The following is a 57,671-nucleotide window of genomic DNA, read 5'->3' as shown; positions in this document are numbered from 1 at the left end:
CGCCCAGTGCGGCACCAGCCCCCAGCGGCCCACCGAGAGCGCCCGCCCCCGCTCCGGATCGACCCGCACCACCGGCACCCGGTCGGTCGGCGCGACGTTGTGGTCCGGCCGGACCCCGCCGTCGGTGTCGTCGTACGACTCGAAGACGGCGCTCAGGTCCCCGGAACTCCGGGTCGTCGCATACCTGCCGCACATGGCGCCAACGCTAACCCCCCGCGCCGCCATCGGCTGTCCCGCCCACCGGGAGTCAGCCCGACGGTAGTCTCGAAATCGCCGTCGAGTTGGCAGAATGTGACCGTGGGAAACCTGACCGCCACCCGTCCGCAACAGCCCTGGGCCGCACCGACCGCCACCGCCCCGGTCACCGCCGCCCTGCGCCTACCCGGCTCCAAGTCGATGACCGCACGCGCCCTGGTGCTCAGCGCACTGGCCGGTGGCCCGTCGACACTGCACGGGCCGCTGCGCGCCCGCGACACCGAACTCATGGCGGGCGGGCTGCGGGCGATGGGTGCCCACGTCTCGGTCTCCGACGACGACCGCTGGCTGGTCCGGCCGCACCGGCTGGTCGGCCCGGCCCACGTCGACGTCGGGCTCGCCGGCACGGTGATGCGGTTCGTCCCGCCGGTCGCCGGCCTCACCGACGGGCGGGTCACCTTCGACGGCGACCCGCAGGCCCGGGTCCGGCCGCTGGGCCCGCTGATCGGCGCGCTGCGCTCACTCGGCGTCCGGATCGACGCGCCGGAGACCGGCAGCCTGCCCCTGGTGGTGCAGGGCGTCGGCCGGGTCACCGGCGGCGAGGTGGTGATCGACGCCTCCGCCTCCAGCCAGCTCGTCTCCGGCCTGCTGCTCGCCGGGGCACGTTTCGACCGGGGCGTGGTGGTCCGGCACCAGGGCCCGCCGGTGCCGTCCGCGCCGCACCTGCGGATGACGGTGCAGATGCTGCGGGCCGCCGGGGCGGCCGTCGACGACACCGTCGACGACGTCTGGGTGGTCGAGCCGGGGCCGCTCGCCGGCCGGGGCTGGGAGATCGAACCGGACCTCTCCGGCGCGGTCCCGTTCTTCGCCGCCGCCCTGGTCACCGGCGGTGAGGTGACCCTGCAGGGGTGGCCGCACAACAGCGTCCAGCCGGTCGAACAGCTCCGCTCGCTGCTGGACCGGATGGGTGGCGAGGTCACCCTGACCACCGCCGGGCTGACCGTGCGGGGCACCGGCACCGTGCACGGCCTGACCGCCGACCTGTCCGACGTCAGCGAGTTGACCCCGGCACTGACCGCGCTCGCCATGCTGGCCGACTCGCCGTCGACGTTCACCGGCATCGGGCACATCCGGGGGCACGAGACCGACCGGATCGCCGCGCTGGCCCGGGAGTTCACCGGGCTCGGCGCCGACCTGACCGAGACCGCCGACGGGCTGGAGATCCGGCCCCGACCGCTGCGCGGGGGTGCCTTCCGCACCTACGCCGACCACCGGATGGCGCACGCCGCCGCGGTGGCCGGGCTCGCCGTCCCGGGTATCGAGGTGGACGACGTGGCGTGCACCTCGAAGACCATGCCGGAGTTCCCGGCACTATGGTCGGCGATGGTGACCGGCAAGAGCTGACGGCGGAGGGGGCAGGTCCTGGCGACCAAGCGACGGGAGTACGACGAGGACGACGTACGGGTGCGGCCCGGCCGGTCCTCACGTCCGCGTACCCGGACCCGCCCCCGGCACGACGACGCGGTCGACGGGTTCGTCATCGCCGTCGACCGGGGCCGCTACACCTGCGTGCTCCCCGACGCCCCCGACGGCGCCGCGATCACCGCCATGCGGGCCCGCGAACTGGGCCGCAAGTCGGTGGTGGTCGGCGACCGGGTGAGCCTCGTCGGCGACATCTCCGGCGCGGACGGGGCGCTGGCCCGGATCGTCCGGATCGCCGAACGGCGCTCGGTGCTGCGGCGCACCGCCGACGACGACGAGAACACCGCCGAGGGACGGCTGGAACGGGTGGTGGTCGCCAACGCCGACCAACTGGTGATCGTCAGCGCGCTGGCCGACCCACCACCCCGGACCGGCTTCATCGACCGATGCCTGGTCGCCGCGTACGACGCCGACATCGAGCCGCTGCTCTGCCTGACCAAGGCCGACCTGGCCGGCCCGGAGCAGGTCGTCGGCTACTACACCGAGCTGGAACTGCCGTACGTGCTCATCCGGCCCGACTCCGACCTCGACGCGCTGCGCGCCCTGCTCGCCGGCCGGGTGTCGGTGCTGGTGGGGCACTCCGGGGTGGGCAAGTCGACACTTGTCAACCGGCTGGTACCGGACGCGCTGCGGGCGGTCGGCGTGGTCAGCGCCATCGGCCGGGGCCGGCACACCTCCACCAGCGCGGTGGCGCTACGGCTCCCGCGTACCCCGGACGGCGACGGTGACCCGGGCTGGATCGTGGACACCCCGGGCATCCGCAGCTTCGGGCTGGCCCACGTCTCGGCCGAGAGCCTGCTGCACGGGTTCCCCGACCTGGTGGAGGGGACGGTGGACTGCCCACCCAACTGTCCGCACACCCCGGACGAGGCGGACTGTGCCCTGGACGCCTGGGTGGCCGCCGGCAAGGCCGACCCGCGCCGGCTGGCCTCGTACCGTCGGCTGCTGGCCTCCCGGGCCGGCGAGGGCGACCCCCGCGAGGTGGAACGCAACCCCGGCGACCCCCTCGCCGGCTCCTGACCCACCCACCCCTGTCCCCCGCCCCACGCACCCCACCCCGGCTCCGCCCGCAGCCCCGGCCCCGCGCCGGCTCCGCCCCCAGCCCTCCGTGCCCGTCGCCCCGGCTCCGTGCCCACCGCCCCGGCCCGGTCTCACCACCACCGCCCCGCCGCCCTCGGCCCGGTCTCACAGCCCTCACTACCCCGGCCGCACCGCTCGGTGATCAAGAGGTTTGCGTCAAGTGATCAAGAGGTTTGCGTCAATCTGGATCTCCGCCATGACGCAAACCTCTTGATCATGCCAAGCGGGGTGGGGTGGGGGTGGGGGTGGGGTGGAGGGGGTGGGGGTGGGGGTTAGGGTTTCGGGGTGACGGGGTATGCGGGGGACATCGAACTTGCTCACCGGCTGGCGGATGCCGCCGACGCCATCTCGATGGCCCGGTTCCGGGCGCTTGACCTGCGGGTGACGGCGAAGCCGGACCTGACTCCCGTCTCCGACGCGGACACCTCCGTCGAGCGGGAGATCCGGGCGCTGCTGGCCGCCCACCGGCCGGACGACGGGTTGCTCGGCGAGGAGTACGGCGAGCAGCCGGCCACCGGTCCGCACGACCGGCGGTGGGTGATCGACCCGATCGACGGCACCAAGAACTTCGTCCGGGGCGTGCCGGTGTGGGCCACCCTGATCGCCCTGCTGGAGGGGGACCGGCCGGTGGTCGGGCTGGTCTCCGCCCCGGCGCTCGGCCGGCGCTGGTGGGGGGCCAACGGCCTGGGTGCGTACGCGGGGCGCGACGCCGCCTCCGGCGAGCCGATCCGGGTCTCCGGGGTACGCGACCTCGCCGACGCCAGCGTCTGCTACTCGTCGCTGACCGGGTGGGAGGCCGCCGGCCGGCTGGACGCGGTGCTCCAGTTGATGCGCGACACCTGGCGCAGCCGCGCCTACGGCGACTTCTACGGCTACATGCTGCTGGCCGAGGGGGCACTGGACGTGATGGTGGAGCCGGAACTGTCGCTGTGGGACGTGGCCGCGCTGGTGCCGATCGTGACCGCCGCCGGGGGCACCATGACCACCCTGGAAGGCGCTCCCGCCCCTGGTGGGACGGCATCCGGCGAGATCAGCGCGATCGCCACCAACGGGCCGCTGCACACCGACGTGCTGTCCCGGCTGGGTCGGCCAACCGCGCGCTGAACGCAACGGCCCTCTATTCTCGCCTGGTGGTGTCCTCCGGTTGGTGCTTCCTCGCGGCGATGATCATCGCGTACGGCTTCGCCAACATGCTCCAGTCGGTGGCCGCCGCCCGGACGACCGTGCACCACACCTTCGACCCGGGGCTGCTGCTGCGGCTGGCCGGGCACCGGACGTACCTGATCGGGCTGCTCTGCCAGGTGACCGGCTTCGTGCTGGCCTTCCTGGCCCGGCGCGACCTGCCGTTGTTCCTGGTGCAGGCGAGCGTGGCGGCGGGCCTGGGGGTGACCGCCCTGCTGGGGGTGGTGGTGCTCAAGTGGCGGCTGCCCGCCGCCGAGGTGGCGCTGCTGGTGCTGCTCTTCGCCGGGATCAGCGCGTTGGTGCTCTCCGCCCAGCCGGCCCCCTCCAAGGGGCTCGGCACCGCCGGCCTGGTCGCCCTGGCGCTGGCGCTCGGCGGGATCGGACTGCTCGGTTTCTTCGCGGTACGCCTGCACGGGGCACCCGGCTCGGTGGCGCTCGGCTCCCTGGCCGGGCTGGCGTTCTCCGCCGCCGCGGTGGCCGCCCGGCCGCTGGCCTCCGCCCCGTCGGCCGAGGCGTTCGTCCGTGACCCGCTGCTCTACCTGCTGATCGCCCACTCGCTGGTGGGTCAGCTGCTGCTCGGCCTGGCGATGCAGCGGGGCTCCACGACGGCGGCCGTGGCCGCGATGGACGCCGCCGGGGCGGTACCCGCCGCCATCGTCGGCCTGCTGCTGCTCAACGACAAGATCTGGCCGGGCCGGGAGTGGCTGGCCGCCGTCGGCTTCCTGATCACCCTCGCCTCGGTCATCGGGCTCACCCGGTACGCCGCACCCCAGCACCACCACGCGGTGGCCCGCACCCGGGAACGCGCCATGGTGGGCGCGGCCCCCCGCGCCTGACGGGTCGGCGGTCGTGGGGCGCGGTCAGACGCCGACCGGGCCGGTGGTCGTGGTGGTGGTTCCCGTGACCGGCGTCTCGACCTCCACCGTAACGGGGGCGGCCGGGTCGGCCTCGACGTCGACCGGCACCGTGTCGGGCACCTCGACCGGGGTACGCCGGCCCACCACCCGCTCGTAGAGCCGCTCCAGCGCGCCGGCCGTCCGCTCCCAGGTGTAGCTGCACCGCACCCGGTCCACCGCGGCGTGCCCGTAGGCGAACCGGCCCGCGTTGTCGGCGAGCAGCCGGCGCAGCGTCATGCCCAGCGTGCGGACGTCGCCGGGGGGCACCAGCCGGCCGGTGACCTCGTCGACCACCGCGTCGGCGATGCCGCCCACGGCGTAGCCGACCACCGGCACCCCGCAGGCCATCGCCTCCAGCGACACCCGGCCGGCGGCGGAGTAGTGCGGGGTGCAGGCGACCACGTCGGCCGAGCGGTACCAGGTGGCGAGCTGGTCGTGCGGCACCGCGCCGACCAGGGTGACCTGGTCGGCGACCCCGGCCCGCTCGGCCAGCTCACGCAACCGCCGGGCCTCGGCGTGGGTGGCCAGCTGGTCGGCCGGCGGCCCACCGGCGATCACCAGTTCCGCGTCGCCGACCAGCCGCATCGCCCGGATCAGGTCGTCCTGTCCGTGGCCCGGGGACAGCCCGCCGACGGACAGGATGCGGGCCCGCTGGTCGCGGGGGGCGGCCTCCCCGTCGGGGTGGAACCGTTCGACGTCCACCCCGGTGGGCACCATCGCCACCGAGGAGCGTTGCAGCCCCATCCGGGTCAGCTCGTCGACCTCGTCGGTGCACTGGGCGACGGCGACGTCCACCGCCCGGGTGAGCGCACGCTCCAGCGGGATGCGCTCGCCGGGGCCGTCGTACTCGCGGCCGAGGTGGCGGCGCTGCTCGACGCCGAGCGAGTGGAAGGTCTGCACCACCGGGATGTTCGTCTCCCGGACCGCGTGCGCGGCGGCCAGGCCGCCGATCCAGTAGTGCCCGTGCACCACCTCCGGCGTCCACTCCCCCGCCCACCGGTCGGCCAACCAGCGGCCGAACTCGGGCACGTGTGGAACCAGGTCGGCGGTGACGGTGGGCCGGGCCGGGCCGACGGGCACACGTTCCACCCGGTACCCGTCGATCTCGACGCTCGCCGGCAGGGCCGGGTCGTCGCGGCGCTCGTACACCCGCACGTCGTGGCCGCGCCCGGCCAGCTCGCCGGCGACCCGAGCGACGTGCTCGTGGGTGCCGACGGGTGGTCCTTCCGCGTGCCGGGACGACCCGGCGTGCGCGCAGACGAGGCCGACGCGCATGGTGCACCTCCATGCGATCTGCGAGGGATGGTCCGGTCAGAGCGTCCCATTAACCGGGGCTCCACGAGCCGAAACCTCGCAGATCGGAAGCGGTCAGCGGTCGCTGGGCCGGCTGTGGGGCACCCCACACCGCCCCCGGGCCGGTGCCCGCCTGGCCCGGCGTGAGCTACGGCTGACCGGAGCGGTCCCGCTGATCAGTGGCCGCACGGCGGCATGACCGGGCCCGTCCGGGGGTACCGAGCGGGAATGCCGATGACCCGTACCCCCGCCGTCACCGCCGTGGTGGTCGCCGGCGTCACCGGCGGGTCCGACGCCATCCCGACGGCGCGTCCCGCCCGGCCCGGCGTCCCCGGGACGACGACCCGCCCGGCCCGCGCCGACCGGGGGCGACGGCGATGAGCCGCGCCGACCTGCCGACCCCGGGAACGGTCCGGCACCCCCGGGCGGGATGCCAGGTGGTGGCCGACGACTCCTCCGCGCTGGTCCGGCTCGCCGGGACGCTGGAGCCGACCGACGTCGAGCGGGTACGCGACGCTCTGCTCGTCCGGCTCGTCGACCGGCCCGGTCCGATCGTGGTCGACCTGGCCGGGCTGCGGGCCGACCGGGTGACCGCCGGCCGGTTGCTGGCCGGGGTACGCCGGGCGGTACGCGACTGGCCCGCCGCCGACCTGCTGGTGGTCGACCCGACCGGGACGCTCGTCGACGGGGACGCGGCGGAACTGGCGGTCTACCCGACCGAGGCCGAGGCGACGGCGGCCCTGGCCCGTACGCCGATGGCGGCGGTGCTGACCGAGGAGCTGACGCCGACGGTCGGGGCGGCCCGGTGGGCGCGGGAACTGGTGACCGACCGCTGCACCCGGTGGGGTGCGCCGGAGCTGGCCGAACCGGCCTGCATCGCGGTCACCGAGATGGTCAACAACGTGGTGGCGCACGCGTCGACCCCGATGACGCTGCGGTTGGCCGCGCAGGGCGACACCGTGCACCTGGCGGTGCGGGACCACTCCCGGCGGCAGCCCCGCTACGGAGGACCGGCGTCGCTCACCTCGGCCGGCGGCCGGGGGCTGCTGTTGATCGACACGGTGGCCCGGCGTTGGGGCAGCACCCCGCTCCCGGACGGCAAGGTGATCTGGTGCGTGCTGCACACCGAGGACGAGTCACACTGGCACCACGACTGATTACTGCCCTTTCGTCCCGATCCCGGGAGCGGGACCCGGTTACCCGGGCCGTGCCAGTGGGTAGTGCTCAGCCATGCGCGACGACGAGTTCCCGACCCCCGTGTCCGACCCCGAGGCGCTCGGCCTGCCCGACACCGCCGACGACGACTCGACCGCCCACGACGACGTGCTGACCGGTCGGGAGGCCGACGGCCCCGACCCGGCCCAGCTGCCCGGCGACCGTACCCCGGTGGCCGTCGACCACTTCGGCACCACCGCCGACGAGCAGCTCGACGGCGAGTCGTTGGAGTACAAGCTCGACCGCGAGCAGTACGAGCGGCGGGCCGACGACCCGCTGGCCGGGCCGGTCGACCCGGACATCGCCGCCGAGGCGGAGAACGAGGAGGCCGCCGCGCAGGCCCAGCTCGACGCCGACGTGCTCGACCCGGGCCCCACCTCGGACCCGGACTCCCCGGTCTCGCTCTACGACCACGGTCAGCTCGGCACGGTCGCCGACGCGCAGGTGGGTCGGCTCGTCGAACCGGACGAGGGGGCCCGCACCGACCAGGAGACCGACAGCATCGCCTACGACGCGGGCGCGGCCGGCGGCGGCGCAAGCGCCGAGGAACTGGCCATCCACGAGACCCGGCCGCCCGAGGCGCACTGACCCCCGGTCGTCCAGGGCCGCGTCCTCGGTCGTCCAGGGCGCGCCCTCAGTCGTCCAGGCCGCGTTCGATCGCGTAGCGGGTCAGCTCCACCCGGTTGTGCAGCTGGAGCTTGCCGAGCGTGTTCTGCACGTGGTTCTGCACGGTGCGGTGCGACAGCCCGAGCCGCCCGGCGATCTGCTTGTAGGACAGCCCCTTCGCCACCAGCCGCAGCACCTCGGTCTCGCGTTCGGTGAGCCGGGGTGCCGCGCCGGGCCCGTCGTCGCCGGACCCACCGGCCGGCGGGTCCGCGGCGAGCCGCCGGTACTCGCCCAGCACCAGCCCGGCCAGGCCCGGGGTGAACACCGGCTCACCGGCGGCCGTGCGGCGCACCGCGTCCAGGAACTCCGCCGGGGCCGCCGACTTCAGCAGGTAGCCGGTGGCCCCGGCCTTCACCGCGTCCAGCACCCCCTGCTGTTCGCCGCTGGCCGACAGCATCAGCACCCGGACCCGGGGCAACGCGGCCCGCAGTCCCTGGATCACCTCCACCCCGGAGATGTCCGGCAGTTGGAGGTCGAGCACCACCACGTCGGGTCGGGCGGCGGCGGCCACCCGGACCGCCTGGCGGCCCTCACCGCTGGTCGCCACCACCAGGTGCCCGGCCTCGGTGAGGTCCCGGGCCACCCCCTCCCGCCACATCGGGTGGTCGTCGACCACCATCACCCGCACCCCGGTCATCGGCTCCTCCTCGGCACCATCAGCTCGATCTCGGTGCCCTCCCCCGGCGTCGAGATGATCCGCACCTCGCCGCCGAGGTCGGTCATCCGTCCCCGGATGGCCTGCGCCACCCCCAGCCGGCCCTGCCGGGCCGCCTCGACCAGCCGGCCCGCCGGAATGCCCGGCCCGGCGTCGCGCACCGACACGGTCACCGTGTCGCCCTCGTCCTCGACGAGCACCCAGCCCCGCCCGTCGGCGTGCCGCCGCACGTTGTCCAGGGCCGCCGCCGTCGCGGCGGCCACCTCCCGGGCCACCGACGCCGGCAGCGGCACCGGCGTCGCCGGGGCGGAGACCTGCACCGTCGCCGAGGCGTACCCGGACAGCAGGGACCGCAGGTCGACCTCGTCGCCCGGGTCGGCGGGCGACGTCGGCGGGGCCCCGGAGATCAACGCGCGTAACGCCACCTCCTGCTGGCCGGCGAGCCGGGCCAGCTCACCGGCCTCCCCGTCGAGGTGCGCGCCGCGCCGCTGGACCAGGGACAGCACCTGGAGCACCGAGTCGTGGATGTCCCGGGCCAGCCGTTCCCGTTCCCGGGTCGCCGCCTCCAGCTCCACCGCCCGCTGCAACCGCTCCTCGGTGCTCACCGCCAGCCGGGCCACGTGCCCCACCACCGCCCCGGCGAGCAGCAGCAGGATCGCCCCGGTCAGCGAGGACGGGCCGATCCGGCCCCGGGTGACGAGGTCCGTGCCGCCGACCAGCAGCGCGGCCACCGTGCCACGCCGCCGCCCGCCGGAGACCGCCCAGGCCAGCACCGGCCCGGCCAGCCACGCCACGGCGAGGGCGGGCACCCCGGCGGCCAGCGCCGGGCGTCCCACCACCCACGGCGTGACCGCCAGGATCGCCAGCACCACGCCGAGGTCGGCCAGGAGCAGCGGCCAGCGCCGGTTGGCCGGCCGGGCGTACCCGACCGCCGTCACCCCGGACCAGGCCAGCATCACCAGCAGTACGCCGCCCGCGGCGACCGGGTGGGCGTACCGGCCGGCGTCGCGCAGGACCAGCAGGCCGACGTACGCCAGCGAGGCGAACCGGAAGACCGCGACGGAACGCCACAGCGGGTCGGCGAAACCTCCCGACGGGGACGACGGCATGGCCGCCACGATGCCACAGTCCCCAGGTCAGCCGGCCGGGCCGGTCGGTGCGGGCCGGAGAACCCTGGCGTACGGTAGAAATAGCGTGAAAAACTCCGAGATCGCTGTCGGGACAGGGCCCATGACGAACGCAGAGCTTCCCACACCGCGTACGGTGGTGCCCATCGAACCTTCCCTTCTCATCGCCGAGGCGTTCGACCAGGCACAGGTGACCGAGCTGAGACACTCGGTCAGCTCCTGCGCGCACGCCGCCGGCATGGCCGGGCAACGGCTCGACGACTTCGTGCTGGCGGTCAACGAGTTGATCACCAACGCCGTGCGGCACGGTGGCGGACGGGGCTGGCTGCGGCTCTGGCGACGCGCCGGCGAGCTGGTCTGCGAGGTCTCCGACCACGGCAGCGGCATCAGCGAGCAGCGGCTCGACGACCGCAGCCGGCCCGCCCCGGACACCGCCGGAGGCTGGGGGCTCTGGCTGGCCCGGGAGCTCAGCGACGCCATGGAGGTCGAGAGCGGCGCGGCCGGCACCACCGTACGGATCAGCGCCCTCTTCGCCTGACCCGCCGGCCCGGTCCGGCCGCCCGGTTCGCCGACACCGCCCACCGGCCTGGTCCGCCCGCCGGTGACGGTCAGCCGAACAGGGCGCTGACCGACTCGCCGTTGTGGATGCGACGCATCGCCTCGGCCAGCGCCGGAGCCACCGAGAGCACCGTCAGCTCCGGCACCCGCTTGTCCGCGGGGATCGGCACGGTGTTGGTGCAGACGATCTCGCGTACCCCGTCGACGGCGGCGAGCCGGGTCAGCGCGCCGTCGGAGAACAGGCCGTGGGTACAGGCCAGCCGGATCGACCGGACGTTGCGTTGGTGCAGGTGGCCGATCAGCTCGACCACCGTGCTGCCCTTGGCGATCTCGTCGTCCAGCACGATCACGTCCCGGTCGGCCACCTCACCGATCACCGTGCTGATGGTGACCCGGTCGTCGCTGAACCGCTGCTTCGCCCCGGCCGCGACCGGGGTGCCGAGCATCCGGGCGAACGCCGCCGCCTCCTTGGCGTTGCCCAGGTCCGGCGAGACCACCACCGTGTTGCCCAGGTCGTACCCCCGGAAGTGGGCGGCCAGCTCGCGCAGGGCGTGCAGGTGGTCGACCGGGACGCTGAAGAAGCCGTGCACCTGCGGTGAGTGCAGGGTCATCGCCAGCACCCGCTGGGCGCCGGCCGAGGTGAGCAGGTCGGCCACCAGCCGGGCCCCGATGGAGATGCGCGGGGCGTCCTTCTTGTCCGACCGGGCGTACGCGTAGTGCGGCAGGACCACGGTGATCCGCCCCGCCGACGCGCCCCGGGCGGCGTCGATCATGAGCAGCAGCTCCACCAGGTTCTCCTGCACCGGGGGCACCAGGGGCTGGATCAGGAAGACGTCCCGCTCCCGGCAGTTCGCCTGCAACTGCACCTCCAGGCAGTCGTTGGCGAACCGGGACACCCGCACCGGGTGCAACGGCACCCCCAGGTGGGAACAGATCTCGGCGGCGAGGTCGGGATGGGCGGTTCCACTGAACACGGCGATGTCGCGCACGTCTGGAGATCGTACGGAACCGTGCCGGTTCTCCCGTCGACCCGGGCCGGGTACGGTGCCGAAATGACCGGAGAGTACGTCGCCGCCATCGACCAGGGCACCACCTCGTCGCGGTGCATCGTCTTCGACCGGGCCGGTGGGATCGTCGCCGTCGCGCAACGCGAGCACCGGCAGATCTTCCCCCGGCCCGGTTGGGTCGAGCACGACGCCGAGGAGATCTGGGCCAACGTCGAGCGGGTGGTCCGCGACGCGCTGGCCGACGCCGGCACCGGCCCCGACGGGTTGGCCGCCGTCGGCATCACCAACCAGCGGGAGACCACCGTGGTCTGGGACCGGGCCACCGGCCGACCCGTCGCCAACGCCGTCGTCTGGCAGGACACCCGCACCGGCCCGCTGCTGCGCGAACTGGCCGACTCGTACGGCGAGGAGCGGCTGCGCGCCCGCACCGGGCTCACCCTGGCCACCTACTTCGCCGGCCCGAAGCTGCGCTGGCTGCTGGACGACGTCGACGGGCTGCGGGAACGCGCCGAACGGGGCGAGGTGCTGTTCGGCACGATGGACAGCTGGCTGATCTGGAAGCTGACCGGACGGCACGTCACCGACGTCACCAACGCCAGCCGGACCATGCTGATGAGCCTGGAGACCCTCGACTGGGACCCGGAGCTGCTCGACGCGCTGCGCATCCCGGCCGCGATGCTGCCGCAGATCCGCAGCTCGGCGGAGGTCTACGGAACGGCCCACGGGGTGCTCGACGGGGTGCCGGTGGCCAGCGCGCTCGGCGACCAGCAGGCGGCCCTGTTCGGGCAGACCTGTTTCCAGCCCGGCGAGGCGAAGTGCACCTACGGCACCGGGAGTTTCCTGCTGCTCAACACCGGGGCCAGCCCGGTGCCGTCCAGCCACGGCCTGCTGACCACGGTGGCCTACCGGATCGACGGCCAGCCGGCCGCGTACGCCCTGGAGGGGGCGATCGCGGTGACCGGGTCGCTGGTGCAGTGGCTGCGGGACAACCTCGAGTTGATCTCCTCGGCGGCCGAGGTCGAGGAGCTGGCCGCCACCGTGGACGACAACGGGGGCTGCTACGTGGTGCCCGCCTTCTCCGGGCTGTTCGCGCCACACTGGCGTAGCGACGCCCGGGGGGTGATCACCGGGCTGACCGGCTACATCACCAAGGGGCACCTGGCGCGGGCGGCGCTGGAGGCGTCGGCCTGGCAGACCCGCGAGGTGGTCGACGCGATGAACGCCGACTCCGACGTGGCGCTGCGCCGGCTGCGGGTCGACGGTGGAATGACCGCCAACGGGCTGCTGATGCAGTTCCTCGCCGACGTGCTGGCGGTGCCGGTGGTCCGCTCCCGGATCACCGAGACCACCTGCCTCGGCGCGGCGTACGCGGCCGGCCTGGCGGTCGGTTTCTGGCCCGACCTGGCCACCCTGCGCGCACAGTGGCGCTCCGACGCGCAGTGGGAGTCCCGGATGGACCCGGCGCACCGGGATCGGGAACTGGGCCGGTGGCGCAAGGCGGTCGACCGCACCCTCGACTGGGTCGACTGACTCCGGCGGCGGCCCGTCCGTCGACCGGTCCGCGTCGTGCCCGACCGATACGATCGGCCGGGGGGATGCCACATGCAGACAGTCGGTCCGTACGCGCTGCACCGCAGGCTCAGCTCGTGCGAGCTGGGCGAGGTCTGGGCCGCACGGGACGCCGCCGAGCGGCCGTTCACCGTCGCCGTGCTCGCGCCGGCCGCCGCCGAGGGCGGCTGGCGGGAGGCGTTCGCCGCGGCGGCCAACACCCTGGCCCGCTCCGACGGCCTGCCGATCACCGGGGCCAACCACACCGGTCCGATGCCCTGGGTGGCCTGTGCCGCCGAGCAGGGCGCCGGGGCCGCGCACGTCTTCCTCGCGCTGGGGCAGCGTCTCGTCCCGGCCGGGGAGCCCCCGGCCGGTGGCCCCGGGGTCGGACCGGCCGGCGTGTCCGACCCGGCACACCGGCCGACCGCCGGGGCTCCGGCCGCCGCGACGCCGGTTGCCGGAGCACCGGTCGCCGCCGGGGCCGGCGGGACACCGGCACCGGACGGGCGGCGCACCGCCGGGCCGGCGGGCGCGGCCCGGCCGGTGCCCGCCCCGTCGACCGGAGCCGCCGCATCCACCGGGCCTGCTTCGTCGACGGGCCACGGAACGCCGACGGGCCACGGAGCGTCGACCGGGCCTGTCGCGTCGACCGGGCCTGTCGCGTCAGCCACGGGTGGCACGGTGCCGCCGGGTGCCGCACCCCGCACGACCGCCCCGCCCCACCCGGCGACCCCGCACCAGACCGCACCGCACCAGGCCACTCTGCCGCAGGCCGGCCCGCACCAGGCGGCACCGCAGCAGGCCGGTCGGCAAGCAGCCCGGAAACAGGCCGGCCCGCACCAGGCCGCTCTGCCGCAGGTCACCCCACACCAGGCAGCCCCACAGCAGTTCGGTCCGCATCAAGCGGCGCCGCACCAGGCCGGTCAGCAGGCAGCCCGGCAGCAGATCGGCCCACAGCAGGCAGCCCCACACCAGGCCGGCCCGCAGCAGGCGGTGCCCACGCCGGTGGTGCCGCAGCGGGCGGGACCGCCGTACCCGCCGACGGCCCTCGCGCCGTACCCGCCGGCACCGTTCCCGCCGGTCGCGGGGCCGGCGCGCGGGCGGGGTCGGGCCGTACTGTGGTCGGTGTTGGTGGCCCTGCTCGCGGCGGCGCTCGGGGCGGCGGGTGGCTACCTCGCCGCCGACCGGCCGGGCGACGGGCCGGCCACCGTCACCGCGCCGGCCACCGCGACACCGAGCGCCGACCTGGGGCTGCCGGCCACGCCGCCACGCCGGCCGGGGGTGGAGCCGCCGGTCGGTGGCGGTTGGCCCACCGGGGCGCCCACCTTCGCCCGCACCGAGCCGACCCGGGAGATCACCGGCCTGGCCGGGGTCGACTTTAGTTTCCGGGTGCCCACCGGCTGGAACTGCACCGAGGCCGGCCGCACCGGCGGCTCGGCGCACTACCGGTGCGGCGTCCCGGCCGCCGACGGGTCGATCATCGGTGGCGACCTGATCGTCCGGCAGTGCCCCCGGCTCTGCACCGACGAGCGCCGCACCGCGCTGCGCCGGCAGGAGGAGGCATGGGGGTTGCAGTGGATCCGCAGCGGCGATTTCACCACCTGGGCGGAGACGGCCCGGGTGGACGGCGCGCCGCGCTACGGGCTGGTCTACCTCTCCTACTGGCGCAGCGTGCCGGAGGACGCGATCGACAGGCAACTGGTGCTGCGGATGACCGCGCCCCTGGACCGCGCGGACGAGGTACGCAAGGTGGCCGCCTCGGTGCGGGAGGCCACCTTCACCATCTGACGCGGGGGCGAGGCCACCCCTGCTCGACCGGTACCCTTCGACCGGACGTCGACGACGAACCGGTCCGTCCTTCCACGACCGAGCGGGGCCATGTGCGCATGCTGACTGTCTCCCCTGACCGAGCCGGGGCCTGTCCGACCATCGCGGACGCGTTGGAGATCGCGCCGGACGACACGGTCGTCTCGATCGCCCCCGGCGTCTACGCCGAGTCGCTCCGGCTCGACTACCGGCGGGTCCGGCTGGTGGCAGCCGGCGAGCCGGGCTCGGTCATCGTGGACGGTCGGGCCGCCGGACGGCCGACGGTGGCCTGCACCGGCGGCGAGGTGCTGTTGCAGGGGCTGGTCGTGCAGGGCGGCGACTTTCCGGCGGTGGAGGCGGTCGGCGGTCGGCTGCGCATGGAGAAGTGCCAGGCCAGCGCCGGATACGCCGCAGCCGTGTCGGTACGCGACGGGGCCCGGATCGAGGCCGTCGAGGTCACCGTCACCGGCGGCCAGCACGGGCTGGTCGTCTCGGACGCGGGCGGCACGGTCGAGCAGTGCGAGATCCGCGACGTCACCGACGACGGGATCATCGTGCGGCTCGGGGCCGACCCGACCATCCGCAACTGCACGGTCACCGCCGCCGGCTTCCGGGGCGTGTACGTCTACCAGGCGGCCCGCCCCACCATCGAACGCTGCGACGTCTCCGGCACCGGCGACGCCGGCATCGTGGTCGCGTTGCAGAGCAGCCCCTCCATCGTGGACTGCTGGGTGCACGACACCCGGGGCGTCGGCATCGACGTCGGCCGGGGCTGCGGCGGCACGGTCGAGGGCTGCCGTACGGAGCAGACCGCCGCCCCGGGCGTCCGGATCGCGGAGGGCGCCGGCACCGTGTTCCGGGCGGCCGAGGCGGGCGGGCGGCCGACGGCCGGGGTGAGCGCGGGCGGCGGCACCGTCGGTCAGGACGAGCAGAAGGTCGAGGAACTGCTCGCCGAACTCGACTCGATGATCGGGCTGGCCGGGGTGAAGGCCGAGGTGCGCTCGTTGATCGACGAGATCCAGGTCAACGAGTGGCGACGCAACGCCGGCCTGGCGGTGGGCGCGGTCAGCCACCACCTGATCTTCACGGGCGCGCCGGGCACCGGCAAGACGACGGTGGCCCGGGTCTACGGGCAGTTGCTCAAGGCCCTCGGGGTGCTGCCGAACGGCCAGTTCCGGGAGGTGTCCCGGCGGGATCTGGTCGGCCAGTACATCGGGCACACCGCCGAGAAGACCTCGTCGGTGTTCACCGAGGCGCTCGGCGGGGTGCTGTTCATCGACGAGGCGTACACCCTGTCCCGGGCCGGGGGTGCCGGCGGCGACTTCGGCCAGGAGGCGATCGACACCCTGGTCAAGCTGATGGAGGACCACCGGGACCAGGTGGCGGTGATCGTCGCCGGGTACACCACCGAGATGGCCGCCTTCCTGGACGCCAACTCCGGCCTGGCGTCCCGGTTCGCCAAGACCCTGGAGTTCGAGAACTACAGCCCGGTCCAGTTGGTCGACATCGTCGGCCGGATCGCCCGCAACGACGAGTACCTGCTCGCCGACGGGCTGGCCGACGGGCTGCTCGAATGGTTCGGCCAGATCGAACGGGACCAGAACTTCGGCAACGCCCGGGAGGCCCGCAAGCTGCTGGAGGGCATGCGCAAGGCGCAGTCCGGGCGGCTGCGCGCGCTGGGCCGGATGCCGAGCCGGGACGACCTGCGCACCCTCGTCCTGGACGACCTGCTCGCCGCCACCCGATGAGCGGGATGTCACCCACCGGGGGCACCGGTGCCCGCAGCGACGCGCCGACCGCTCTGATCGTCCGGGTCCGCGACGCGCCGCCCGAGCCGGCCGCCCCGTGGCGGCCCACCGAGGCCGACCAGCCGGCCCCGCCGGAACCGCTGGACGCACCCTGGCTGCGGCACCTGGCCCGGCTGCTGCCGATGGCCATGGTCGCCGTCCTCGGCGGGGTCGGGCTGAACCGGCCCGGCCTGTGGGAGGACGAGCTGGCCACCTGGGGCATGGTCACCGTCGGGTTCGACGACTTCGTGGCGGTGCTGCGCAACGTCGACGCCTCCATCGGCCCGTACTACCTGCTGATGCGCGGCTGGGTGACGCTGGCCGGCAGCTCCGACGTCGCGTTGCGGGTGCCGTCGCTGCTGGCCATGGCGGCGGCGGCCGGCCTGGTCGCCGCGATCGGTCTGCGGATCGGCGGGCTGCGGGTCGGGCTGGTCGCCGGCCTGCTGTTCGCGGTGCTGCCGACGACCTCCCGGTACGCGCAGGAGGCCCGGCCGTACGCGCTCGCGGTGTGCGCCGCGGCGCTGGCCACCCTGCTGCTGCTCCGGCTGCTGGAACGGCCCCGGTTCCTGCGCTACCTGGGGTATGCCGCCGTGGTGGCGGTGCTGGGGCTGATGCACCTGGTGGGCCTGCTGCTGCTCGTCGCACATGCGCTGGTGGCCTGGCGGGGGGCGCAGCGTCGGCGCGGCTTCGTCGGCTGGCTCGGCGCGGCCGCCGCCGGCACGCTGCCCGTGCTGCCCGTCCTCTGGCTGGGCCGGCAGCAGACCGGTACGCAGATCAACTGGATTCCCCCGGTCACCCTGGACCGGCTGGTCGACACGCCGGAGGCGCTGTTCGGTGGGCCGCTGCTCGCCGGTGCGGTGCTCGCCCTGGCCTTCCTCGGCATGTCGATGAAGGAGCGGTCGGCGGTGGCCACCGCCTGGCTGGTGCTGCCCACCGTCGGCCTGCTGCTCGCCGCCCAGCTCACCCCGCTCTGGCTGCCGCGCTACCTGCTGTTCACGGTGCCGGCCTGGGCGCTCGTCGCCTCGCTGGCGTTGCGGCGCAGTTCGCTGCTGCGGGGCACCGCCGCGATGCTGGCGGTCGGTCTGCTCGGCATCCCGGTACAGGTCGAGATCCGGGGCGTCACCGGCCACGGCCAGGGCACCAAGGACATCGCCGCCGTGCTGCGGGCGCACGCGCGTCCCGGCGACATCCTGGTGTACGGCCCGTTCGACGCCGGTGACCAGCGCACCAGCCGGGACGCGGTGAACCGGTACGTCGACGAGAGCTGGCGACCCCGGGACGTGCTGATGACCGTTCCGGCCCGCCGGCAGGGCACCCTGGGCGCGCGGGAGTGCGCCGACCGGGACGTGCCGGTGTGTCTGGGGCGGCCGGAGCGGGTGTGGGTCGTCCGCAAGGGAGCCCTCGACGATCCGGTGCAGCGGATCGGGCCGGCGAAGGAGGCCGCGCTCAAGCCGTACGTCGTCGACCGCACCTGGCGGGTCCGGGGCTTCAGCATCGCCCTGCTGGTGCGCAAGCCGGAGGTGGGGAAGTGAGCACCCGGGCCGGCAGGGGCCGCACCGACGAGACGACGGAGTTCCACCGTCCGGTGCCGCCGCCGTGGCCGGGGCGGACCGCAGGGGGTCGCCCGGTGGGACCGCCGACGCCGCCGGGCGGGACGACCGGACCGGGTCCGCGGGACCCGGCCGTGCCGACGCCGCGCGGGCCGAGGGCGGCTCCTCCCGCGCGTCCCCCGGCGGTGGTCCCCGCCGCGCGCGCTCCGCTGCAGGCCCCGACTGCGGAGGACCAGGTGAGGGTGCCGACCCGTCGGGGTCCGGCACCGGTGCCGACCCCGCGCGGGCCGTCGGCGGTGCCGGCCCCTGCCGCACCGGCCACCGCGGCACCGGCCCCGGTGGGGCCGTCGGCGCGGGACGCGGTGGCACCGGCGACGCTGGGGCGACCGGCGAGCGTCGACCCGTCCCTGCCGCTGCCGCCGGACGACGACGAGAAGTCCGCCTACCGGCACCGCCGGCTACCGGTGCTGATGATCGCCTCGTTCGTCAGCTTCACCGGGCTGCTCACCAGCCAGTTGCTCTTCGTCCGGATGGCGCCCTGGCTGCTGGCGCTGCTGCCGCTGTTCGGCTTCACCGTCCTCTACTACCTGATCTCGGCGACGGTGAACATCGGCACGCCCGGGTTCGACCTGGACCGGCACCGCCGGCTGGTCCGCGACTTCCAGCCGCCCGTGCACCCGTCGGTGGACGTGTTCCTGCCGGTCTGCGGCGAGGCGACCGAGGTGCTGCGCAACACCTGGGAGCACGTCAGCCGGATGGTCGACCACTACCCGGGCCGGGTGCACGTCTACGTGCTCGACGACTCGGCCACCGACGAGCGGGAGGCGATGGCGCTCGCCTTCGGCTTCGTCTACCAGCGCCGCCCCAACCGGGGCTGGTACAAGAAGGCCGGCAACATGCGGTACGCGTACCAGCGCACGCTGGGCGAGCACATCCTGGTGCTGGACGCCGACTTCACCCCCCGGCACGACATGCTCGACGAGATGGTGCCCTACCTGGCCGCCGAGCCGGATCTCGGGATCGTGCAGTCCCCGCAGTACTTCCGGGTGCACTCCGGGCAGGGCTGGCTGGAGCGCGGGGCCGGGGCGGTGCAGGAGCTGTTCTACCGGATGGTGCAGGTGTCCCGGCAGCACCACGAGGCGGCGATCTGCGTCGGCAGTTGCGCGCTCTACCGTCGGGAGGCGCTCGACGCGATCGGCGGTTCCACCCTGATCGAGCACTCGGAGGACGTACACACCGGGTTCGACATGCGGCGGCGCGGCTGGCGGCTGCGGTACCTTCCGGTGCCGCTGGCCACCGGGCTGTGCCCGGCCGACGTCAACTCGTTCTTCACCCAGCAGTACCGCTGGTGCGCCGGCTCGATGAGCCTGCTCGGGTCGACGAAGTTCTGGAACACCCGGATGCGGCTGCGCACCCGGCTGTCGTACCTCTCCGGCTTCTGCTATTACCTGCACACGGCGCTGTTCACCTTCGTCGGGCCGCTGGTGCCGATCGTGCTGCTGGCCTGGTTTCCGCAGTCGGTGGCCCCGGCGAACTACCTGTGGATCGTGCCCAGCCTGGTCTACAACCTGGTGGTGTTCCCGCTGTGGCACCGGTGCGCGTACCGGGTGGAGGCGTGGACCGTGAAGATGATCTACGGCTGGTCGCACGCCTTCGCCATCTGGGACCTGCTGCGCGGGCAGAGCATGGGCTGGCAGCCCACCGGCGGCACGGGACGCAAGAACAGGACGGGTCGACTGTGGTGGGGAATGGCCGTCTGCACGGCGGGCAGCGCAGCACTGTGGACCGGCCTGGCGGCCCACCGGATGATCACCGACGACCTGTGGACCTTCGCGCCGGCCTTCCTCGGTGGCGCGTTCTACCTGGCCGTCGCGTTGCAGGCGCTGCTGGTGAAGCCGGCGCGGGACATCCGGCCGGAGCGTTCCCGGTGACCTCCCGCCACCTGTTCACCATCGTCACGCTGTTCGTGCTCGGGGTCTTCGGCTACGCCGCGCTCGCGCCCAGCCCGGCCAGCCGTCCGGCCCGGTTCGCCACCGAGCCCAGCGCGTCGGCCTCCCCCACCGGCCCTCCCCCGGCGTACGACGTCCGCCCGCTGGTCCAGCCGCAGGGCCGCTACCTGGGGGTGGCGCTCAGCGGCGCGCCGCAGGACATGAGCCGGGTCGACCGCTTCGCCGACCTGGTCGGCAGCAAACCCAACATCATCACCATCTACGAGAGCTTCGACGACGAGTTCGCCGCCGCCGAGGTCCGCCGGGTCCACCGGTACGGCGCACTGCCGATCGTCCGCTGGGAACCGTTCAAGGCGAAACTGAAGGACATCGCCGCCGGACGGCACGACCCGTACCTGGTGGAGTTCGCCGTCGCGGTACGCCGGCTCAACCTGCCGGTGGCGCTCACCATCGCGCACGAGATGAACGGCCACTGGTACTCCTGGGGCGCGCACGACAACACCGCCAAGGAGTTCGTCGCCGCCTGGCGGCACATCCACGCCGTCTTCGCCAGCGCCGACGCCACGAACGTGATCTGGACCTGGACCCCGAACGTGGTCAACCCGGTCCCGTCGGTGAAGCTCGCCCCGCTCTACCCCGGCGACGCGTACGTGGACTGGGTCGGCATCGACGGCTACTTCACCAGGCGCGGCGAGCAGACCTTCGACGACCTGTTCGGACCCACCATCACCCAGGTCCGGAAGTTCACCGCCCGACCGTTGCTGATCGTGGAGACCGGGTCCGAGCCGGGCGCGATGCGTCGTCGGGCGGTCGGCGAACTCTTCACCGCCATGCGGAAACGACCCGACCTGCTGGGTTTCGTCTACTTCAACCAGAAGGGCTCCGGCGACTGGGTGATCGACTCGGACAAGCCGGCGCTCGCCGCGTACCGGTCCGGGGCGGCGGCCGACCCCCGGATCGGGTTCCGGGTCAACTGACCCGGGCCGCCCACCCACGGGCCCCGGGGCGCTGCGTCGGGTTCCTATGATGAGGGCGGCCCGCCGTGGGCGGGCCGAACGGGTCGAGGCGTCTGGGGGGCAGCCGGAGATGACCGGAGCACCACGGCCGGCAGGTGCCGCACTCCGGCCGGACGGCCCCGACACCCGCGTACACCTGGCTCCCCGCCGCCGGCCCGGCCGGATCGGCGAGTTGCACGTGCTGCAACTGCTCCTGCTGGAGGCGGTGCTGCTCGGCGTCCTCGCCAGTGGACTGTTCGGGATGCCGGTGCTGGTCGTCGCCGCGCTGTGCGGCGTACTCCTGCTGACCGTGGTGTTCCTGCGCTCGCGGGGCCGCTGGTGGCTGGAGAGGCGGGCGCTGGCCCGGCACCAGCGGCGACGGGCCGCCGCGGCGGTCCCGGTCGCCGCCGACCCGGGGTTGGACGCCCTGCAACGACTCGCCCCCGGCCTGTCGGTGGGCACCGTGACGATGGCCGACGGCACCCGGATCGGGGTGGCCCGCGACGACGCCGGCTGGTTCGCGGTGGCCGCCGTCGACGGCTCCGGGCCGACCGGTGACGCGCCGGCCGGCCTGCCGCTGGACGTGCTGGCCACCGCGCTCGCCGAGTCCGGCCAGCCGGGCACCGTGCTCCAGGTGGTGACCAGCATCGTGCCGGCCGGCGGTCCGAGCGACGACCCGACCGCCCCGGCGCGGGAGTCCTACCGGCAGTTGCTGGCCGGTCTCGGCGGCACCCCGGTCCCGGCCGGACGGTCGACCTGGGTGGCGGTCCGGCTGGACGCCCGCGCGCTGGCCGAGGCGGTCGGCGACTACGCGGTCGACCTGGGTGTCGCCCCCTCGGTGGTGGCCGCACTGGCCCGGCAGACCGGCAGGTCGCTGCGCCGCAACGGGGTCGGGCACCGGCTGCTGGACGCGCACGGCCTGCTCGCCGCCGTCGGCCGGTCCTGCGGCTTCACCCCCGGCACCCCGGCCGGCACGGCCGGGGTCCGTGAGGAGTGGTCGGCGTGGCACTGCGGCCCGCACGCGCACCGCACGTTCTGGATCCGCCGCTGGCCGCCCGTCGACCGGGCGGCGGCCATGCTCGGCTGGCTGGAGACCCTGCCGGCGTCGCTGGTGACGGTGTCGTTGACGGTGGCCACGAACGGGCCGGGCGAGGATCTCGACCTGCGGGGCCTGGTCCGGGTCACCGGGCCGGCGGAGTTGCTGCCGCAGTTGTGCGGGCCGGCGGTCGACGGGGTACGGCAGGCCGGCGGGGAACTCTTCCCGCTCGACGGCGAACACGGCCCGGCGGTGTACGCGTCGGCACCGACGGGAGGTGGCGCGGGATGACCGGCCCGGGAGACGAACGGCGTACGGCGGTGCCGGCCACCTTCGGCACCTCCGCCGACCAGCCGGCCGGGCCGTACCGGGACCCGTCCGGCGGGCCGTACCCGCAGGGGCCGGCCGGTGAGCCGTACCCGGGGGTTGGGCCGGCGGTGGCCGGGGCGTACCCGGGTGGGGCGGTCGCCCCGGCCGCCGTACCGCCGCCGGTGGCCGCACCACCGGTCACCGCGCCGCCGGTCGGAGCGGACGCGCCGGTGCTGGGTGCGCCGCGCGCCCGGGTCGACGCGGAGGCCGGGGCCGACGCGGCCGGTGCCGCCGCCGCGACCGCGCTCGCCACCGCCGACCCGCTGACCCGGGCCCTGGCCAGTCCGCTGGCCGCCCCGGAGAGCCACCCGTCCGCTCCACCCGGCCCACCGCCGGCCCACCGTCCCGGGGTCGGGGACGCGCCCGGTCGGGGCGGGCCCTCCGGTCGGCTGCCCCGGCTGCGGATCGGCACCCACGCGGTCTCCCCGGCGGCTCTCGCCCGGCTCAGCCCGAGCCCGCTCCCGGCCGGTCTGGTGCTCGGTGCCGACCGCCGTCGGGCGGCGGTCACCATCCGGCTGTTCCGCCCGGAACCGACCCGGGTCGCCCTGGTCGGCGGGGTGTGGGCGGGTCAGCTCGTCGCCTTCCGGGCGCTGGCCCTGGGTGCCCGGGTCGTCGTGCTCACCACCGAGCCGACCACCTGGGCCGGGTTCGGCCCGGCGGCGCTCGGCCGGGCCGCCGACCGGGTCGAGGTACGCGCCGACGACCGGCCGGTGCCCGCCGCCGGAACCGCCGGACAGCCCACCCTGATCGTGCGCGACCTGCCGTCCGGCGCGGGCCGGCCCGGGGCTGCCGCGTCCCACGGGCCGGCCGCGTTCGGGGCGGCACCCCTCGGCGCGTGGCAGGCCGAGCTGACCGTGGTGCGGCGGCTCGATCCCGGCAGCGTGTCCGTCCTGCGTGACAGCGACCTCTGCGTGCTGCAACGGCTCTGGGCCGACGAGTCCGCGGCGGTGCAGCAGGCGCTGCGGCTGCCTCCGGACAGCGGCCGGTTCCTCCAGGTGATGGCCGACGACATGCTCACCCTGGTCGGTGGCGGCACGGACCGGCACCTGTGGATCAGTCAGACCCCGGTGGAGCAGCACCTGCTGGGCGCGCCGCGTCGCTGACGAGCAGCCCGGCCAGGCGTTTCTTCCGGCCGTTCTCGCGGACGATCCAGGCCACGTCGCTGTCGTCGACGGCGGCCAGCGCCCGAAACGCCGGCAGGCCACCGGCCGGATCGGCGGCCACCGCGACGCTCCAGCAGTAGCCCAACGCCTGCCGCAACGCCCGGACGCCCTCGTCGCGGCGCTGGTCGGCCGGCAGCGCCGCCAGGCCCGCCGTCGCCCGTCCGCACAGGGCGACGGCGCGGGCGGCGGCCTCCCGGGCGGCGAGCAGGCGTGGTTCACACACGGCCGCGACGGCCGCCCGCCGGACCAGCGGGTGCGGGTCCCCGACCCAGGTCGTGCCGAGGTCGAGCAGGCGCGGCAGGTCGGCGTCGCCGAGCCGCTGCAACGCCAGGGCCACCGCCTCGCGTACCCGCCAGCGGGGGTCGGTGGCGTGCCCGTGCAGGCGCGCCTCGATGCGCCTCCGGGTCCGGGCCGGCGGGCCGTCGGCCAGCAGCCGACCGAGGCCGAGCACACCGCAGAAGACCAGGTACTCGTCGTCGGTGGCGAGCAGACCGTCGAACGTGTCGGCGTCACCCTCGTCGGCGACGGCCTGGGCGAGTTCGAGGTTGGCGCGCGGCCCCGGCAACCCCGACCGCTCCCGCAGGTACGCCGGCCACCCGGCGGGCGCGCCGGCCCGCAGCTCGACCCGGTACCGGTCACGGCGGCTCACCGGCGCAGCGTAACCCGCCCGACCGGGGCGGGCCGCCCGCTCAGGTGAGCCGGGTGGCCATTGCGGCGATATAGCGGCATCGGAGCGGGGCAGACGCCGCCATATCGGCCCCATTGAGTCGATCATGGAACCCGACGCGCACCGGGCGGGTAGGCCGGACGGGTCAGCTGACCTGGGGCGGCACCAGGGGGAGCTGGACGAGTTGGGCGCCGTGCCGGCGGGTGAACAACCAGCCCCGGCCGGCGGGGAGCCGCTGCGGCTTGATCGTGCCGAACAGCGCGCCCTCCTCCCGTGGACCGGACATCATGATGCCCGGGGAGGCCAGTTCCCTGATCCGGCCGATCACCGGGTCGAACATGGCCCGCCCGGCACCGCCGATCCGCCGGGTCAGCACCAGGTGCAGGCCGATGTCGCGGGCCTGCGGCAGGTACTCCAGCAGCGGCGCGAGCGGGTTGAGCGCCGCCCCGGCGACCAGGTCGTAGTCGTCGACCAGCAGGTAGAGTTCCGGGCCCTTCCACCAGCTCCGGTCGCGCAACTGCTCGGCGGTGACGTCCCGCCCCGGCAGCCGCTCCCCCATCACCGTGGCCACCTGCTTGACCAGGTCGGCGGTGACCTGTGGGGAGGTGCCGTAGCCGATCAGGTGCTCGGACTCCACCGCGCCGAGCAGGCTGCGCCGGAAGTCGACCAGGATGATCCGGGCCGCCGCCGGGTCGTTGCCCTCGACGATGCCGCGGGCCAGCCCACGCAGGAACGTGCTCTTGCCGCACTCGACGTCCCCGAAGAGCAGCAGGTGCGGTTCGGCGGTGAAGTCGAGGCGTACCGGCTGGAGGTCGGTCTCGGCGATGCCGATCGGGATGACGCCGCCCTGCGCGGCGGGCAGCGCCTCGAAGGGCAGCTCGGCGGGGAGCAGCCGCACCGCCGGGGCACCCGCCGACGTCCAGTGCTGCTGCACCCGCTTGACCAGGTCGGCCAGCGCGTCCGGCAGGTCGTCGACCACCGGCCGGCCGTCGAGGCGGGGCAGGCCGGCGAGGAAGTGCAGGCCGTCGGGGGTGAGGCCGTGACCGTGCTGCTCCGGCACGTTCACCGCGGCCCGCCGGTTGATCACCGAGTCGGCCGGCTCGCCGAGGCGCAGCTCGACCTTCGCGCCGAACATGTCCCGCACCGCCGGGCGGACGTCCATCCACCTGTTGGTGGCGGCCAGGAGGTGGATGCCGTAGCCGAGACCCCGGTTCGCCAACTCGGTGACCAGGGGCTCCAGATCCTCGAACTCGGCCCGCAGCGCCGCCCAGCCGTCCACCACCAGGAACACGTCACCGAACGGGTCCTCGGGGAACCGGCCCTCGCGGCGGGCCCGCCGGTAGGCCGCCGCGCCCTCCACCGCGTGCGTGGTGAACAACGCGTCCCGGGCCTGCATCAGCCCGTGCAGCTCAGCGATGGTCCGGCGGACCTTGTCCACCTCGCGCCGGCTCGCCACCCCGCCGACGTGCGGCAGGCCGGCCAGCGCGGCCAGGGTGCCGCCGCCGAAGTCGAGGCAGTAGAACTGCGCCTCGCGCGGGGTGTTGCCCAGGGCCAGGCTGGTGACCAGGGTACGCAGCAGGTTGCTCTTGCCGGTCTGCGGTGCGCCTACCACCATCACGTTGCCGGCCGCCCCGGCCAGATCCAGCCAGAGCGGGTCGCGGCGCTGCTCCAACGGCTTGTCGACGATGCCGGCCACACCGTGCAGCGCGCCGTGCCGGTCCTCGGCGGCGATCGTCAGGCCCCGCAGCGGGGACACCTGCACCGGTGGCAGCAGCGCGTCGAGGGTGGGCGGTTCCTCCAGCGGCGGCAACCAGACCTGGTGGGCGGCCGGTCCGCGCCCCTGCATCCGGGCCACCAGCACGTCGAGCAGGCTCTCCCCGACGTGCTCGTCGACCGGGGCCTCCGTCGGCTCGTCCGGCGCGTCGTCGGTGGCGAGCGGGACGTAGTCGGTGGTGTAGTCGCGGACCGGGTCGATCAGCCGGCCGCCGACGGTGGGCACCCCGCCGTGCTGCCGGACCGCCCCCGAGACGTACGCGGCCTTGAACCGGATCAGCCCCTCGGTGCCGGCCTTGAGGTAGCCGTGCCCCGGTGAGCGGGGCAGCTCGTAGGCGTCGGCCACCCCGAGCACCGCGCGGGACTCCATCGAGGAGAACGTGCGCAACCCCAGCCGGTACGACAGGTGCGTCTCCAGGCCGCGCAGCCGCCCCTCCTCCAGCCGCTGCGAGGCCAGCAGCAGGTGCATGCCCAGCGACCGGCCCACCCGGCCGATCTGCACGAACATGTCGATGAAGTCCGGTCGGGCGCTGAGCAGCTCGCTGAACTCGTCCACCACGATCAGCAGGCTGGGCAGCGGGGCGAGCGGCACCCCGGCCGCGCGGGCCCGCTCGTAGTCGCGCTGCGAGGCGTAGTTGCCGGCCCGGCGCAGCAGCTCCTGCCGGCGGGTGATCTCGCCCTGGATCGCGCCGAGCATCCGGTCGACCAGGAACAGCTCGTCGGCCAGGTTGGTGATCACGGCGCTGGTGTGCGGCAGCCGGTCCAGCGCGGCGAACGTGGCGCCGCCCTTGAAGTCGACGAGCACCAGGTTGAGGATCTCCGGGCTGTGCGTGACGGTCAGCGCCAGCACCAGCGTCCGCAGCAGTTCGCTCTTGCCGGAGCCGGTCGCGCCGACGAGCAGCCCGTGCGGGCCCATCCCCTCCTGGGCGGACTCCTTGAGATCCAGCTCGATCGGCCGGCCGTTCTCGTTGACCCCGATCGGCACCCGCAGCCGGCTGCGGTTGGGACGGCTGCCCCAGGCGTCGGTCAGGTCCAGCTCGTAGGGGTCGCCGAGGCCGAGCAGGTCGGCCAGGCCCAGATCGGTGGCGACGGCCGGCTGGTCGGCGTACGAGGCGGCGGAGAGCCGCAGCGGCGACAGCTCCCGGGCCAGCACCTCGGCCCGCGCCGGGTCGAGCGTGTCGGCGCGGCCGACACGGGTGGCACCGTCCATGGTGGTGCCCGAGATGGTGCCGTCGTCGGCGACGTCGAGCACCACCGAGGTCTCGTCGAGCAGGCGCGGCGGTCTCCCGGTGAGGTCCAGCAGGGTCACCCCGGCGACGCCGCCCTCGGTCATCAGGTGGTCGGAGCCGGCGACCTGCCCGCCGTCGACCACCACCAGCACGTACGGCGTGACCGCCGCCGCCGGGTCGAAGCGGGGCCGGTTGGCCAGCACGTCGACGAGCATCGCCTCCAGCGCCACCACGGTCGGGGCGAACAGCCGGATCGGGCCGACCGCGTCGAGCTTCGTCGGGTGCTGGGCGTGCGGCAGCCACTTCGCCCACTCCCACCCGGCCCGCCGGTCCGGGTCGACGCAGAGCGCGACCAGCAGGTCGTCGGGGGCGTGGAAGGTGGTCAACTGGGCCACCACCGCGCGGACCAGCCCCCGTACGGCGTCGTCGGCCCCACGCAGGTAGACGTGGGAGAAGTCGCGCAGGGCGATCGCCACCGGCAGGTCGGGCACCACCGAGTAGGTGGCGACGAACCGGCGCAGCGCCACCGCGCACAGCGGCTCCAGCTCGTCCACCGGGCGGGTCTGCGGTGGGATCAGCGGGGTGGCGACCTCCTGCGGGCCGAGGCCGATGCGGACCACGCTGAAGTCGGCGTCACCCCGGCGACGTTCCCAGAGCCGGCCACTGGTCACGGTGGACCAGAGCGAGTCCGGGTCGGGGTGCCGGTAGTGGATGGCCTCCCGCTGCTGGCGTACGGTCGCGCGGACCTGGGCGCGCAGCTGGGCGAGGCGGCGCATGTACTGCCGGCGGGCCTCGATCATCTCGCGTTTGCCGGGCCCCGTCTGGTTGACCGCCATCACGGCGATCATGCCGAGGATGGAGATCCCGTACATGCCACCGACCACATAGGTCATCACGCCGCCGCGCTGCATGCCCATCATCAGGCCCATCGCCGCGGCACCCGCCGCCATCGGCAGGATCATCAACATCCGGGTCCAGCCCCGGCCACCGGCCGCCGGCACCTCGGGCGGCGGGTCGAGGAGCACCTCACCGGTCGGCAGCGGGGGCGCCGGCCGGCGGGGTGGACGCTTGACGACCACCAACGACGACATCTCCCCCGTACCTCCCACCACGTAGGTCTCCGGCGGCCCACTCTATCGACCGGTCACCCCTGGCAGGGACCGCCGTCCGCGCTCGGACGGCCACCCGGCGGGCGGTGCGACCGTGCTACTTTGACCGCCGCGGCGGGCCCAGCAGACGCCGCGCGAACGCGTGGCACACGGGGAGGTGACCAGCGTGACGGCCCCGGGCGGTCTCAGTCTGGCCAGGGTGACCATCGCCGCCCCCCAGCGGCGGATGGACGTGGCGTTGCCCAACGGCATGCTCGTCGGGGAACTCCTGCCGCACCTGCTCCGGCACGCCGGGGAGGGCCTCGGCGACGCCGGCGAACAGCAGGGCGGGTGGGTGTTGCGCCGGGCCACCGGCACCCTGCTGGAGGCCACCCGCAACCTCGCCGTGCAGGGCGTCCGCGACGGCGAGCTGCTGCACCTCACGCCCGGCCGCGACGAGTGGCCCGAGCTGGCGTACGACGACGTGGTCGAGGTGATCGCCAGCGGCGCGCGGCGGACCGGTCGATCGTGGAGTGACGACGCCACCCGGCGGGCCGGGCTGGCGGTCACCGCCGCCCTGCTCGGGTTCGGGCTGGTCGCGTTGCTCGCGGTCGGAGCGCCGTGGCGTACCCCGGGGCTGCTGGCGCTGGGGGTCGCGGCACTGCTGGCGGTCGTCGGCCCGGTGCTGTCGCGGGCCGTGCCCGACGCCACCGCCGGAGCCGTGGTGGCCGCCGCCGGCCTGCCCTACGCACTGCTCGGCGGGGCGCTGCTCGGCGCACCGGACGACGCCCGGCTGATCGACCTGGGGGCGCCGAGCCTGCTGCTCGGCTCCGCCGCGCTGCTGGTCTTCGGCATCGTCGGCTACGCGGCGGTGGGCGGGGTGCAGCGGCTGTTCATGGCCGGGGTGGCGGCCGGGCTCACCGGCGTGCTGGCCGCGCTGCTCTGCTACGGCGGGGTCTCCCCCGCCGGCTCGGCGGCGGCGACGCTGACCACGGTGATCGGCCTGCTGCCCGGTTATCCGCTGATCGCCGGCTGGTTGGGCAGACTGCCGGTGCCGGAGCTGCCCGACCGGCCGGAGGAGATCCTGACCGACCGGCCGGTGCCCGAGCGGGCGAAGGTCTTCGTGACCGTGGCACGGGCCACCGAACTGCTCACCGGGATGCTGCTGTCCGCCTCGGTCTGCGGCGCGCTGGCCATCGCGTTCCTGCTGGCCGGGGACCGTACCCCGGCCGGCGCGCTGCTGGCGCTCTGCGGCGCCGGCGCGCTGCTGTTGCGGGGGCGGCTCTTCCCCACCGCCGCACAGCGGGTGCCGCTGCTGGTCAGCGGCCTGCTGGGGCTGGCGTCGCTGGCCGTCGCCGCGCTGCTGGGCACCGCACCGGGCGGTGGGCGGGTGCTCGTCTGGCTCGGTGTGGTCGCCGCGGCGGCGCTGACGCTGGTCGCCGGGCTGGTCTACAGTCGACGCCGGCCGTCGCCCTACCTGGGCCGGGCCGCCGACATCGCCGACGTGATCGCCATCATGGCGCTGATCCCGCTGGCCTGCGCGGTCATCGGCCTGTTCGGGGCGATCCGGGGGATGTTCGCCTCGATCGGCGGGTGAGACGACGATGACGACGCGACGGGACCAGCTCCAGTCGTACCAGTTCATGACCCAGCGGGTGATGTCCGCGTTCGTGATGCGCGAGACCGACCCGCAGCAGTCGCCGCTGCGTCGGGGCATCGGCGCGCTCTTCGGCGGGCTGATGGTCGCCGTCCTGGTCGCCGCCGGGGTGGGCATCTACGGGCTGCTCACCAAGGTCGGTGGGAACAGTTGGCGGCAGCCCGGCGCGGTGGTGGTCGAGAAGGAGAGCGGCGCAACCTACATCTACCTGGACGGACGGCTGCATCCGACGCTCAACTACGCGTCGGCGCTGCTGGCCGCCGGCCGCCCCGGCACCCCGGTGGTACGCGTCTCCGCCAGCACCCTCGGCACGGTGCCGCGCGGGGTGACGATGGGCATCCCGAACGCCCCCGCCTCGCTGCCGGCCGCGAACCGGCGGGCCGGTCTGCCGTGGACGGTCTGCTCCACCCCGACGACCGACGACACCGGCCGCACCACCGACACGGTGACCCTGGCGTTGGCCGCCCGGCCGGCCGGTGGGCGGGGCGTCGGCGACGACGGGCTGCTCGTCAAGGACGCCACGCTGGGCATGAACTACCTGGTCTGGCACGGCCGCCGGCACCTGGTGCAGGGCTCCCGGGTGGTCGTGCCCGCCCTGTTCGGGGCGGTCACCCCGACCCCGGTCGGCACCGCCTGGTTGAACGCGCTGCCCGCCGGGGTGGACCTCGCCGCGCTGCCCGTCGCCGACCGGGGGAAACCCTCCCGGGAGGTGTCCGGGCGACGCAACGGCGACGTGCTGGTCACCCAGACCGCCTCCGGCCCGCAGCACTATCTGGTGCTCGCCGACGGGGTAGCCCCGGTCACCCCGGTGCAGCAGGCGATCCAGGCCGGCCAGTCGGGGCGGCAGCCCGTCCCGGTCGCCGTCTCCGACGTCACCTCGCTGCCGAAGAGCCAGCAGGTCCCCCGCCCGCCGGACCGGGGCCGGCCGCCCGCCACCCCGCCGAAGCTGCTCGGCCCCGAGCCGGGGCAGCAGATCTGCGCCGCCACCACCGACGCCGGCACCCCGCCGGAGTTGACAGTGGGCGGCGCGCTGCCCGACGCGGACCGGGCCGCGCCGACCGGTTCCGTCTCCCCCGACGGCATCCCGCTGGCCGACCGGATCGCCGCCCCCGCCGGCCGGGTCACCGTGCTGCGCCTGCTCGGCAGCCCCGGCGCGTACAGCATCGTCACCGACCTGGGCATCCGCTACCCGGTGCCGTCCGCCGAGGCGTTGCGCCTGCTCGGCTACCCGGCCCAGGGGGCGCTGACGGTGCCGCCGAGCCTGACCATGCTGGTCCCGACCGGTCCCGTCCTGGACCCCCTGGCTGCGGTCCGCCCCGCGTCGATCACCACCGGCGGCTGACCGGACCGTCGGCCGTGGTGGGTCAGCGGCCGGGCGTCGGTTCGTCGAAGAGCTGCACCGGCGGGCCCGGTTCGGCCGGCGACGTCGACCCGGCGGGTGCCGTTGCGACGGCCGCCCGCCACCGGCGACGCCGTACCCGGGGCAGGGTCAGCGCGACGGCGCACACCACCAGGACTGTGGCGAGGGCGAGCGCCGTGCCGGCCAGGGCGATCCGCCGGCTCTCCCGGACCGCCGGGTCGGGCCGGTCGTCGGCGGGCCGGAACCGGGGCAGCGGGGCCGGCCGGGCCTGCGGCAACAACTGGTCGTTGACCGCACCGTACGGGTTGACGGTGCCGTGGCCGTACTCGGTGCGGTCGGCACCGGGGACCGCCGTCACGGTCAGCAGCCGGACCAGTTCGCTGCGCGGCGTACCGGACCGCTTGGCGAGGGTCAACGCCCCGGCACCGGCCACGAACCCGCAGGCCAGTGCGGTGCCGTCGGCGGCCTCGACCAGTCCTTCACCGCGCTGGGTGGTGGTCACCGCCACGCCCGGCGCGACCAGGTCCAGGTACGGCCCGTACTGCGACTTCGGCCAGCGCCGCCCGTCCGGGCCGATCGCCCCGACGGCGAGCACCTCCGGGTAGCCGGCCGGGTACGACACGGGGTTGCCGTCCCCGCCCCGGTCACCGCTGGCGGCCACCACCAGGACGCCCCGGTCGACGGCCCGGCGCACCGAGTTCCGCAGGGTCGCGGCGTCCCGGTCGGCGGCCACGGTCACCGCGACCACCCGGGCACCCCGGTCGACGGCCCAGTCGACGCCCCGGGCGAGGACCGCCGGGTCGACCGGGGCGGCACCGAACGCCCGGTCGTCGACCACCCGTACCGGCAGCACCCGGGCGCTCGGCGCGAGGCCCGCGAACGGCGAACCGCCGGCCTGCCGGGCGACGATCAGCCCGGCCACCCGGGTGCCCTGCCCGGTGCAGTCGGTGTCGGCCGGGCCGCTGCCCCGGACCGCGTCGAAGCCGCTGCCGACCCGCCCCCGCAACTGCGGGTGGTCGGCGTCCACTCCGGAGCCGAGCACCGCGACGGTCACCCCGGCCCCCTGGCTGAACGGCCACACCTGCTCCGGGGCGAGCACCTGCTGCGCCCAGGACGGCGTGCCGACCTGCCCACCGGCCGGCGCGCAGTCGGGTGCCGCCGTGGCGGGCCGCACCGGGCCGACCAGGGCGGCGGCGGCCAGCCCGACGACGAGCGCACCCGCCACCGGACGCCGCCCCGCCCGGGCGGGGCGGCCAGCCGTGGTCCGGCCCCGGTCCGGCCCGGTCGTCGGTGACGCTGCGGCCGGACCGGCGCGGTCCGGGCGACCGCCCGCACCGACCTGGTCGTCCGGCTGTGGCCGGACCGGCGGGTACCCCGTCATGTGTTCCTCCGTCCCGGCCTCACGCCGCCGGCCGCCGGCGGGCGGGCGGCAGCGCCCACCCGGTGCGCTCGTCGTCGACCCGGTCGACCCGGCCACTGGCGACCGCGTCGACGGCCAGCTCGCGCAGCGACCCGGGCACCGCGCGCAGGGCGTGCCAGAAGACGCCGAAGCTGTCGGCGCAGCGGTGCAGCAGCCGGTCGGCCACGTCGGCGGCGGTGTCGTCGTCGCGGGCCCGGGGGTCGTCGTCGTCCCAGTACCAGACCGATCCCTCGTCGCCGCCGGCCACCCGGACGGCGAGCAGGCCGCCCTGTACGTGCCCGACGGCCAGGAAGTCGGCGGTGAACCGGTCGGTGAACCAGGCGTTGGCGTGGCACAGGTCCTGCATCCAGTCGGCCCGGACCACGCCGAACAGCGGCTGGTCGACCACGAACCCGAACCGGGGGTGCACGGCCGGCCAGTCCGGCCAGCCGCCGTTGGTGCGGGCCAGGAAGTCCCGGTAGCCGGCCGGCAGGGTGCCGCCGAGCCGCTGCTCGACGCGGGCCACCGCCTGCGGGGTGAGCCGCTCGGCGAACCGCAGCGGCGGCGGGGTGGCGGTGTCCACCGGCAGGCCGCGCCGCCGGTGGTCGGCGTCGCCGGTGCTCACCCCACCGAGGTGCCGCAGTGCCGCGTGCAGTTCCGCCGGCACCAGCGCGACCCGCCGGCTGCGCGCCAGGTGCGCCCAGACCCACCCCGCCGGGGTACGCCCCGACGCCTGCGGATCCGCCGGGTCCGGCACCGTCAGGTTGGCGGTGAGCACGTCCAGCACCCGGGCCTCGTCCACCCCGATGCCCGGCGGCAGCGGCGGCAGCTCGACGACCGCCCGCGCGTACGGCGTCCAGTCGGGAAAACCGTACGGGTCGACCGGCACCCCCTGCCGGTAGCGGACCCGCAGCATCGGCGCGACCGGGTGGGCCACCCCGAAGGCGTACCGGGCTGCGGGGATCGGCCCGCCCCCGCTCACCGGCCCCGCCCGTGCGGGCCGGGGACGGTCTCGTCGGGGGTGGGCCAGAGCAGGAGGAACGGGACCTGGTCGGCGGGGACGGTGACGCCGGCCGGGGAGTCCGGGTCGACGGCCAGGGCATGTCCCGGCGGCCAGACGGTGAGCACGGCGGCCATCGTGGCCCGCAGGCTCGGCGTGCCGTCCGGGTGGGCCCGCGCGAAGCGCTCCGGGGAGGTGAACACCTCGATCACCGGCGTCTCCCCCGCACCGACCGCACGCCACGGGAAGTCCGGGTCGACCAGCCGGGCCGGGTCGTGCACCGGGGCGGCGGTGGGGAGCACCACCAGCGCGTCGAGCAGCGCGTCCAGGTAGCCGGTGGAGTCACCCCGCTCGGCCGCGTCCCGCAACAGCGCGGCGGTGTCCGGCTCGTCCGTCGGCCCGGGGGCGGGGGCGGGCGGGGCGAGCGCGGTCGTCGGGTCGTCCGTCCCGTCGGCGGTCGCGGCGGCGATCTCGTCGTCGGCCGCCGCCTCGGCCAGCTCGGTGAGCAGCTCCGCCCCGGCGGGCACGGTCAGCTCACCGTCCGCCGCCGCCCGGACCGCCGCCACCGGCAGGTACGCGTCCAGCGGGGTGCCCGGGTTGACCGCCAGCCGCCAGCCGGCCACCGGCCACCGCTCGCACAGCTCGTCGTACCCGGTCACGGTGTAGGCGTCGGCGACCCCGGCGACCTGCGACGCCATCGCCTCCAGGGAGGTGAAGACGGGCAGGAACGGCGCTCCGAAGAGGTCCATCGTGACGAACCGCTGGCCGCCGTCGGCCGGGTCGTCGTCGCGCACCTGCGGCAGGAACAGCTCGGCCCGGGTGAGGATGCGGAAGAACCCGGTGCGGTCGTCGTCGCGCGCCGCGCGCAGCAACGCCCGTTCGGTGTCGTTGGCCGGCTGCCACGACTCGTCCACGACGGGTCTCCCTCCCTGCCCGGTGCCGACCTGAGCCTAGCGATGTCCCGCCGGCGGGCGGGACCCGCAGCGGGCGCACGCTAGGCTACGGGCCGGTCGCCGTCCGCCGACGTTCCGCAGGAGGTTCCATGCGACGTGTCGTCGCCGTCGTCGCCCTGGCCGCCACTGTGGCCGGTTGTTCCGCCGACCCGTCGCCCGCTCCCGCACCGGCCCCGGTGGAGTACGTGGTCACGCTCACCGTCGAGGTGGCCGGCGGCGGGGGTGGGCTGTTCGGGATGGCGGTCACCTGGGGACACAGCGCGCTGAAGACCCAGTCCGCCACCAGCCTGACCTGGGCCTGGTCCCATGCGGTGACCCTGCGCTATCCCGACGTCGAACGGGTGTGGGTGTCGGCGACGCCGCAGGTCCGGCCGGGGGTCGACGAGCGGTTGGCGTACGCTGGCGGGACCCCGACGTTGCACTGCACGATCCTGCTCGGCGACCGGCTCGTGCAGGACCAGAGCAGCATCTCCCCCACGTGCGAGGCGAACCTGTCGGCCAGCCCACCGGCCGGCCGGGCCCCCACCCCCGCACGGCCGTCGGGCGGCACCGCCGACTGACCGCGTCCACCCCCGACGGCTCAGCCCAGGCGGCGCAGCGCCCCCATGTACGCCGACCGCACCGCGGCCAGCCGGCCGGCCCGGAACCGGCCCGGTTCCCGCTGGTAGACCGTGCGGCCCAGCGCCGTCCAGACCGCCGTGAACGGCACCCGGGCCCCACCGGGCGGCACGAACTTCATCACCTCGTCGAGCGCGGCGACGGCGGCGGCCAGGCGGGACCGGCAGCGCCGACGGTCCGCCTCCGGTAGGGTCTGCGCCCCGGCCGGCACCCCCCTGGCGTGCTGCTCGGCCACCCACAGCCACTCCCCGGCGTCGATCAGCCGGGACGGCTCCGGGCCGCCGTACCGGAAGCCCTCCTCGACCTCGACGGGCGCGGCGGGCAGCCGGAACAGGAACTCCCGGGGCGTGCCGCACCCCTGGCACCCGCCGGTGTAGCGGCGGGCCAGGTCGCCGTCGGGCAGGGTGAGCACGGTGGAGGCACGCGGGAAGCCCCCCTGCCCGCAGCCGCACGGTTGCAGGTCCATGTAGAGGTGGGCCTCGTGGGTGGACCGCGCGGCCAGCGGGGTCACGACGGGCTCCACGGCATGTGGTCCAGGTGGAAGTCCCGGACGACCTCGATGCGGCGGCGGCGGAACCGTCCCGGTTCCCGGTGGTAGACCGTCCGTCCCCGGGTCGACCAGAACGCCGCCTCCGGCACCGCGTCGCCGCCGTCGGGCAGGAACTTGCCGATCTCCTCCAACGCAGCCACGGCCGTCCAGCGCAGGTCCGCCGCCTCGGCGTCGTCACCTTCCCGCTCGGCCACCTCTGCCGCCTGGCCGCACCAGTCGGCGACGAGCAGCCACTCACCGGGGTCGAGCAGGGCGGAAGGCTGCGGACCGCCGAACCGGGTGGTGGGGTGCGGGCCGGCGTCGGCGGGTGCCGTCCGTCCGTCGGGCAGGGCGAAGACGAACTCGCGCTGCTCCCGGCACTCGGCGCACCGACCGGAGTACCGGTAGGCCGGTCGGCTCCCCTGCGCCGTCGCCGTCCCGGTCCAGGCGGCCTCCATCGACCCGCACCGGGCGCACGGATGCAGCTCCAGGTAGAGGTCGGCCTCGTCCCGGCTCCGGACGGCGGGCAGCAGGCTCATTCGGGGTCCCGGTAGTGGCCGGTGTCCGGGTCGAGACCCATGATCTCCCGGGCCTGGCGCATGTACTCGCGCTGCGCCTGCGCCGACGGTGACCGACGCTGCGCCGAGTCGGCACCCTCGGGGGTGAAGTCGACGTCGTCCACCCGGTGTGTGGCCTGCCACCGGGCGTGCAGTTCGGCCAGTTCGCGCAGCCGGCGTTGCCGCTCCGGATCGTCGTTCATCGCCATCAGGTCACCTCCGGACACCGGCCACCGGCGGGCGAACCGCTCGCCCGGACCAGCGACCGTGGCTGGTCTCTGCTGGCCGATTGGCCGCACCACCACCCGTCACGGCAGCGGACGCTCGACCCGCTCGGCGACGGTCTCCCGGGCCCAGGTCGCCGCCCGGTCCGGCCCGCCCGTCACCGTCCACCGGTACACATCGACCGCGGAGCGGATCTCCAACAGGTAATGGTTGTGCGAGAAGAACCGCAGGGTCCAGCTCCCGTCCGGGTCCGGCACGAACGTCGGGGGCGTCACCGCCGGAGCGTCCGGCACCGCCAGCACCCGGGTGAAGTGGTCGGGGTCGCGGACCAGCCAACCGGCGCGGGTGCCCTCGGTCACCGAGAAGGGGCGTACCACCGGGCCGTCGATCTCCCACGCCGAATACAGCTCACCGAGCAGCTCCGCGTAGGCCAGCGGGTCCAGCCCGGCTCCCACCCGGCGACCCAGTTCACCCATCACCTCGGGCCGGTTGAGATGCAGCGTCCCGCCCGACGCGGTGAGGAGCAGGGCATGGGTGACGAATATCGGCTGCCGCGCGGCCACCACCCGGACCGCGTCGGCCACCCACTCCTCGTCGGCGACCGCCCACCGCGCCGGGCGGGCCAGGTAGCGGAAGCGGGCGGTCCGCACGGTCACCGACTCCGGACCGACCCACACCCGCTCGGTGGACTCGCCCGGCTCCAGCACGTACCGCTGGAGCGCCTCGGTCGTCCGCTCCGTGTCCACCAGCAACCTCCCTGTCGGTGTCACCCCGGGCCCGGGCCGGGTGGTACAGGCGTCCACAGCAGGGCCGCGCCCGCCAGCGCCGCCCGCTGGTACGGCGGCAGTGGTTCACCGGCCCAGAAGGTCTCCACCTGCGGCGCCTCCTCATCCTCCTCGGCGAGGGCGCGCTGAGCATCGTAGGTGATGTCCCAGGCCCGCATCCCAGGGCTCAATTCGGCGAGGCAGACCCGCCGCTCCACCGGCGAGCCGTCAGTCGTCGACCGCCACGCCCGCCAGACACCCCGGACACCGGGATGACGGGAAACACTCACCACGAACCGGGTGTCGGGCCAGTCGGTCAGCTCGTAGGCCAGATCAGCGAGGTGACCGAGCCGGGCCGGCAACCCGGTGGGGTCCTCCGGGTCGACACCGGTCAGGTCCAACGGGTTCGGCAGCCGGTTCCCGGCGCGCTCGACGACCGCTGTCCGCGCCGGCAGGAAACGGAAGGCATCCGCCGACGGCGTCTCCTCGGAGACCGGCACCTCGTCGTACAACCGGGGCTCGCCCCCCGGCACGTCAAGCGCGCGCAGGACCCGGCCCAGCAGCTCCCGGTCCGCAGCGGAGATCGGTACGGCGTACTGCACCGTCGCCACCGACACCGCATCCGGAAGGTGCCGCAGATCCCCGTCGCCGAGGAGTTTTCGCAGCTGGGTCACCACTTCGTCGGGGAAACGCCCCGCCAACCGCAACAGCATGCGGTGCACGGCGGCGAAGAGGTCGTCCGCCTCATCCCATACAGGACTGTCGATCACTGTCAGATCTCTTCCATGATTATTATCGTGCAGTTGTCCTGGAACTCGGGAGGCAACCGGGCCCGTACCTGTTCCTCGAGGTCAGGATCGGACGTGCGACGCATCCGCGAGCGTGGGGGGAAGACCGCCTCCTCATCGACGGCGAAGGACGAGAACACCGATATGTCGCGGGCCTGCTGCCCGGTGAGCCGGTAGACCACCAGGATTCTCCCGCCCGAGGCAGGGTTCTCGGCCATGAACCGTACCGCCACGTCGAGGCGGCGACTGACGCTGAGGAACTCCCGCGCCCTACCGGTCGGCAGCCACGAGTTGCCATAGATCGGGGAGTACACCGGGGTGATCCAGTCACCTCGGTAGGCGACCACCGGCCGGTCCGGACCACCGACGGCCGGCAACTGCATCATCGCGTCGTGCACCATGTCAGCGTGCCACCGCACCTCGTCGAACAACGGGGGTGACACCGAGCGGAGCCGACCGGTGAGGTCGTCCCAGGCCCTGTCGAGCGCCTGGGCGGCCCGGACCCGCTCGACGGCGCTCTGGGCGCCCGGCTGTTCCCGCGCCCGCTGCCTGGCCGCCGCCATCCGCCGGTGCGCCTGCACCCACCGCGCGGCCGGGTCGCTGAGCGGCGAGCGTGCGGTGAGGTGACCCGCCCCCTCGTGTACCACCGAACGGAGCAGCAACGGCAACGGCAACGCCTTGGTGCCGGCAGCGATATTGCCCAGGTAGTTCCTGACGAGTTCGTCGACCTTCCGGTCGAACACCTCCTTCGTCGGCCGCTGCGCCACCCCACCGGTGAACAGGTGGGTACGGATCACGTTGTTGATCAGGTAGTGGCTGTGTCGGGTGTAGACCGCCAGCGCCATGACGTGGGGCTTCGACAGCCGCTGACCCAGACTGCGCACGGCTGCCGTGTCGGCCGGGTCGATGCCGTTGCGCCGCAGCCAACCGGCGAGGTCGGCGTCACGCACCTGGCCGCTGTCCAGTTGGGGCCACAGCCGGTCCGCGATCGCCGGGACCTTGTGCCGGGTCTCCGAGAAACCATGCGGGTCGACGGCATGATCCAGGTAACGGGCCTCGTGGGGGAAGAGCCCGTCCACCGTCACCTCGGCCCGCAGCGTGGGCAGGTCGACGTCGGGCAGGCTGCGGTAGAGGTCCACCGCCGTCAGGCGGCTGTCGGGCGGGCGCAGCTCCACCCGCCTGATACCGGCGATCTCCGCTCCGCGCAGGATCTCGAAGAGCGAATGGTCCCGGGCCGGCAGCATCCAGCCCATCAGGCCGCTCAGGAACCGCTCGGTCTGCAGGCCGTCGAGCCCCACGAACCGGGCGGCGGTGAGCATCCGGGCGGTGGTGCCGGAGACCCCGTCGATGACCGGGAAGCCGTCCCGCCCCACCCAGCGGGCCCACGGTCCATGGTCGGTGTCGTGCGCGGTCACCCCCTCACGCCACGGCAGCAGGCTGTGGTCGCCGAGCGGAGCGCCGGACCTCTCCCGGTTCACCTGGTCGACGTACGCCCGTTCGAGCCGACCGAGCGGAGTCCCCAGCCGGGCATAGTGGTCGGGGGTGTTGGCCAGGGCAAGCTGTTCGTCATCCGAGCGGGGCCGGCGGGGGGACTGACTCGCCGTCATCTCGGCCAGGTCCCGGATGCCGTGCTCCGAGTTCCTCGCCACGTTGCCGGTGGCGAAGAAGTCCCGGCCGAACTTCAGCCTGTCCCGCAGTGGGTCCGGCATCAGCCGGTTCACCGTACCGTCGAGCAGGTCGCCCATCCGACGGACCGCCGCCACGTCGACGCCCGCGTCCCGGGCCTGCTCCCACCGGCCCTCGTCGAGCACCGACAGCAGCGCGTGGGACAGGGTGTACGGGTTCTTCCAGTTGCAGTAGGCCGCGTTGTAGAAGGCGGTCATCGTCTCCCGGAGGTTACCCTCGGCGAGCAGCCGATCGAAGCTGACCGAGGTGCCCACCTGACCGGCGCTGTCGGGCGCGTCGTCCCGGAAGAAGGCGCTCTCCACCCGGGCGACCACCTCGGCGCGGGTCTCCCCCGGGTGCGCCGGCCCGGTCAGTGCCACCAGGATGTCCCGCATCCGGGTCAGCGCCGTCCGTACCGTGTCCTGCACCTGCGGGTCGCGGAAGTAGTGCGCCCCCAACCGCTGCTCGAACCGGGTCGCCTCCGTGGACCAGCGGGGATCGTGCAGGAACCGCGCGAACTCGAACGGCACCCGACTGACCCGGGCCGGATAGGTCGCCGGGGCCAGCTCACCCGTGGGCTTCGAGCGGTGGACCGCCTCCGGCGGCAGCACGTCACCGTCGCGGGCACGCCCCGACGGGCCGCCGCCGGAGGGACCGGCACGCCCGTCCGGTGGGCCGTCCCGACCCAGCAGCGCGTCCCGGCCGGCGTCGCCGATCCGCCCGTCGAGCAGCCTCAGCCGGGCCGCCGCCCCCGGATCGTCCGGATGCAGGCCGAGATGGTCGCGCAGGGCCCGCAGTTCGACTCGGGCGTACGTCGCCTGCGCCGGGTCGCGCAGCAGGTCGGCCAGCACCTCCACCTCGGCCAGCCGGCCCAGGTCGTGCGGGCTGGGACCGATGCCGTCGGCCAGCACACCCGGGGTGAGAGCGTCCGGCGCGAACGGGTCCAGCCCACCGGCGGCCCGCTGCCTGATCGCCGCCAGCTCGGCCGCCTCGTGGGCGACGGCCCGCGCCACGTTGACGTCGGCAGCCCGGTCGGACAGCTCGATCCGCCAGCCGCCCCCCTCCGGTGGCACGGTGCCGTGCGGCAGGTCCCGGCCGTCCGCGTCGACCGGCACCGACCGGGCCACCGCGCCGTCGGGCAGGGCGTCCGCCGGCACGGCGGTCAGGTCCAGCCGTACGCCGCGCAGCGTGCCGTCCGCCGGCAACCGGTCGATCAGCAGGCGCAACGCCTCGTCGCCGAGTCGACGTACCAGTTCCGGCGCAGCCATCTCCCGGCCGTACCCGTGGAACTGCGCGTCGGGCACCCGGGCGGCGGTGACCGGCGCAGGGCCGTCCCCGCGGAGCAGCCCGTGGATCGCCGACGGGTCGGGCACCCGGGGCAGCCCGGCGGTGTACGCCGACCGGGGGTGCAGCGGACCGGTGTCGCTGATCGACTTGACGCCCTTCCAGTCGGCGCCGAGCAGGGCCCGCTTGCCGATCCAGGAGGCGTCGCGCCCCCGGTGGTGCTCCCCCCAGCCGGCCTGGCTGATCTCGAACGGCGTCGGGTACCGGCCGCTGCCGAAGGGGTGGCTGCGGGCCCGGTCCAGGATCTCCCGTCCCGCCTCCCGCTGCCGGTACGCCTCGGTGAGCACCTGCTCCGGGTCGCCGGTGCCGTAGCGTGCCCGGAGCCGGTCGACGTCGACGGGGCCGTCGCCGTCGGCTGCCCGCCGGGCCAGCGCGATGTCGACGTCCACCGCACGCAGCTCAGTTCGGAGCCGGTCGAGCACGCCCTCGGCCCGGTGTCCGGTGTTCGGCGCCCAGTCGAATCCGTCGCGCGCCCACGCGTAGCCGCCGACGGTGGAGGCGGCGTGCACCTCGACCCGTTCGACGCCTGAGTACCGGTACCAGTCGGTGAGGTGGCCGTTCCACTCCCGGGCGAAGCCCTGCCCCTGGACCCGTTCGCTGAGCTTCAGCGAGACGTGTTCGACGAAGAGGCTGCCGTCGTGGTCGCGGTGGAAGGACCGCACCACCCGACCGACGGGCACGCCGTCCGGATCGTGGACGGCGGCCCGGACGACGACCTCGTCGCGGTGCACGCTGACGCTGTACGGATCGTCCAGTTCCACCCGGACGCGCAGCCCGGCGAACTCGCGCCCGTCGAGCTGGTCGGCGAACTCCCGGCGGACGGCGTCACCCCAGGCGTCGGCCTCCTCCCGGCTGCCGGGGATCAGCTCGTCGAGCGAGGGCCGCCGGCCCTCCCGCCGCCACGGTGGGTCGGACCAGATCTCGTCGTTGCGGGTGGGCTCCCGCCCGTCGGCCGGTGTCGCCCCGTCCGCCTGCGGCACCTGCTCCAGCTCGTGCACGGGGTAGCCGCGTCGGGCCAGGTCGGCGTCGAGCCGGTGGAGGTCTTCCCGGAGCCGGGCCTGGTCGATCGGGTCGGTCGCCGCCCGCAGCTCGTCGACGACGCACCGGCGCTCGGTCAGCGCGAGCAGGGTCCGTCCATCCGGGGCCACCGCGTCGGCCGCCCCGCGCCCCGCACCCGGCTGGCCTGCCGAACGGGCCGGCTCCGGAGCGGGCCAGCCCGGCCCCGGCTCCGGTGCCCACGTCCGGTGGTCCGCGGCCCGCCCCGGAGCCGACCACGATCCGACGGTCCCCTCGCCCGGTCCACCCGGTCGCGGCGTCCCCGCTTCGGGGGTGACCGGCCGGGGTGCCGCTCCCCGCTCCGGCGCGGGCGGGGTCGGGTCGGCCCCGCCGAGGAGGCCGGTGATCCGGTGCAGGGCCCGACCCAGCACTCCCGGGCGACGCCCCGGCCCCGGCTGCGTCGGCTGTCCGGCCGCCGGCCGGTCCGCCGGGCCACCGTCGCGTGCCGGCCCCCACTCGGCGAGCGGTGGCGTACCGGGGCCGGAGCGGGGTGGGGCCGACACGTCCGGGGCGGCCGGACGGTCGCGGAGCGCGGGCAGCGACCGTCCCGACTGTTCCTGTCCGATCGCGTCGAGGTCGATGCCGTACCGGTCGGCGATCTCCCGGCTCAGCGGGCCGTGGAAGGCGCCGCCACGACGCTCGCCGGGGATCGGATGGTTCGCCTCGGCGATGGCCAGGCGGGCCCGTTCCACGATCTGCGCGACAGGTTGGTCGACCGCCCGGTCGAGCAGTTCCCGGGGCAGCACGGCCCGCTCGGCCGGATCCAGCACGTACCGGTCGAGGACGTAGTCCCGCATCTGCTGCGGGGTCCAGTCGGCCATCTCCTGGTAGGCGTCACTGCGGGGTAGGCGCGGGTCGCCTGCGTGGTCGGTGGCGCGGAAGCCGGCCAGCCCGCGGAGGAAGTGCTGCTGGACGGCGAACGCCTGGAACTCGCCTTCGAACCGGAACGGCACCAGCACCTGCGCCGAGACGTCGTCGCCGTAGCGTCCTTCGGCGACTCCCTGGGCCAGCACGTCGCCCACCACGTCGGGGCTGGGCTGGAGCCGGTGCATGCTCTCGTGCACGACGGTCGCGGCGACCGCGCTGATCGGTCGGTTGGTGGCACCGTCGCGGGGGTCCACATAGAGGATCTCGGTCCGGGTGTCGAAGCCGCCGCGCGCCGGCCCGCGGATCCACGCGTCCAGCTCCGGGGGGCGCAGCTCCGGTGGGAGCAGCGCCTCGACGCTCTGCGGGTCCTTGGGGATCAGCCGGCCGAAGGTGTCGGCCGCGTGCCGCTCGAAGGCCGGCCCGAGCACGTCGCCGATCTTCGCCACCGCGATCGCCTGGTCGATGACGTGGAACCGGTGGGTGACCGGGTCCACGCTGACCACCCGGTGGGCCATCTCGACGGCGTTGAGCGGGTCCACCCCGTCCAGGTCCCGCCAGCCCGGGTCGGCGTGTTCCCCGCCCCGGGAGAAGTCCCGCCAGTCGCGGTAGCGGTCGGCGTACCCGTCGACGGCCCGGCTCAGCGCGCGTACCTCCCGGACGACGTCACCGAGCGGGCCGCCGTCGCGGGCCCGGTCGGCGGCCGCCTGCAACCGGTCGGCCTGCCCGGCCACCGCGTCGAGGTCGGCGATTCGGCGGGCCACCGCCGCCTGCGGGTACCGGCCGAGCAGGTTCTCCTTCGCCCTGTCCACCAGCTCGTGCACCTGCTCGGGCAGTTCCGCGCCGGTCCTGGTGCGGTGCGCCGGGAAGTTGCCGCTCGGCGCGAGTTCCTGGCTGATCGGCAACTCGTCGCCTGTCCGGGGTGGGACGGCGGGTGGTGCGGTGTTCGGGTCGGCCGGGGTCCGCTGGGCGACCAGCGCGGTCGTCTCCGCGCGCAGCCGGGCCACCACGGCGTCGATCTCCGCCTGGCTGCGGGGCAGGTAGGAGCCGTCCTCCTGGCGCACCGCCAGGTGTTCCCGGGCCCAGTCCCGCAGCTGCCCGGGGGTCGTCGGGTCGTCGGCGAGCAGGCCGCGCACCGTGTCCGGGCTGAGTGGCCGGGGTGGTGCCGGCGCTGGGGCGGTGGCGTCCCGGAAGCTGACCGCGTCGGCGTCCAGCACCGGCGGGTCGGGCCGGACCGGTGCCTCCAGCGCCGCAAGCGCCGGCTCCGGCGTCGTCGCCCCGTCCCGGCCCCCTTCCGGTACGTCGTCCACCGGCGCCCCGGCCCGCCCGGGCTCGACCGGGCGGTCGAGCACCTGGTGGATCTCGCGGTGCAGGGTGCGCCAGGCGTCGCCGAGTTGCCGGTCGACGGAGGCGGCCCGCGCAGCCGGGTCGGCCGGCAGGTGCTCCGGCAGTACGACCCCGGCCGGCTCCCGCTGCACCCACCGCCCGTGCTCGACCGCCATCCCCGGCCGCAGCACCACCGGCTGCCCGGGTGGTAGCGACGAGTTGACCTGGAGCACCACCCCGACCCACAGCCCGTCCGGGTACTCGACGGTGAGCAGGCGGGACGACTCGTCCCAGCTCGCCCGGTACGGCTGGTCCACCGGGCCGGCGTCCCGGCCGGCCAGCAGCTCCCCGACGTGCCCGTCGAACGTCGACCGCACCGCCTCGGGCAGCGGCACCGACGGCCCGACCGGGTGCGACCCGGCCGGCACCAGCTCGGCCGGGAGGTGTCCCTGTGCTATGCCGCGTAGCTGCCCCCCGGCGGCCAGCTCGCCGCCTCGGCCTGCATCCGCAGGATCTTGCCGTACGCCTTCCTGTACTGCATGTCCGCCGTCCCGTCCAGCACCTGGCCCTCCCGGGACGCCTTCTGGATGACCAGCCGACGGTCCTTCTCCGGGTAGCCGAAGCTGTACTCGACCTCCCGACTGTCCTCCCGGACCAGTTCGAAGTCCACCAGAATCGCCATCACCGGTTCCCCTCGGCCACGAGTTGTCCAGGTCCTCTCCGGTCCGGCCGGGCGCGACCCGCTCCCAATTGAACAGGCTCTGGGCGTACGCGTGGGCATCCGGGTAGGTGGCGTCCGGGTGCACCAGCAGGTAGCCCGACTCGGCCAGCTCGTGCTCCAGCAGGACCAGGTCGGGTTCGAGCGGGCGGCCCTCCCGCAGCCTGATCCACGCCTCCGCGATGTCCTCGTCCGCGTCGAAGCGTCGACGGACCCAGCCGTCCGGGTAGTCCCGCAGCACGTGCTCGTCGACCATGAGGTGCTGTTTCACCCGGGCGATCTCGGCGTGGGTGAAACCTGTCGTACCGCCGGGGCGGGCGACGGTGGCGAGGTTCGCCGCGATGTCCGCGACGTCCCCCGGGTCGGCCCGGAACCGGTCGTAGGCCCGGTCCGCCCACTCCATCGCCCGGAGCTCGTCGCGGGGACGGATCGAGGCGCCGGTCTGGGCGTTCTGCTCGTCGGGCCCCCGGTTCTCCGCCCCACGGTCCTCGGGGGGCCGGTCCTGCGGGGGGCGGTCGGCGACCGGGTGGCCGTCGGGCGGGGGGTGGTCCGAGCGGGGGTCGGCCCCGTTCATCCCGGTCGGGTCGGTGGCCGGCCCGGTCCGGTCGACACCGGTGGCCGCCGGGTGGTCCCGGGTGGTGATCACCGGTGGTTCGGGGCGGCCGGCCGGCAGTGGGGGCGGTGCGTCGTCCGGGTTTCGGCGTGCCGGCTCGGCGTCCCGCCCGCCCGGCTCGACGTCCCGGTGCCCCGGGGCGGGATCGTGCCGGGCAGGCTCGCCCTCGCGCCCGCCCGGCCCGACCTCGTGACGTCCCGGCTCGGCCTCGGGGCGGACGGGATCGACCTCGCGGCGTCCCGGCTCGGCCTCGGGGCGGACGGGATCGACCTCGCGGCGTCCCGGCTCGACGTCGGGGCGGACCGGGTCAGGGTCGCGGCCGGGCGGGGCGGGGTCGGCGTCCCGAGCGGGCGGCGGGGTCGACTCCCCGGCCACCCGGTCGTCACCCGGGCGGGACCACTCCCCCGGCGACCGCTCACCCCCGGGCCGAAGCGGGTCGGGAGAGGGACGGGCCGCGTCGGCAGGCGGGCGGGCCGGATCGGCGAGGTGGGTCCCCGCCTCCGTGGTCCGCACCGGTGCGGGGTGGGCGGGCTGGCGCGGGCCGCCGCCGTCGCCGGTGCCGCCCGCCAGGTCGGTGAGTTGCGGCAGGTCGGCCGGGGGCAGCTCGGGTCGCGGCGGGTTCGGGCCACCCGGGCCGCCGGGGGTGGGCCCGTCGTCGTCGACCACCGTCGGGTCGGGTGACCGGACGCCGTCGCGGGCGAGCACGGTGCCGTCGGCGGCGATCGCCCCACCGTCGAGCCGTTGGCCGTCGCCGTCGACGTGGGCCCAGACCGCGCCCCGCTCGCTGTAGGTGACCCGCAGGCCGGCGGCCCGGTCGACGGCGGCCATTCCCTCGGGGAGCACCATCACGTCGCGCCCGATCCGCAGGTTCATCCCGCCGACCCGGACGGTGTCCAGTTTGTTCTGCGCGCCGAAGACGACGCCGGCCTTGGCCCCCTCCGCGCCGCCGTGCAGCATGTTCTGCAGGTCGAACTTCCCCTGTGCGGCGTCGGTCGCGCCGGTCACCAGGGCACCGGTGACCCCGCCGCCGATGACGTGGCCGGGGATGCCGCCGAACATCGACGCCCCGAACAGCCCACCCTGGACGGTGGAGACGCCGAGCTGACCGAGGTCGAGGTTGGACCGTTCGCCACCGGCGATCTGGTACATCTGGCCCAGCAGGTTGCCGCCGCCCATGAACGCCGCCCCGAACGCCACCCGCTGGCCCAGGTACTTCGTCAGTTCCCGGCCGAAGGTGGTGGTGGCGATCTCGCGGGTCGCGTACTGGCTCAGGGTGGCCCGGCTGAGCTGCTCGAACGCCTCGGTGCCGGCCAGTCGTACGCCGCCACGGGTGGCGAGGTCGGTGCCGACCCGGGCACCGAACTTGCGCAGCAGCTGTTCCTCGATCTCCCGGGCGAGCTGGTTGCGGGCGGCGAGCAGGCTGCGCCCGGCCAGCCGTCGGGACTCCAGCCCGGCCTCCCGGCCGAGTTGGCGCAGCAGTTCCCGGTTGGTGACGCCGCGCAACCACTGACCGGCCATCCGGTCGGCGACCGACCGCGCGATGACGTTGCGCGGCAGGGTGTTGCGGGCGAGGGTGCCGGCGCCCTGCCGGATCACCGTCGGCAGGGTCTGCCGGACGAAGGCGGGGACCTGGGTCCGCGCGAAGCGCGGCAGTTGGGTGGTGACCAGCCGGGGAACCTGGGTGCGGACCAGGTTCGGCAACTGGGTCCGTACCAGGGTCGGCAGCGTACGGGTCAGCAGCGCGGTCACCTCGGCGAGGGCGGCGCGGACGGAGATGCTGCCGATGGCCCGTACGGCGTTGGTGGCGGCGGCCCCGATCGCGGCCCGGCAGGCGGCGAACGCCCCCGGGATGCCGGCGGTGGACAGGCCGAGCGACGGGATGGCGGCGGCGACCAGCATGAACAGCGAGACGGCGAGCATGATCAGGCCGAGCAGGGCCATGAACTTCATCAGCTCGATCTGCAGGCCGAAGCTCTGCACCGCCTCCTGCATGGAGGCGAGGGTGTCGACCGTGCCGGCGAGCGACTCCAGGTAGGCGAGCCATTCCCGGGTGAACACCTCGGCGGCCCCGTCGCCGCTCCAGTTGGTCAGGATGCCGTCGGCGGCATGCACCGCCTCCTCATAGAAGGCGGCGAGTTCCTGCGTCGCGGCACCCCAGGCGTCGGAGAGCTCGTAGACGGCGTCGATGTCCGACTCGGGGATCTTGCCGATGAGGATCTCGCCGACGGTGGAGCGGACGCCCGGGATGGCGGCTTCGAGGTCGGAGAACCACTCCAGGATCTCGGCGAGGGCGTGGTCACTCTCGCTCACGCGGGGTCCTCCCCGGCACCGTCGGGTCCCCCGGCCGGCCGCCTCGGGTCAGTGCCGGCCACCGGCCCGGTCGATGTCGGTGGCGTTGTCGTCGTCGGTGCCGGTGTAGCTCCACATGGCGTCGGCCACGTACGCACCGAGCTTGTCCATCGCCTCGCCGAGCTTGGGCACGGTGGTCTTGATCGCCTCGTTCATCTGCTGCCCGCCGCCGCCGGAAACCTCGACCGACTTGTGGTACGTCTTGAGGAACTCCTCGGTGAACTCGTCGCGCGGCAGCGTCCCGGGTGCGGCCTCCAGCCCGGTGATCGCGCCGAGCTTGCCGTCCATCGCGGTGGACATCGACTGCCCGCTGATCCGGAGCCGGTTGGCGATGCCGAGGATGTCAGCGACGCTCGTCTTGATCTCGACGAAGCTACTCATCGTCGTCCCCCTTCAGGCGCACGTCGGCGTCGTGACTGTGCAGCAGCTTCTCCAGCTGTGCGCCGCCGGGGGCCATCCGGCGCAGGTCGGGGGCGAGGCTGCCGTCGAGGATCTCGCGGGACTGCTCGGCGGCGTCCTCCACGGCGAGCCGGACGGTCGCCACGATGGTGGCGGCCAGCGCCCTGGAGTTGGGGTTACGGAACACCCGGGGGTCGATGTCCAGCTCCAGCAGGTGCCCCCGGGGGCCGACGACCGCCTTGACGGTGCGGTCGTCCGACCAGGCGGTACCGGTCACCCGGAGCATCCGACGCTGCACGTCGTCCATTCCGGACCAGGCCTTCTTGAGGTCACCGATCATGGCGGTCAACGCGCCGAAGTTCGGTCGTTCCTCCATCGCCCCTCCCCCGAGGTCCCTTCCGCCGGGCAGCCTAGCCGGGGCGGCCCGGCCCGGCCGCCCCGCCGGTCCGACGCCCTCCGGCCGGAGGGCGTCGGACCGGACGGTCACATGCCGGCGGCGATCTGCTGGTCGACCTGCTGCATCCGCTCGGCCGACGCGCCGAGCTTCACGCCGACCCGGGTCAGCGCCTCCTTGATCTCGGTGGCGCCCTGGTTCCACTTCTGCCGGGCCTCGTCGCACGCCTGCCCCGCCGGCCCCTGCCAGTCCTGCGCGAAGAGCTGGGTGAACTGGGTGTAGAGGTCCTGGAGGCTGCCGTCCATCTGGCCCTGGTAGGTGCCGATGGCGGTGGCCACGTCGGAGATCTGGGCGAAGTTGTAGGTGATGGGACTGCTCACTGGAAGGTCACCTTTCGCTGGTCACAGCGGCACGGGTCGCCCGGGAGGGTCGACGCGGCCGCGGCGGATACCGGCGGCGTCAGCCGCGCAGGATGCTCATCACGCTGGCGTCGCCGGTCTCGGCGGCGGCCTGGCGGATCTCGGTCGCGGCGTCCTCGTCGTTCATGCCGTACTGGGTGGCGGCGCTGGTCATCTTGCCGGACAGCTCGTCGAGCGCCGAGATGATCTTCTTGAGGCCGTCGTTGAGCTGCACGGAGACGTCCTGAAGCGCATTGTTCGCCGAGCCCCGCATGCCGCTGCCGCCCAGCGCCTGCACCCGCTCGATGAGCCGTGCCATGCCCAGCGCGAGGCCCTCACCGGTCTCGTTGCACCGATTCGCCATCGCGTTCAGCTGTTCCTGGGTGGCGTGAACCTGACCCAGTCCAGGAGTGTCGGTCAAGGTGGACTCACCCGCTCCTCTGCTTGCGCCCCCCGGTCAGGGAAGCGTCCCCTTGATGGTGGTGGCCGTCGTGGCCGACCCTGACGGTAGCGCCCCGTAACGAATCGGGCCACCTCACTTCGTCCGAAGTGGCTGGTCGGGGTGGCGACAGCGGCGATACCGGGTCCCGGCGGTGGTCGGCAGCGGTTACGCTCGGGGCGATTTCCGGTGACACTCGGGCGGGGGCCCGCCGCACCAGGGGAGGGTTCGGTGGCGGAGGACGACGGCAGCAACCCGTACCAGCACGAGACCGACCAGAACACCCGGACCGACTGGCTGGCCGATCAGAAACCCGTCGACGTCGATCCGGACGGGCTGGTCGACTACGGCAAGAACATGGTCGTCATCCAGGAGAACCTGCAGAGCCACGGTGGCCGGTTGAGCCAGCTCGGCCAGTTGCCGCACCGCGCCTGGGAGGGTGCCGCGCTGCCCGAGGGCGTCTACGTCCGCACCCAGCTCACCCTGAACTACGCCGAGTTCCAGCAGTACCTGACCTACCTGGGTGCGGCGCTGACCAACATCGGCATGGCCGCGCAGACGGTGGCGGACGCCTACGCCAACACCGACGGCTGGTCGGCGGCCTCGCTGGACGCGGTCCGGTTCGCCTTCGGCGAGGCCGACGCGCCTCGTCCGGCCGGGCTGCCCCCGTTCGTCTCCGGCAAGACCTGGTGGGACCAGTACCTCGAAACGGTGTCGAGCGGGCAGGCCAACGCCGCGCCGACCCCCGAGCAGTTCGTCGACCAGGGCCAGCCCCGGGTCGCCCCGGACGGCAGCATCACCTTCACCGCGCTCGGCCCCGGCGGTGTGGTGCGCACCATCGTGCAGCGGTCGCTGCCCGGTGGCGTGGGCACCGAGACGGTCACCACCACGACCGACGCCACCGGCAAGGTGCTCGACAGCAGCACCAGCCGGACGACCACGGTCGTCACCGGCAACTCGACGGTGGTCACCACCACCAACACCGACGCCGAGGGCCGGCGCACCGGCGGCAGCCGGGAGACCACGTCGTACGGCGTCGACGGTGGTCACACGGTGACCAGCGAGCAGCTCGACGCCAACGAGCAGCCGACCTCGAAGAAGGTCGACGAACAGCACGCCGACGGGACGCGCACGGTCACCACGACCGACGGCAAGGGCACCGTCACCCAGGAGCTGCACATCGGCGAGGACACCGAGGGCGTGGACCCGGCCGAGCTGACCGAATCCCCCGCCAAGCGGGCCCTGGACGAGATCAAGCAGCACGACTACGGCATCTGAGCCGGGAGGACACCATGGCCGACTACTGGGGTGCCCAGGCGACGTACGCGCACGGTGGCCCGCGCGGCGAGGGCACCCGGTACGTCATGCCGCCGGAGAACCCGGACCTGAAGTTCACCCCGGCACCGGGCGGTGCGGGCGGGGCCACCATCGAGGCGGTCCGCCAGCAGGTGCTGGGGCAGCACCCGGAGGACATCTCGGCGCTGGCCGACCAGTGGCAGAACGCCTACAACCTGCTGCAGAGCATCCACCAGCAACTGCTGTCCGCCAGCCAGACCCTGCACGACGAGCACTGGAAGTCACCGCAGGCCCGTGACGCGTTCCTCAAGGCGGGGCCGGGCAAGACGCTGGCGTACCTCGACGAGTGGATGGACGCGGCCCAGCACAACGTGACCGCGCTGCGGGCGATGGTCGGCATCGCCCGCGACTCCCGGGCGGAGATGGAGCGGCTCTGGACGGAATACCGGGAGGCCATCGACGACGCGAAGAACTCCGACGGCTGGACGCAGTTCTCGGAGGGTTTCAAGCAGGGCTTCACCCTGGGCCTGTACGACGGCGAGAAGGGTATCCAGGCGGCCGAGGCCGAGGCGGTGCAGGAGAAGCAGGAGGAGTACAACCGCCGGGCGCAGGAGTTGGCCCGGCGTACCGCCGACGACTACTTCGACACGTTGAGCAAGGTCAGCGGCGGGCACGGTCCGCCGTTCTTCCCGATGGACGCGGTGCTCAACCCGGTCGGTCACCCGCCGTGGCGCGGGCCGGTCGGCACCCCGCCGCCGGTCCGGCCGCCCGGTGCCCGCCCGCCGGGGGTGGGGGCGACCCCGCCGCCGGCGTCGGTGCGGCCGGTGCCCCGTCCGGGTGGTCCGGACCAGTTGGCCCGGCAGGTGCTGGACACTCTCCGGCCGCCACCGGAGGCCGGCGCGCCGGCACCGACGCCCGGCACCGACGAGCGGGCGGGTCCCGCCGTGGCACCGCCGCCGGTGGTGCCGCCGCCGCTGGTCGCGCCGCCACCCGGCCTGTCCACCGGGGCACCCGTTCCGAGCGGCGGGACCGCCAACGCCACCGGCGCGGGCCGGGCTGGGCTCGCCCGGCCGCCGGGCCTCGACGGGCTCGCCGGTGAGCGTGGGCTGCGCAGCGGGGTGCTGCGCGGCGGTGCCGGAGCGCCGACGGTCAGCGAACCGCCCCAGGCGTCGCTGCGTTCCCCCGGCGCGAACGCCACCCCGCCCCCGACCGGCGGTCGGACCGCGCCGCCGAACGGGCTGCGCGGCCCCGGTTCGCCGTCGACGGCGGCCCCGCCGACCGGTGCCCGGGGCAACCCGGCGACCGGTTCCCCGCACTCCCCGGCTTCCGGTCGGCCGGGCAGCGGGCAGCAGGCGGACCCGGCCCGGCGGGGCACCGCCCGCCCGGGTGCCGGCGACGAGGACCTGTTCGGCCGGCCGGCCGGGGAGACCACCGCGCCGGTGTTGCAGAACCGGCGTCCACCGGAGCGGCGAACGTCCGGCGGTGCCGGTCGCGCCGCCGGCGGGCAGGCCGGGGACGCCTCGACGCCGACCCGGCCGGGGATTGCCCCGCCCGTGCTGGGCAGCCCGACCCGGGGTGCCGGGGTGACCGGGACGCCCCGGTCGAAGCGCCGTGACCGGGCTGGTGCGGCGCAACCGGCGACGCCGGGCGGCGAGTGGTGGGGTGACGACCGGTCGGAGGCGACCGCGCCGGTGCTGGACGCGCCGGCCGCGCCGCTGTCCGGGGGCCGGGTGTCCCGGCTGGAGGAGGTCCCGGGCGCGTTGCGCGGCCGGCCGACGGCCGAGCCGACGACCCGGCGGGCGCGCGGCGGTCAGCCGGTGCCCCCGGAACTGGCGCCCCGGCGGACCACCGCCGCGAAGCGGGACGACCGGGAGGGGCACGGTGACGGCCCGGGGATCGTCACCGACGAGCAGGCGTTCAGTGTGGAGACCCCCGGTGGCGGCGTCCTCGGCAAGCAGGCCGAGGACCGCTCCTACCGGGCCGAGCCGAAGACCGCGCTGGGCGGCAACTGACCGCTGTCCGGCCGGCCCGCGACGGGCCGGCCGGGGCGCGGCGGGTCAGGACCAGCGTTCGCCGGTCAACCGTTCGTAGACGTCGACGTAACGGGCCCGGGTCGCCTCGACCACGTCGGCGGGGACCTCGGGCGCGGGGGCCCGCTTGTCCCAGCCGCTGCTGGTCGCCCAGTCCCGCACGTACTGCTTGTCGTAGGAGAACTGGGTCCGGCCCGGCTGGTACGACTCGGCCGGCCAGTAGCGGGACGAGTCGGAGGTGAGCACCTCGTCGCCGAGGACCAGGGTGCCGTCCGTCGCCCAGCCCAGTTCGATCTTGGTGTCGGCGACCAGGATGCCCCGGTCGGCGGCGAGTTCCGCACCCCGCCGGTAGACGTCCAGGGTGATCTGGCGCAGCCGCTCGGCGGTCTCCGCACCCACCTTGTCCACCACGTCGGCGAAGGTGATCGGCTCGTCGTGCTCCCCGGCCGGTGCCTTGGTCGACGGGGTGAAGATCGGCTCCGGCAGGATCGACGCCTCGACCAGGCCACGCGGCAGCGGCACGCCGGAGACCGCGCCGGTGCGCTCGTACTCCTTGAGGCCGCCACCGGTCAGGTAGCCCCGGGCGACGCACTCGACGGGCACCATGTCCAGCCGGCGGCAGCGGATCGCCCGGCCGGCGAACTCGGCCGGCACGTCGGTGGTGGAGATGACGTGGTGCGGTACCAGGTCGGCGAGCTGCTCGAACCACCAGAGCGACAGGGCGGTGAGCAGCCGCCCCTTGTCGGGGATCGGGGTGGGCAGCACCACGTCGTAGACGGAGATCCGGTCGGAGGCGACCAGGATCAGGTCGTCGCCGTCCGCGTAGACGTCCCGGACCTTGCCGGAGTGCAGAAGTTCCACGTGCCCTAGTACACCACGGGGACGACGCCGGCCGGGTCGCCCACCCGGGGGGCGGGCCGGGCGGGCGTTGACACCCGGCCGCGCCACCTGCGTGAATGGTCCGGCTACCGGCCCGCCCGTCCCCAGGAGCACCCCGTGTCCGCTGTGCGTCCCCCGCTGGTCCGGCCCGGCGTCGACCCGGCCCGGCGGCGGCTGCTCGGCGCGCTGCTCGGTGTCCCGCTGCTGGCCACGGGCGGGCTGAGCGGGTGCGGCGTCGAGGCGGAGTCGCCGACGCCGGACGGCCCGGTGGAGCTGTCGGTCTTCTGGTACGGCGGCACCCGACGGGCCGAGGCCACCGAACGGGCCCTGCGAATGTACTCGGCCCGCAACCCGCAGGTCACCTTCCGGGTTACCTGGCAGGGGCAGGGCGGCTACTACGAGCGGCTCGCCACCCAGGCCGGCGGCGGCAACGTGCCCGACCTGTTCCAGATCGACGACTCGATGCTCGGCGACTACGCCCAGCGCGGCATCCTGCTCGACCTGGGCGGCTACGTCGACGGCGGCCGGATCAACCTGAACACCCTGCCGCCCGGCCTGGTCGACTACGGCAAGATCGACGACCGGGTGTACGGCGTCGCGGCCGCGCAGACCCACGCCGCCGTGGTGTTCAACCGCGACCTGCTGCGCCGGCTCGGGGTTGCCGAGCCGACCACCTCGATGACCTGGGCCGACTATCTGAGCTGGGCCGCCCGGGTGACCCGGGCCAGCCGGGGCCGGGTCGCCGGCTCGATGGACCCGTCGGGCGACCACCGGGCGCTGTGGCTCTGGCTGCGCGGGCTGGGCACCCGGTTCTACCAGGGCCGCCAGCTGGGTTTCGGCCCGGCCGCGCTGCTGGACTGGTTCGAGTTCTGGGAGCGGGCCCGCAGCCAACGGGCCACCCCGGCCGCCGCCCTGGTGGACCGCGCCGACGGGGGCGATCCGGCCCGGCAACTGGTGGTCAGCGGGCACACCGCCGCCTCGTTCGCCTGGTCGCACCAGTTTCCCGAGCTGCAGCGCTACAGCAAGGACGAACTGGCCCTGGTCGGCTTCCCCGGCCCCCGGGCCGCCCAGTGGGACCGGGCGTCGATGTACTGGGCCGGGTTCCGGGGCACCCGGCACCCGCAGGTGGTGGCCGACGTGATCGACTTCCTCACTGGCAGCGTGGAGGTGGGCCGGCTGCTCGGCACCGAGCGGGGCCTGCCGGCCAGCCTGACCGTACGCCAGGCGGTCGTGCAGACCCTCGACGATCCGCTTGCCGAACGGGTCGCCGCCCTCGGCGAGGCGCTGCACCAGCAGGTCGGCCCGGCGCCCGCCCCGCCGCCGCGGGGGCACGGCGAGGTGCGTGCCCTGCTCACCGAGGCGGCCCGGAGCATCCGCGCGGGACGCTCCGGGGCGCGGGCGGCGACGACACAGTTCATGGCCCGGGCCCAGGCGGCCCTGGCCCGGTGACGGGTCGGCGGGACGGGCGGTGACGCCGGTCGCGGATCAGCGGGGCGGACGGTTGCGCCGGTTGCGGGTCAGCAGCACCACCAGCAGGACGATGCCGCCGACGACCACCAGGCAGCAGAGCAGCCCGAGGACGCCGAACCCGCCGCCCCGGGACCGTCGCCGGGCCGCCTCCACCACCAGCTCGCCGGTGCCGGTGGACGCCCACGCGGCCACCGGCACGAAGACCGAGAGCACGACCGCGCCGAGGACCGCGCTCAGCCGGCCCCACCATGTGATCGGAGTTGACGTCTTGATCTCAGTAGACATGCCTTCATCCTGACCGAGGGCGGCAACTCCGGCACGCCGAAGCCCGCAGCGATTCCGGACGGGACGCCGGGAAACGGCGACAGGCCCCGGAGATGAACTCCGGGGCCTATCGAAAACGTAGCGGGGACAGGATTTGAACCTGCGACCTCTGGGTTATGAGCCCAGCGAGCTACCGAGCTGCTCCACCCCGCGTCGGCCCGTTAAGACTAACCCATCCGCCCGACGGAGATCGGCCGGCCCCCCGATCCGCCGTCCGCCCAGCTCAGGACGCCCGCCGCGGAGCAACGCCGCCCGCGCCGCCCGTTCGCCGGCGGCGGTACGGCCGGTTCCCGCCCCCGCGACGGCAGGCCCACCGCCGCCGGGGCGGCACCGGCTGGAGGCCCCGGGAAACGGCGACATGGTCCGGTAACGGCGACAGGCCCCGGAGACGAACTCCGGGGCCTGTCGAAAACGTAGCGGGGACAGGATTTGAACCTGCGACCTCTGGGTTATGAGCCCAGCGAGCTACCGAGCTGCTCCACCCCGCGTCGGCTGGTTAACCGTAGCCTACCGACCCCCGGGCCCGCAAAACGGCACCCGGGCCGTCAGTCCAACCAGTCCCGCAGCGCGTCCACCGCCCGCCGACTGTCGGCGTCCACCTGCGACCGGTCACTGGACGTGCCCTCCCAGCCCTGCTCCCAGAGCACGGTCACCGCGTCCCCGAGGCGGATCGCCCGGACCAGCCGGATCTCGTCCCCGCCGGCCGGGACACCCGCCCCTTCGGAGTACGACCGGCGCAGCTCGAACAGCACCGACTCGTCGCCGTAGCCGCCCCCGCCGAGCAGCCGGTACCGGGACGTCACCCCCGGGGTGTCGGACGACTGCTGGATCGGGCAGTCCCGCACCGCCGCCCGCAGCTCACCGAGCGCGTCCTCGGCGCGACCGGCCCGGTAGAGGGTGATGGTGTGCCGGTAGCTGCCGTCGGGGACGTACCCCTTCGGGGTGTCGGCGTAGCGGAAGGCCAGGACGCGACCCCGGCTCCGGACGACACCGGAGTCGCCGGGGTGCGCGCCGCAGAGCTGCGGCAGCGCCGGGCCGGGGGTGAACATCGGCCGTACACCGGTCTCGTTGGCCGCGGCGAGGGTGAAGAACGCCGCGTCGGGGATCGCGGTCGGCGGTCGGGCGGACGGCGAGGTGACGGCCGGGCTGACCGGGCCGGCCGGCGACCGGACGGCGGAGCCGGTGAGCGCGGACGCGGCCGGGGCGGAGGTCACCGTCGCCGCCGGCGACACCGCCGGGGCGGGCACCGCGACGGCGGTGGTGGGTGGGGAGATGGAGGGCGGCCCGGCCGGCGTGCCGGGCGCGGCGGTGAGCACGAACCGGGTGCCGGCCGCCGTCCCGCCCACCAGGGCCGCCACGACCAGCACCCCCGCCGCCGCCCGCAGCCGGGCCCGCCGGTCGGCGTACCGACGGACCAGGTCGGGCGGGACCAGGCCGCCGGGGTCGGTGTCCTGCGCCAACGACCGGTAGAAACGGTGCAGCTCACGCGACATCGTTGACCTCCAACTCCTTCGCCGAGACGCCGGGGAGCAGTTCGGCCAGGCGGGACCGCCCCCGGGACAGCCACGACTTCACGGTGCCGCTGGGCACCCGGGCCTCCCGGGCGATCTCGTCCACCGGCATGTCGAACAGGTAGTGCAGGGCCAGCGCCTGACGCTGGTTGGCGGGGAGCTGCCGTAGCGCGGCCACCAGCAGCACGGTGTCCTCACCGGGTGGCCGGACGTCCTCCGGCGGACCGGTACGGCTGATCGCCGTCCGCCAGCTCCGTAACCGGCGGAACCGGTCGGCGGCCAGCCGGCTGACCACCAGCCGTAGCCACGCCTCCGGCGCGGGGTGCTGCGCCAGCCGGCCCCACTGCCGCCAGGCGCGGGCGTACGCCTCCTGGACGAGGTCCTGTGCCTCGCCGTGGTCGCCTGCCACGGCGTGGCCGTAGCGCAGGGT

The 57,671-nt window shown here is 74.8% G+C and carries 46 protein-coding genes and 2 tRNA genes (2 of these 48 cut by a window edge); 22 read left to right on the top strand and 26 right to left on the bottom strand.

Features of this window, described 5'->3' with window-relative positions; all coding sequences use genetic code 11:
- Positions 1 to 195, bottom strand: partial view of an SOS response-associated peptidase gene (locus JQX11_RS21830; RefSeq protein WP_204926827.1) — the 5' portion only. The gene continues 504 nt to the left of window position 1, outside the view; 195 of the gene's 699 nt are visible here — the first part of the coding sequence; its start codon is at positions 193 to 195; its stop codon lies beyond the left edge, outside the window.
- Positions 196 to 297: 102 nt separating this feature from the next.
- On the opposite strand from JQX11_RS21830, the gene aroA reads away from it, so the two are divergent.
- The 4 genes from aroA (at position 298) to JQX11_RS21810 (ending at position 4,775) form a co-directional block, all read left to right on the top strand.
- Positions 298 to 1,599: a 3-phosphoshikimate 1-carboxyvinyltransferase gene (aroA, locus tag JQX11_RS21825; protein WP_204926826.1), complete on the top strand. Its 1,302-nt coding sequence runs from the start codon at positions 298 to 300 to the stop codon at positions 1,597 to 1,599.
- A 165-nt stretch (positions 1,600 to 1,764) separates the two neighbouring features.
- The gene (rsgA, locus tag JQX11_RS21820) at positions 1,765 to 2,697 is read left to right on the top strand and encodes a ribosome small subunit-dependent GTPase A (RefSeq protein ID WP_307826306.1); all 933 of its coding nucleotides are present in this window, start codon (positions 1,765 to 1,767) and stop codon (positions 2,695 to 2,697) included.
- 345 nt (positions 2,698 to 3,042) lie between these two features.
- A complete protein-coding gene (hisN, locus tag JQX11_RS21815; protein WP_204926824.1) occupies positions 3,043 to 3,861 on the top strand; it encodes a histidinol-phosphatase in 819 nt (272 codons plus the stop codon).
- Positions 3,862 to 3,920: 59 nt separating this feature from the next.
- A complete protein-coding gene (locus JQX11_RS21810; protein ID WP_204926952.1) occupies positions 3,921 to 4,775 on the top strand; it encodes a hypothetical protein in 855 nt (284 codons plus the stop codon).
- Between the two features lie 24 nt (positions 4,776 to 4,799).
- Here JQX11_RS21810 and JQX11_RS21805 read toward each other — a convergent pair whose 3' ends face one another.
- A complete protein-coding gene (locus tag JQX11_RS21805) occupies positions 4,800 to 6,110 on the bottom strand; it encodes a glycosyltransferase (protein WP_204926823.1) in 1,311 nt (436 codons plus the stop codon).
- Positions 6,111 to 6,362: 252 nt separating this feature from the next.
- Here JQX11_RS21805 and JQX11_RS21800 point away from each other — a divergent pair, with 252 nt between their 5' ends.
- From JQX11_RS21800 to JQX11_RS21790, 3 genes are all read left to right on the top strand, one after another.
- Positions 6,363 to 6,509 (top strand): hypothetical protein, encoded by a 147-nt coding sequence (locus JQX11_RS21800; RefSeq protein ID WP_204926822.1) that lies wholly within the window; start codon positions 6,363 to 6,365, stop codon positions 6,507 to 6,509.
- Positions 6,506 to 7,285 carry an ATP-binding protein gene (locus JQX11_RS21795; protein ID WP_204926821.1) on the top strand — a complete coding sequence of 260 codons (780 nt, stop codon included), beginning with the start codon at positions 6,506 to 6,508 and terminating at the stop codon, positions 7,283 to 7,285. Before JQX11_RS21800 ends, JQX11_RS21795 begins: the two co-directional genes overlap by 4 nt.
- 73 nt (positions 7,286 to 7,358) lie before the next feature.
- Positions 7,359 to 7,931, top strand: coding sequence for a DUF5709 domain-containing protein (locus tag JQX11_RS21790; RefSeq protein WP_204926820.1), 573 nt, complete (start codon positions 7,359 to 7,361; stop codon positions 7,929 to 7,931).
- A 46-nt stretch (positions 7,932 to 7,977) separates the two neighbouring features.
- Here the strand turns inward: JQX11_RS21790 and JQX11_RS21785 are convergent, their stop codons facing one another.
- A complete protein-coding gene (locus tag JQX11_RS21785) occupies positions 7,978 to 8,646 on the bottom strand; it encodes a response regulator (protein ID WP_204926819.1) in 669 nt (222 codons plus the stop codon).
- Positions 8,643 to 9,773: a MacS family sensor histidine kinase gene (gene macS / locus JQX11_RS21780; RefSeq protein ID WP_204926818.1), complete on the bottom strand. Its 1,131-nt coding sequence runs from the start codon at positions 9,771 to 9,773 to the stop codon at positions 8,643 to 8,645. The genes JQX11_RS21785 and macS overlap by 4 nt, the downstream gene beginning before the upstream one ends.
- Positions 9,774 to 9,894: 121 nt before the next feature.
- Between macS and JQX11_RS21775 the strand changes: the two genes are divergently transcribed.
- Positions 9,895 to 10,329, top strand: coding sequence for an ATP-binding protein (locus JQX11_RS21775; protein WP_204926817.1), 435 nt, complete (start codon positions 9,895 to 9,897; stop codon positions 10,327 to 10,329).
- Between the two features lie 70 nt (positions 10,330 to 10,399).
- Here the strand turns inward: JQX11_RS21775 and JQX11_RS21770 are convergent, their stop codons facing one another.
- The gene (locus JQX11_RS21770; RefSeq protein ID WP_204926816.1) at positions 10,400 to 11,338 is read right to left on the bottom strand and encodes a ribose-phosphate diphosphokinase; all 939 of its coding nucleotides are present in this window, start codon (positions 11,336 to 11,338) and stop codon (positions 10,400 to 10,402) included.
- 63 nt (positions 11,339 to 11,401) lie between these two features.
- Between JQX11_RS21770 and glpK the strand changes: the two genes are divergently transcribed.
- From glpK to JQX11_RS21730, 8 genes are all read left to right on the top strand, one after another.
- Entirely contained in the window at positions 11,402 to 12,886 is a 1,485-nt protein-coding gene (glpK, locus tag JQX11_RS21765; RefSeq protein ID WP_204926815.1) for a glycerol kinase GlpK, read from the top strand.
- 72 nt (positions 12,887 to 12,958) lie between these two features.
- Entirely contained in the window at positions 12,959 to 14,692 is a 1,734-nt protein-coding gene (locus JQX11_RS21760; protein ID WP_204926814.1) for a hypothetical protein, read from the top strand.
- A gap of 98 nt (positions 14,693 to 14,790) precedes the next feature.
- Positions 14,791 to 16,458 carry a right-handed parallel beta-helix repeat-containing protein gene (locus tag JQX11_RS21755; protein WP_204926813.1) on the top strand — a complete coding sequence of 556 codons (1,668 nt, stop codon included), beginning with the start codon at positions 14,791 to 14,793 and terminating at the stop codon, positions 16,456 to 16,458.
- Positions 16,459 to 16,463: 5 nt separating this feature from the next.
- Positions 16,464 to 18,029 (top strand): glycosyltransferase family 39 protein, encoded by a 1,566-nt coding sequence (locus tag JQX11_RS21750; protein ID WP_204926812.1) that lies wholly within the window; start codon positions 16,464 to 16,466, stop codon positions 18,027 to 18,029.
- Positions 18,030 to 18,283: 254 nt separating this feature from the next.
- Positions 18,284 to 19,978: a glycosyltransferase family 2 protein gene (locus JQX11_RS21745; RefSeq protein ID WP_204926811.1), complete on the top strand. Its 1,695-nt coding sequence runs from the start codon at positions 18,284 to 18,286 to the stop codon at positions 19,976 to 19,978.
- A complete protein-coding gene (locus JQX11_RS32655; RefSeq protein ID WP_204926810.1) occupies positions 19,975 to 20,973 on the top strand; it encodes a glycoside hydrolase family 26 protein in 999 nt (332 codons plus the stop codon). The genes JQX11_RS21745 and JQX11_RS32655 overlap by 4 nt, the downstream gene beginning before the upstream one ends.
- Before the next feature lie 109 nt (positions 20,974 to 21,082).
- Positions 21,083 to 22,318: a type VII secretion protein EccE gene (locus JQX11_RS21735; RefSeq protein WP_204926809.1), complete on the top strand. Its 1,236-nt coding sequence runs from the start codon at positions 21,083 to 21,085 to the stop codon at positions 22,316 to 22,318.
- The gene (locus JQX11_RS21730; protein WP_204926808.1) at positions 22,315 to 23,499 is read left to right on the top strand and encodes a hypothetical protein; all 1,185 of its coding nucleotides are present in this window, start codon (positions 22,315 to 22,317) and stop codon (positions 23,497 to 23,499) included. Before JQX11_RS21735 ends, JQX11_RS21730 begins: the two co-directional genes overlap by 4 nt.
- Here the strand turns inward: JQX11_RS21730 and JQX11_RS21725 are convergent.
- Positions 23,450 to 24,208, bottom strand: a complete 759-nt coding sequence (locus tag JQX11_RS21725) for a HEAT repeat domain-containing protein (RefSeq protein WP_204926807.1) — start codon at positions 24,206 to 24,208, stop codon at positions 23,450 to 23,452. The genes JQX11_RS21730 and JQX11_RS21725 overlap by 50 nt on opposite strands.
- A 163-nt stretch (positions 24,209 to 24,371) precedes the next feature.
- Positions 24,372 to 28,319: a type VII secretion protein EccCa gene (eccCa, locus tag JQX11_RS21720; RefSeq protein WP_204926806.1), complete on the bottom strand. Its 3,948-nt coding sequence runs from the start codon at positions 28,317 to 28,319 to the stop codon at positions 24,372 to 24,374.
- Positions 28,320 to 28,503: 184 nt separating this feature from the next.
- Between eccCa and eccD the strand changes: the two genes are divergently transcribed.
- Both eccD and eccB read left to right on the top strand, forming a co-directional pair.
- A complete protein-coding gene (gene eccD, locus JQX11_RS21715; RefSeq protein WP_204926805.1) occupies positions 28,504 to 29,913 on the top strand; it encodes a type VII secretion integral membrane protein EccD in 1,410 nt (469 codons plus the stop codon).
- 7 nt (positions 29,914 to 29,920) lie between these two features.
- Positions 29,921 to 31,315, top strand: coding sequence for a type VII secretion protein EccB (gene eccB, locus JQX11_RS21710; RefSeq protein WP_204926804.1), 1,395 nt, complete (start codon positions 29,921 to 29,923; stop codon positions 31,313 to 31,315).
- 22 nt (positions 31,316 to 31,337) lie between these two features.
- Here eccB and JQX11_RS21705 read toward each other — a convergent pair whose 3' ends face one another.
- The 3 genes from JQX11_RS21705 to JQX11_RS21695 form a co-directional block, all read right to left on the bottom strand.
- Positions 31,338 to 32,558 carry a S8 family serine peptidase gene (locus JQX11_RS21705; protein WP_204926803.1) on the bottom strand — a complete coding sequence of 407 codons (1,221 nt, stop codon included), beginning with the start codon at positions 32,556 to 32,558 and terminating at the stop codon, positions 31,338 to 31,340.
- A 175-nt stretch (positions 32,559 to 32,733) separates the two neighbouring features.
- Positions 32,734 to 33,714, bottom strand: coding sequence for an SMI1/KNR4 family protein (locus tag JQX11_RS21700; protein WP_204926802.1), 981 nt, complete (start codon positions 33,712 to 33,714; stop codon positions 32,734 to 32,736).
- On the bottom strand, positions 33,711 to 34,646 hold the full coding sequence (locus JQX11_RS21695) for an SseB family protein (RefSeq protein WP_204926801.1): 936 nt from the start codon (positions 34,644 to 34,646) through the stop codon (positions 33,711 to 33,713). Before JQX11_RS21695 ends, JQX11_RS21700 begins: the two co-directional genes overlap by 4 nt.
- A gap of 128 nt (positions 34,647 to 34,774) precedes the next feature.
- On the opposite strand from JQX11_RS21695, the gene JQX11_RS21690 reads away from it, so the two are divergent.
- Positions 34,775 to 35,245, top strand: coding sequence for a hypothetical protein (locus JQX11_RS21690; RefSeq protein ID WP_204926800.1), 471 nt, complete (start codon positions 34,775 to 34,777; stop codon positions 35,243 to 35,245).
- A gap of 20 nt (positions 35,246 to 35,265) precedes the next feature.
- Here JQX11_RS21690 and JQX11_RS21685 read toward each other — a convergent pair whose 3' ends face one another.
- The 10 genes from JQX11_RS21685 to JQX11_RS21640 all read right to left on the bottom strand — a co-directional run bounded on the left by JQX11_RS21685 (position 35,266) and on the right by JQX11_RS21640 (position 49,713).
- Positions 35,266 to 35,814: a hypothetical protein gene (locus JQX11_RS21685; protein ID WP_307826296.1), complete on the bottom strand. Its 549-nt coding sequence runs from the start codon at positions 35,812 to 35,814 to the stop codon at positions 35,266 to 35,268.
- A complete protein-coding gene (locus JQX11_RS21680) occupies positions 35,811 to 36,371 on the bottom strand; it encodes a hypothetical protein (RefSeq protein ID WP_204926799.1) in 561 nt (186 codons plus the stop codon). Before JQX11_RS21680 ends, JQX11_RS21685 begins: the two co-directional genes overlap by 4 nt.
- The gene (locus JQX11_RS21675) at positions 36,368 to 36,598 is read right to left on the bottom strand and encodes a hypothetical protein (RefSeq protein ID WP_204926798.1); all 231 of its coding nucleotides are present in this window, start codon (positions 36,596 to 36,598) and stop codon (positions 36,368 to 36,370) included. The genes JQX11_RS21680 and JQX11_RS21675 overlap by 4 nt, the downstream gene beginning before the upstream one ends.
- Positions 36,599 to 36,697: 99 nt before the next feature.
- The gene (locus JQX11_RS21670) at positions 36,698 to 37,360 is read right to left on the bottom strand and encodes a hypothetical protein (protein WP_204926797.1); all 663 of its coding nucleotides are present in this window, start codon (positions 37,358 to 37,360) and stop codon (positions 36,698 to 36,700) included.
- Between the two features lie 20 nt (positions 37,361 to 37,380).
- Positions 37,381 to 38,148, bottom strand: coding sequence for a hypothetical protein (locus JQX11_RS21665; protein WP_204926796.1), 768 nt, complete (start codon positions 38,146 to 38,148; stop codon positions 37,381 to 37,383).
- A gap of 2 nt (positions 38,149 to 38,150) precedes the next feature.
- Positions 38,151 to 48,062, bottom strand: coding sequence for a WXG100-like domain-containing protein (locus JQX11_RS21660; RefSeq protein ID WP_204926795.1), 9,912 nt, complete (start codon positions 48,060 to 48,062; stop codon positions 38,151 to 38,153).
- Positions 48,063 to 48,110: 48 nt separating this feature from the next.
- Positions 48,111 to 48,482 (bottom strand): hypothetical protein, encoded by a 372-nt coding sequence (locus JQX11_RS21655; RefSeq protein ID WP_204926794.1) that lies wholly within the window; start codon positions 48,480 to 48,482, stop codon positions 48,111 to 48,113.
- A complete protein-coding gene (locus tag JQX11_RS21650) occupies positions 48,475 to 48,876 on the bottom strand; it encodes a YbaB/EbfC family nucleoid-associated protein (RefSeq protein ID WP_204926793.1) in 402 nt (133 codons plus the stop codon). Before JQX11_RS21650 ends, JQX11_RS21655 begins: the two co-directional genes overlap by 8 nt.
- A gap of 107 nt (positions 48,877 to 48,983) precedes the next feature.
- Positions 48,984 to 49,274, bottom strand: coding sequence for a WXG100 family type VII secretion target (locus JQX11_RS21645; protein ID WP_088644222.1), 291 nt, complete (start codon positions 49,272 to 49,274; stop codon positions 48,984 to 48,986).
- A 79-nt stretch (positions 49,275 to 49,353) separates the two neighbouring features.
- Complete coding sequence (locus JQX11_RS21640; protein WP_269756933.1) at positions 49,354 to 49,713, bottom strand: WXG100 family type VII secretion target; 360 nt, start codon at positions 49,711 to 49,713, stop codon at positions 49,354 to 49,356.
- A 249-nt stretch (positions 49,714 to 49,962) separates the two neighbouring features.
- On the opposite strand from JQX11_RS21640, the gene JQX11_RS21635 reads away from it, so the two are divergent.
- Positions 49,963 to 51,009, top strand: coding sequence for a WXG100 family type VII secretion target (locus JQX11_RS21635; protein WP_204926792.1), 1,047 nt, complete (start codon positions 49,963 to 49,965; stop codon positions 51,007 to 51,009).
- 14 nt (positions 51,010 to 51,023) lie between these two features.
- On the top strand, positions 51,024 to 53,039 hold the full coding sequence (locus JQX11_RS21630; RefSeq protein ID WP_204926791.1) for a WXG100 family type VII secretion target: 2,016 nt from the start codon (positions 51,024 to 51,026) through the stop codon (positions 53,037 to 53,039).
- A 45-nt stretch (positions 53,040 to 53,084) separates the two neighbouring features.
- Here JQX11_RS21630 and JQX11_RS21625 read toward each other — a convergent pair whose 3' ends face one another.
- Positions 53,085 to 53,918: a phosphoribosylaminoimidazolesuccinocarboxamide synthase gene (locus JQX11_RS21625; protein WP_204926790.1), complete on the bottom strand. Its 834-nt coding sequence runs from the start codon at positions 53,916 to 53,918 to the stop codon at positions 53,085 to 53,087.
- Between the two features lie 135 nt (positions 53,919 to 54,053).
- Here JQX11_RS21625 and JQX11_RS21620 point away from each other — a divergent pair, with 135 nt between their 5' ends.
- The gene (locus tag JQX11_RS21620) at positions 54,054 to 55,385 is read left to right on the top strand and encodes an ABC transporter substrate-binding protein (protein WP_307826295.1); all 1,332 of its coding nucleotides are present in this window, start codon (positions 54,054 to 54,056) and stop codon (positions 55,383 to 55,385) included.
- Positions 55,386 to 55,421: 36 nt separating this feature from the next.
- Here the strand turns inward: JQX11_RS21620 and JQX11_RS21615 are convergent, their stop codons facing one another.
- From JQX11_RS21615 to JQX11_RS21595, 5 genes are all read right to left on the bottom strand, one after another.
- On the bottom strand, positions 55,422 to 55,691 hold the full coding sequence (locus JQX11_RS21615) for a hypothetical protein (RefSeq protein ID WP_204926789.1): 270 nt from the start codon (positions 55,689 to 55,691) through the stop codon (positions 55,422 to 55,424).
- Positions 55,692 to 55,809: 118 nt separating this feature from the next.
- A tRNA-Met gene (locus JQX11_RS21610) sits at positions 55,810 to 55,883 on the bottom strand.
- A gap of 261 nt (positions 55,884 to 56,144) precedes the next feature.
- A tRNA-Met gene (locus JQX11_RS21605) sits at positions 56,145 to 56,218 on the bottom strand.
- A 57-nt stretch (positions 56,219 to 56,275) separates the two neighbouring features.
- Entirely contained in the window at positions 56,276 to 57,223 is a 948-nt protein-coding gene (locus JQX11_RS21600) for a hypothetical protein (RefSeq protein ID WP_204926788.1), read from the bottom strand.
- Positions 57,213 to 57,671, bottom strand: partial view of a SigE family RNA polymerase sigma factor gene (locus tag JQX11_RS21595; RefSeq protein WP_204926787.1) — the 3' portion only. It continues 51 nt past the right edge of the window; the window shows 459 of its 510 coding nt (coding positions 52–510); its start codon lies off the right edge, out of view; it ends in the stop codon at positions 57,213 to 57,215. The genes JQX11_RS21600 and JQX11_RS21595 overlap by 11 nt, the downstream gene beginning before the upstream one ends.

Origin of the sequence: Micromonospora humida (assembly GCF_016901255.1) — a bacterium.
Taxonomy (GTDB): domain Bacteria; phylum Actinomycetota; class Actinomycetes; order Mycobacteriales; family Micromonosporaceae; genus Micromonospora; species Micromonospora wenchangensis.
The sequence above is the reverse complement of the archived record's forward strand: the minus strand, read 5'-3'. Positions and strand labels throughout refer to the sequence as shown.

Excerpts from the sequence above, each read along its gene's own strand:
- JQX11_RS21760 (WP_204926814.1), top strand. The coding sequence starts at position 12,959 with ATGCAGACAGTCGGTCCGTACGCGCTGCACCGCAGGCTCAGCTCGTGC.
- JQX11_RS21630 (WP_204926791.1), top strand. The coding sequence starts at position 51,024 with ATGGCCGACTACTGGGGTGCCCAGGCGACGTACGCGCACGGTGGCCCG.
- JQX11_RS21785 (WP_204926819.1), bottom strand. The coding sequence starts at position 8,646 with ATGACCGGGGTGCGGGTGATGGTGGTCGACGACCACCCGATGTGGCGG.
- JQX11_RS21775 (WP_204926817.1), top strand. The coding sequence starts at position 9,895 with ATGACGAACGCAGAGCTTCCCACACCGCGTACGGTGGTGCCCATCGAA.
- macS (WP_204926818.1), bottom strand. The coding sequence starts at position 9,773 with ATGCCGTCGTCCCCGTCGGGAGGTTTCGCCGACCCGCTGTGGCGTTCC.
- JQX11_RS21805 (WP_204926823.1), bottom strand. The coding sequence starts at position 6,110 with ATGCGCGTCGGCCTCGTCTGCGCGCACGCCGGGTCGTCCCGGCACGCG.
- JQX11_RS21800 (WP_204926822.1), top strand. The coding sequence starts at position 6,363 with ATGACCCGTACCCCCGCCGTCACCGCCGTGGTGGTCGCCGGCGTCACC.
- eccCa (WP_204926806.1), bottom strand. The coding sequence starts at position 28,319 with ATGTCGTCGTTGGTGGTCGTCAAGCGTCCACCCCGCCGGCCGGCGCCC.
- JQX11_RS21730 (WP_204926808.1), top strand. The coding sequence starts at position 22,315 with ATGACCGGCCCGGGAGACGAACGGCGTACGGCGGTGCCGGCCACCTTC.
- JQX11_RS21655 (WP_204926794.1), bottom strand. The coding sequence starts at position 48,482 with ATGAGTAGCTTCGTCGAGATCAAGACGAGCGTCGCTGACATCCTCGGC.
- JQX11_RS21650 (WP_204926793.1), bottom strand. The coding sequence starts at position 48,876 with ATGGAGGAACGACCGAACTTCGGCGCGTTGACCGCCATGATCGGTGAC.
- eccB (WP_204926804.1), top strand. The coding sequence starts at position 29,921 with ATGACGACGCGACGGGACCAGCTCCAGTCGTACCAGTTCATGACCCAG.
- glpK (WP_204926815.1), top strand. The coding sequence starts at position 11,402 with ATGACCGGAGAGTACGTCGCCGCCATCGACCAGGGCACCACCTCGTCG.
- JQX11_RS21750 (WP_204926812.1), top strand. The coding sequence starts at position 16,464 with ATGTCACCCACCGGGGGCACCGGTGCCCGCAGCGACGCGCCGACCGCT.
- JQX11_RS21790 (WP_204926820.1), top strand. The coding sequence starts at position 7,359 with ATGCGCGACGACGAGTTCCCGACCCCCGTGTCCGACCCCGAGGCGCTC.
- JQX11_RS21810 (WP_204926952.1), top strand. The coding sequence starts at position 3,921 with ATGATCATCGCGTACGGCTTCGCCAACATGCTCCAGTCGGTGGCCGCC.
- JQX11_RS21600 (WP_204926788.1), bottom strand. The coding sequence starts at position 57,223 with ATGTCGCGTGAGCTGCACCGTTTCTACCGGTCGTTGGCGCAGGACACC.
- JQX11_RS21735 (WP_204926809.1), top strand. The coding sequence starts at position 21,083 with ATGACCGGAGCACCACGGCCGGCAGGTGCCGCACTCCGGCCGGACGGC.
- JQX11_RS21795 (WP_204926821.1), top strand. The coding sequence starts at position 6,506 with ATGAGCCGCGCCGACCTGCCGACCCCGGGAACGGTCCGGCACCCCCGG.
- JQX11_RS21615 (WP_204926789.1), bottom strand. The coding sequence starts at position 55,691 with ATGTCTACTGAGATCAAGACGTCAACTCCGATCACATGGTGGGGCCGG.
- JQX11_RS21675 (WP_204926798.1), bottom strand. The coding sequence starts at position 36,598 with ATGGCGATGAACGACGATCCGGAGCGGCAACGCCGGCTGCGCGAACTG.
- JQX11_RS21680 (WP_204926799.1), bottom strand. The coding sequence starts at position 36,371 with ATGAGCCTGCTGCCCGCCGTCCGGAGCCGGGACGAGGCCGACCTCTAC.
- JQX11_RS21690 (WP_204926800.1), top strand. The coding sequence starts at position 34,775 with ATGCGACGTGTCGTCGCCGTCGTCGCCCTGGCCGCCACTGTGGCCGGT.
- JQX11_RS21755 (WP_204926813.1), top strand. The coding sequence starts at position 14,791 with ATGCTGACTGTCTCCCCTGACCGAGCCGGGGCCTGTCCGACCATCGCG.